Origin of the sequence: Carnobacterium iners, from assembly GCF_900177385.1 — a bacterium.
GTDB lineage: Bacteria > Bacillota > Bacilli > Lactobacillales > Carnobacteriaceae > Carnobacterium_A > Carnobacterium_A iners.
The window spans coordinates 788,358-846,028 of record NZ_FXBJ01000002.1; the positions used below are offsets into that span (position 1 = coordinate 788,358).

The following is a 57,671-nucleotide window of genomic DNA, read 5'->3' on the forward strand; positions in this document are numbered from 1 at the left end:
ATTTAAACAATTCCGTATGACGGAAACTGCGAATGTTCTTCCTCATTTATTAAGAGAAGCTGAGCAGCATTCCTGGACGTACCAGGAATTACTTGTCGCATTATGTAGTCATGAAGAAAAGCGTAGAGAAGAAAAAATCACTCGGAAACATCTCAATTGGGCACAATTCCCTTTTGAGATGTCTCTAGAGGACTTTAATACACTAGGCGATATTGCACTGAGTGATCACCAAATTAATCAACTGAAAGAATTCGATTGATTGAAACAAGCCTTTAATCTTTTTTTTTAGGACCACCAGGTGTAGGTAAAACCCATATCGCTATTGGTCTGGAGTTAGCAGCAATCCATAAAGGTAAACAAGTCTCTTTTTTATCAATGGCTGAACTAGTTTCGTTATTAAAAACAGAAAGTTATGTGAGAAAGTCTGAACTGCGGTTAATACGTATCGAAAAAGCAGAGTTAGTGATTATCGATGACATGTTGTTCATGGCCACGGAAACAAATGAGGCGAATTTTTTTTTCAACTTGTCAGTGATTTGTACGAAAAAAGTTCCATTATCCTAACCTCCAATAAGGGACCGGATAACTGGAGTAAGATGCTGGGAGATCAAGGAATCGTAACCGCAATTTTTGATTGTATTCTCCATCGCTGTGAAGTTATCCATATGGATGGAGAAAGCCATCGAATGAAAAATAGAGAAACAATATTTGATTAATGAAAGTGCACAAAATTAATTAGCAAAAAGTGCACAATTGTAGTTGACAGTTACAATGGGAGATTAAGTAATTAAAAGAGAAAAAATAACTTCTAATAGTCAGTCGTTTTTTCCTTTTTAATTTGTTAAATTTTTCCAAAATTTTTTTAAGACATTGAAAGATATTTTTTCATTTTGTGAAGCCAAATGCCCTACCTAATTCAACAAGTTGAATTAGGGCTTCATCATAGCGGGCTGTTATTCGGCAACAAACGCATGGGAACCCTCTTGCAGTCCCAAGCGTTTCTATCCGATAACAGAAAAGAAATTCAAGAACCGCAAAAACTATTTCCGCATTCCATTTTATTGTATTAAAAAAAATTTTTGTCTAAAGGAGTTCTAATTGCTAACGCAAAAGAACTCCTATTTCTTGATTTCCTTTTAACCTCATGATTGTAGGCTAGCCAACAAAACGGAAAAAATTCAGCTTTTGAGCTAACACTCTGGCTTAACAAAACGAAAAGAAGATTTTAAAAATGACAAAAAGAAGAGAAATAATAAACTATATCAATGTATATGAAAATGAAGTGCTTGTTGGGAAAATAGAAGATAAATTAGAAAGTATTGCTAATCTAGTTGCAAGTGCTTCTCCCTTTGAAAGATTTACCTTAGTTGATTCTTTTGACGTATTAATTTTAAAAACCAGAGGAAACTTCTTAGATTCTGTTCCGGATAAAAGGTTACTAAAAGAATTATTAGTATTTCTAGTTCCTTTACGAACAGGAGAAAAGGAACTAAATCCAGTTGTTTATAAAAAAGTAATCAAAAAATAGATTGATTACGATTGAAAAAAACAGATAGTAATAATGACTTTGAAAAGGAGATAATAAAATGAAGATCTATACACCAGAAGAAATAAAAAAAGTAGAAAAGATAGATATAATTTTATTTTGTGGAGCTAAAGGAATAGAGGCAATAAGAACAGGACACAAATATTATCGTTTAGCCGAACATGATTCTTTAGTTATAAATACCCACTCAAACTATTTTGTATGGAACAGCCAGCAATATTATTCATTTTGTACAAGCTTACTTTGATTGTACTTTTTACAAAGCAATGGAAGTTCTTTCAGCAGAAACTTTTGCTACTAAAAATGTTGAAAACCAAAAAAAGAAAGATTTTATTTATACTATTAATACTGTCGAAGATACTTCCAGAATAGAACGGTACTTAGCTAAACGAGGTATTAGTACTTACTTAACTGGTTTATTTATTGGTTTAGGGTTAATTAGTCAAGATGATAAAGGTAATGTTGTCTTTAACTGGTTAAAAGATCAGGAGCTAGTAGGTTACACGTTAAACGGAGTTTATAAATATAAGGATCAAAAAACAGGTAAACGTAAGTATTATAAAAAAATTGGTGCTAATTCAGAATTAAATTATGGATTTGTCTTTACTTTTGGCACTAAAAATAAAGCTGAAAATTTATATATTTTTGAAAGTGAAATAGACTTACGATTTTTTAATGACTAGTCTTTTTCTTCGATAAAATCTAACAATAGGCTATTAAATTCTTTAGGGTGGGTTTCCATTGAACAATGAGCTGCGCCTTCAATGACGTTTACTTTAGTCCTTGGAATAAGCTCTTTAAGTTTTTTATATTGTTCTTCAGGAACCCATGTGTCGTTCTCTCCGGTAAGAAAGAGAATAGGGATTTTATTTTTTTCAAGTTTTTCAAGAGGCTTGCTTTTAGTTGTTTTAAGAAAATTTGGAATAAAACTAGGCGTTTCACTTAATTTTAACGCATTAAGGTAGCCCTCAACTTCTTTTTTAGAGGGATTTCTACCATAAGCTGAAGAAAGAAAAGATTCTATTCTCGTATTCGTCAGTATAACATTACTATAGACAACATCTATTGCTCTTCTAATTGGAGCATAATAAATTAAATTTGGAATAGCTGAAGGGTTGTTATCAAATAATGCACCTGAAACTAAAACGAGCTTTTCGGTGTCTTCTGATCGATTCATCGCCATAGCTGAAACGGTCCCACCACCCATGGAATGTCCTACAAGTGTCCAATCTAATTTTCCGGTATCTTCGGCTAAAGATAAATCAATAGTGTCTAATAGACTCCATAAAAGCTCGCTTCTCGCTTCTTGGCTGTGGTCTGTACCTAAACTTTTGTCACTGTATCCGAAACCAGGTAAATCTACCGTAAGTACGAGATAACCTTCATCTTGTAACTGCTGAACGTTATTTCGCCACGAGAAAGTTGATCCTCCAAGACCATGAACCATTATTATTTTCCCTTTTGCTTCATCTGTTATTGGTGAATAAAAACGATAATGAAGATCGATAGTATCTATATTTTGGAAGCTACTTTCGATAAAAGGCTTTTCATTTGTTGGACCAGACGTTTTAACAGTAAATAAATAAGGCAAAATACTTATTGATACAAAAATAATTAATATAAATAGAAGAATTCTCTTAATCCATTTGTTCATTATTATCCTCCTCATGTGCTCTCAAAATAGTAGCAATTTTATCTTAATAACTCTGATGTAAGTTGTCTAGCATCATCTAATGGCCCTTCTTAAATATATCATACTCCAAATCATTTAGAGTATTTAACATAAGAAGAGTCTAGAATGATAGAGAACTAGTTTTTCTTTTCTTCATGATTAAGCCAACTGTTAATAAAAACAGCGATATAGACAATTATACTCAACAAAAAATATGAGATTAGGGATACAACTAATCCAGCATAGAGAGACATAAAAAAAATAGAAAATAAACTTGATTCTCCACCTGAGCTGAGAAAAATAGCGAAACTATATAAGAAAAAGATTACCAGACTAAATTTTTGAATTTTTCTTTTAGCTGCATGACTGATCATTCTTGAAGACCTCCTAATAGACTATAAAACGATTATTTAAACCTGAGTTCTATTTATATTATGCTGAAATTTCAATTAAAATATAAAATATAAAACATCACTAGTGTTGCATGAAACATATAATGTTTCACAAATTCATTCATATTATTCCAATAGACAAAAAAGTCCTTTATACTGAACTCAGATGACTCATCCAAGACCAATAAAAAGGACCCAATACATGGATAAGTATAAAACAAATTCTGCTTTTAATAAATGGTTTTCTTCAATTAAGCTAAATCTTTTACCAAGCCCTATTCAAAAAAAATTAGTGACTTTGATAAATACCATAAGAAACTTAGTTTCTCTCAAGCTCTTCAATTTTTTCTTCATGGGATCAATGACGAAAAAGAAAGTCTTAGGGAGATGGATGCGGCTTTTGTTTCGAAAGAACTCCAAAAAGAAATGGGTATGACTAGTATTAGTTATTCCCAGCTCTCTAGAACTCTCTCAAAAATAGATTCAGAGATTCTTTTAGCCGTTTTTAGTCAGCTGGTCAGTCAGGCTAAAAATAAAAAGCCCGTAACAAAACGAAATAGTCTCTACCTAATTGATTCTTCGACATTTTCACTTAATCAAAATCTTTATAAATGGGCTGATTTTCGTAAAACAAAATCAGGAGTTAAGCTTCACTTAAAACTTTGTTTTATGGATAATGACCATTTTTACAAAGATGAATTTACACTGACTAACGCCGTCGAGCATGATACAAATCAGTTAGAAGTCTTAGTTAATCAACCTGAAGCGACTTATGTGTTTGATCGCGGTTATCTTGATTTTGAACGGTTAGATACGATTCACTGGCAGGGCTACTTCTTCGTAACAAGAATCAAAAAGAATACAAAAGTCCATGTTTTAGAATCATTAGTAGCTTCCAAGAGTGATTCCGTTACTAGCGACCAAATGGTCGCATTAGGTGCTCAGAACCATCTAACATCCAGATTTCGTTTAGTAACCGTTCAAGATAAAAAGGGAAAAACTCTCCAGTTTATTACCAATCGTTTTGACTGCATCTCTACTGATATTGCAGAAATGTACAAAGCGCGTTGGCAAATAGAGTTGGCAAATAGAGTTGTTCTTCAAGCATATTAAACAACATATGACGATTAAAAAGTTTTTTTCGAAAAGTGAAAAAGGGGTTGTCAATCAGTTGATTTTAGCAATGATTGCCAGTTTGTTAACTTGTTTGATTAAGTTAAAAACAAAAAGTAACCAGTCTGTTTTCCAAATCAAACGATTTTTTCGTTATCTGTTATTTCAACCAGCAGAAGAATGATTTAGCCTTTTGATACCGACTTAGATCCTTAAAGAAAGGGTGTCGGTTGGCAATGGAAACAGTTGAATAAACAAAATTTTCTGGAAATAGTCATCTTTTGCGAAAGCACTCCCTTTTTTTGCCTTTTTCTAGAAAAACAAGAAATGAGGTCAATCAATTTATTTTTATGCAACACTAGTGATAAAAATAGCACTTTAATCCTATTAGAATGACAATAGATAAAAAGATTTTTGAGAAGAAATGTTCAGAAACAACTACCTAAGTAGGTTCGTATTAAAAGAATGAGCTACTTGACAAAAAAAGGTTACAAGTGTAAACTTAAATTACAACGAACGATTACGTTTGTAAACTTAAAAAAAGGAGAATATATAATGAAAACAGCGACTCCAATTAAAATTACAGAAGCAGAATGGGAAATTATGCGTGTAGCTTGGGCTAGTGGAACGGTTACTAGTAGAGAAATTATTAAAGTCCTTGAAAATAAAAAGCAGTGGAAAGCGACCACTATCAAAACGCTAATTGGTCGATTGGTTGATAAAAAAGCATTGATGACAAAAAAAGAAGGGAATAAATTTATTTACTCAGCTTTAGTAACTGAAGAAAATAGTATGGAATTCTATACTGATGATGTTCTCACCCGAGTTTGTACTAAACATAGGGGACAGCTTATTAGTAACATGATAGTTGATACTATATTAAGTAAATCTGATATTGAAATGTTAAGAACATTATTAGAACAAAAAGAAATAAAAGCACTAGATGAGGTTCCGTGTAAATGTGTAACCGGACAATGTGAATGTAACTTACGTCACCACTAAGAAAAAGGGGAGATAAAGTGGAGAACAAAACTTTTAGTATAGAGGGAATGACTTGTGCTTCCTGCGCACAAACTATTGAAAAGTCTATAAATAAATTACCAGGTGTAAAAGCAGTAACAGTTAATCTAGCAACGGAAAAAATGACTGTTCAGTTTGATGAATTATCTTTAACAGAATCAGATATTCAAAAATCAGTTGCAAGTGCAGGATATAAGGCAGTATCGAATATACGGAAAAAAACTTTTAATATAGAGGGAATGACGTGTGCTTCTTGTGCACAAACTATTGAAAAGGAAACACAGAAACTTCCAGGCATGGAAGTTTCAGCTGTCAATCTAGCGACAGAAAAAATGATAGTTCAATATAATCCAACTATACTGAATGTATCAGATATAACGAAGACAGTTGCTAATGCGGGATATGAAGCACATGAAGAAATAGATTCTGCTAAATCAGTTGATTTAGATCAGGAAAAGAAACAGCAGCACATTAAAGATGTCTGGCATAGATTCTTAATGTCGACTATCTTTACGATACCCTTATTGTACATTGCTATGGGGCATATGTTAGGTCTATCCTTACCAGAAATCATTGATCCATTAGTACACCCAATAGTTTTTTCTCTAACTCAATTACTGTTAACACTACCAGTTATGTACTACGGACGTAGCTTCTTTATAGTCGGTTTCAAGACGTTATTTAAAGGACGCCCAAATATGGATTCTCTCATCGCTCTTGGTACCAGTGCAGCATTTATTTATAGCTTATTTGGAACCTATATGATTTATTTAGGGGATACTAGTTTTACGATGGCCCTTTATTATGAATCTGCAGCCGTTATTTTAACACTTATTACTTTAGGAAATTATTTCGAAGCTGTTTCAAAAGGCAAAACCTCAGAAGCTATAAAAAAATTAATGGGCCTAGCGCCAAAAACAGCTCGTGTGTTACGAAAAGACCAAGAAACAGAAGTAGCGATTGATGAAGTACAAGTTGGAGATGTAGTTGTTGTTCGACCAGGTGAAAAAGTACCTGTTGATGGAATCGTATTAGAAGGAAGCACTTCAATTGATGAGTCGATGTTGACAGGTGAAAGTATGCCGGTTGAAAAAAATCCTAGTGATAAGGTTATCGGCGCAAGTATTAATAAGAACGGAAGCTTCCAATATAGAGTGACAAATGTTGGTAAAGATACCGCATTATCACAAATTATCAAGTTAGTGGAAGATGCTCAAGGGTCAAAAGCTCCAATTGCAAAATTAGCAGATAAAATTTCTGGGGTTTTTGTCCCAATTGTTATCGTACTTGCTATTTTTGCTGGTTTAGCCTGGTTCTTCTTAGGACAAGAGTCATGGATTTTTGCTTTAACGATCATGATCTCTGTCCTTGTAATTGCTTGTCCTTGTGCGTTGGGCTTGGCGACACCTACGGCTATCATGGTAGGTACAGGAAAAGGAGCGGAAAACGGAGTCTTAATCAAGAGTGGAGGAGCTTTAGAAACGACTCATAAAATTAAGACAATTGTGTTTGATAAGACAGGGACTATCACTGAAGGTAAGCCTAAAGTGACTGATATTCTAACTGTGAATGGTTTTTCTGAAACAAACCTCTTAATTCTAGCTGCTTCCGCTGAAAAAGGTTCGGAGCATCCACTTGGTGAAGCGATTGTTAATGGAGCTAAAGAAAGAAATCTAGAATTGAGAAAGACAGAATCATTTAATGCTATTCCTGGACTTGGTATTGAAGTGAGTATTGATGGACAACATTTATTGCTTGGAAATAAGAAGTTAATGGATGAAAGACAAATTTCGTTGGGAAATCTAGCCAAATCTTCAGATGAACTGGCTAGTCAAGGTAAAACTCCGATGTATATTTCAAAAGATGGGAAAATTGCTGGGATTATTGCTGTTGCAGATACCGTTAAAAAAAATAGTTTAAAAGCCATTGAAAAGCTACACCGAATGGGTATTGAAGTAGCTATGATTACAGGAGATAACAAACGCACTGCAGAAGCGATTGCTAAACAAGTTGGTATTGATCGAGTGCTGAGTGAAGTATTGCCAGAAGACAAAGGGAATGAAGTGAAAAAACTTCAGGCTGAGGGTAAAAAAGTTGCCATGGTCGGAGATGGTATCAATGACGCGCCAGCATTAGCACAAGCAGACATTGGTATCGCTATCGGTTCTGGAACAGATGTGGCAATGGAATCAGCTGATATTGTTTTGATGAGAAGTGACTTAATGGATGTTCCAACAGCTGTGGAATTAAGTAAGGAAACAATTAAAAATATTAGAGAAAATCTATTCTGGGCATTTGCTTACAATATTTTGGGCATTCCAGTAGCAATGGGGCTGCTATATATATTTGGTGGACCTTTATTAAGCCCAGTCATTGCAGCGGCTGCAATGAGCTTTAGTTCAGTATCGGTGTTATTAAATGCATTACGCTTGAAGAGATTTAAACCATCTAATATAAAATAGAAGATGAAATAAGAGTAATTAGTAATAAGGTGTTCATCTAATTTATAGATTTTAATTCTAGCTATAAAATAGCCTAGTATAGAAAGACAATGAGATTCATAGTTTTCAAGAGTTAATAATAAAGGAGGAAATGAATATGGACAAAAAAAATAATCATACGAGTAGTAAAGAGAAGCAGCCTTCTCATAACCATATGAACCATAATCATGAAGAAAATAAAAAATCAGCCTCTCCTCATGATTTTCACGAGGAACATGAAGAACATGTCAGTCATGGCGGTGTGCATGAGCACCACCACCATGGTAGTTTTAAAGAAATATTTCTAAGATCACTCACATTTGGAATTATAATTATGCTGTTGTCTCCAATGATGGGGGTTACTCTACCATTCCAATTTTCGTTTCCCTATTCAGACATCCTTGTTTCTATACTCGCGACCGTATTAATTATCTATGGAGGTAAGCCTTTTTATATGGGTGCAATTGATGAGTTTAAGAAAAGGGTACCAGGAATGATGGCCCTTGTAACTCTTGGGATTGGAGTTTCTTATTTTTATAGTATCTATGCTGTTGTAGGTGGATATCTCACAGGCGAACACATAATGGATTTTTTCTTTGAGTTTGCTTCTTTACTTTTAATTATGTTACTGGGTCACTGGATTGAAATGAAAGCAGTTGGAGAAGCCGGAGACGCTCAAAAAGCACTTGCTGAATTAATGCCAAAAGATGCTGATATTGTTTTAGAAGATGACTCTATCGAGTCTCGTCCGGTATCACAGTTACAGGTCGGAGATGTAATTCGCGTCCAGGCTGGAGAAAACATCCCAGCAGATGGTGTGATCCAAAGGGGACAATCAAGAGTCAATGAGTCGTTATTAACCGGAGAATCGAAGCCGATTGAAAAAAATACTGGAGATAAAGTAATTGGTGGCTCAACAAATAATGAAGGTGTTTTGTATGTTGAGGTACAAGAAACTGGAGATAAGTCCTTTATTTCTCAAGTACAAACGTTAATTAGTCAAGCACAAGATCAACCTTCACGGGCTGAAAATCTTGCTAACAAAGTAGCAAGCTGGTTATTTTATGTCGCAATTGCGGCAGCTGTCATTGCATTTACCGTTTGGCTATTCTTAACGGATGTACAAACCGCAGTTTTGTTTACGGTAACTACTTTGGTTATTGCTTGTCCACACGCACTAGGGTTAGCTATTCCTCTTGTAGTTGCACGAAGCACTAGTTTAGGTGCAAGCCGTGGGTTGTTAGTCAAAAATCGTGAAGCGTTAGAATTAGCAACAAAAGCAGATGTAATGATTTTAGATAAAACAGGAACCTTAACCACTGGTGAATTTAAGGTTTTGAATGCAGAAACGTTGAGTAAAATCTATAGCACGGACGAAGTGCTGGCTTTAATGGTTGGAATCGAAGGTGGATCTAGCCACCCTATTGCTCAATCTATTGTGGGTTATGCTGAAAATAAAAGGGTTAAACCGATTAACTTTGATTCTATTGATGTGGTGTCCGGTGCTGGAGTTGAAGGAGAAACAAATGGTCATCGCTATGAATTAATCAGTCAAAAAGCATTTGGACAGAAGATTGAATTTGATGTTCCAAAAGGAGCTACAGTTAGTTATTTAGTTGAAGAAGGAAAAGTAATTGGCGCGGTTGCTTTAGGTGATGAATTAAAAGCAACTAGTAAAGAGCTGATGAACGTATTGAAGTCTCAAGGAATCAAGCCTATTATGGCAACTGGGGATAATGAAAAAGCAGCTAAAGGTGTTGCAGAAGAATTAGGGATTGAATATAGAGCGAATCAATCTCCACAAGACAAGTACGATTTAGTAGAATCATTAAAAAATGAAGGGAAAACTGTCATCATGGTGGGAGATGGAGTAAACGACGCGCCTTCTCTTGCTTTAGCGGATGTCGGAGTAGCTATAGGAGCAGGGACACAAGTAGCGCTAGATTCAGCTGATGTTATTTTAACGCAATCTGATCCAGGTGATATTGAATCCTTTATCGAGTTAGCTAATAAAACAACACGTAAGATGAGACAAAACTTAATCTGGGGAGCTGGTTATAACTTTATTGCGATCCCGATAGCTGCGGGGATCTTAGCTCCAATCGGGATCACCTTAGCTCCAGCTTTAGGAGCTGTGCTAATGTCAGTTTCAACTGTCATCGTAGCCATCAATGCAATGACTTTAAAATTGAAAAGCTAACAAAATATGAAATATAAGCTTAAGAAAAATTACAGGCAATGTATTTTTTGAAATTTTAATATTCTTTAAATATAGGAATACATTGCTTGTTAATTAATTGGATTTTTTATGGACCACTCTAATATTAATAACAGATTTTTTTGAAAAAAACCTATTTGATGGATCTATTTTAGTTGCAACGGATACTATTAACGTACTTTATTTATTGAATAGATACAAAGGGAGGATGTAATATTTATGACAATAAAAGTGGCAATTAACGGATTTGGTCGTATTGGTCGGTTAGCTTACCGTAGAATCAAAGAATTAAATAGTACAGAATTAGAGGTTGTAGCAGTTAATGATTTAGTTGATAATGAAGACTTAGCTTACTTGCTAAAATATGATACTGCTCATGGTAGGCTTCCTTATACCGTAGAAGTTAAAGAGAACTCTCTTTTTGTTGATGGCGAAGAGGTTAAAGTATATAAAGAAGCAGACGCTAGCAAACTACCATGGGGCGAGCTAGACATTGATATTGTACTTGAGTGTACCGGATTCTATGTGTCTTCAGAAAAATCTAACGCTCATTTAGAGGCAGGAGCTAAAAAAGTAATGATTTCTGCTCCTCCTAAAGATGATAGTACAAAAATTGGTGTATACGGAGTTAATGAAAAAACATTGACTAAGGATGACCGTATCGTTTCTGCTGCTTCCTGTACAACGAATGCACTAGCATTGATGACAAAAGTATTAGTCGATGAATTTGGTATTCAAAGAGGACTAATGACAGGTTCGCGTTCATACACTGCCACACAATCTCTTCAAGATGCTCCTGGCGGCCGCAAGAAACGTGCAGGCGCACAAAATGTTATCCCAGCAACAACTGGTGCTGCTAAAGCATTAGGTAAGGTTATTCCGAAAGTAAATGGAATAATAACAGGGACGTCAACTCGTGTTCCAGTTATAACAGCAGGTTTCGTCGAACTTTACTCAGTACTCGATCAGGAGGTAACGATTGATAAGATAAATAAAGCTATGAAAGCAGCTTCGAATGAGGCCTATGGTTATACTCAAGATGAGGTGGTATCTTCGGATATAATTGGTGATACTCATGGTTCTACTTTTGATTCAACGTTAACTGAAGTAATGGATGCGAACGGAGGTCAGCTCGTAAAAACAGTTGCCTGGTACGATAATGAGTATGGATTTGTTTCTAATATGATTAGACTGCTAGAATATTTTGCAAACCTTAATTAATTCAATAGATGATACCCTAAATTTTACGTTAGGAGTAACGGGATGAAAACATGGATAACTATCACAGGGATAGAGTGTGCAACTTGTTCAAATGAGATTGGGGCAGAACTCCTAGTTACACATACTGTAGAAGATATATTTAATGGACTACACAAAAAAATACTCTTTATCCATTTAAAAAAAGGTATTGCTAAAGGAGTATTTTTAAATGCGATGAACAGGATACCCGTAATGTTAAACAAAGTCATAACGAAGTATGGGTGTACCTGTAAGTGTTGTGCAGATGTAAAAATTGATCTTTCACTGGATTAAGAAGCTTATCAAAGTTAGAAGTTAACTAAAAAATCAAAGGAAAAAGAGGAGAAAGTTATGAAAAACGAAGTTTTAGTAGAGGGTATGAAATGTACAGGATGTGCTAGTACGGTTCAAGAAAAATTTGAAGAAATCAAAGGTGTAGAATCAGTAGAAGTAAACTTGGAAAGTAAAAAAGTAATTGTAGAGAGTGAAAAAGAAATTAATAAAGAAACATTCAAATTTGCTTTATCAGGAACAAAATACTCAGTAGTTGACTAAGATAAAAATTGATGCTACTTTTATCTTTTAAATTTAACGTAATCTGAATAAGAATGAGGTATATAAGAATAGCCAGTAGAGTTAGTTGTTGTGACTTTAGTGCTAGTGGACATTCTTTCATGTCTCTATTTTTTGTATAAAAATAGGTGTAGGTAACTTTATATCACCAACACCATGGAAGAACTAACATTTTTTCGAAAATGCATGAGTACCTTAGAATAATAAATAAGGATCAAGACAGTGATTTGAAGGTAAGGTAGCCATACTTAATTGTAAAAACTAAACACAGTAAAGCTTGCAATAGCAAATAAAAAATGTTCGGCTAAACAACTTCTTTTCTTTGTAAACTAGTTCTCTTTGAAATTAAATAACCGACTATAAAAAATATCTCAAATAACCCGAACGCTAAAATAAAACTATGCATAAAAAAAGTTTCAGGCAAGATCAGTATAATCGAATCGGTGCTAGTATTAAATAACCAAGCATCATTATTAAAGGATACTTGGTGGAACAAGACAAATAGTGTATCAAAATTAACAAATAAAGTGGTAATCAGTAGCGGTGTTATCCATGATCCCCATCGAAAGAAACGACTAATATTCCAAATGACGCTTCTTTTTTCAGGTAGTTTAGAAATGAGAATGATCCTATCCCAGAGAACAATAAAATAATATAATCAAGTAGAAATAACTTTTTCACTTCGGAAAAATGAAAGAGGCCTTTTTTGGAACTTGGAAAGTTAGGCATTTCAAGTTCTGTTATCCAAGGAATAGTTAAGTAATTTAATAGGATACTGTAATTCTTTAATAGGATCTCTTTTGTCATTTCAATTCTATTGGCTATATTCAAATATTCAATATCAAATGCGTATAGCGGCATAAAACTTATAGTAATGGCAATTGACACCGAAAGAACGAAAAAGAATAGACAAATGAATCCCAACAAGTATATGGCTTTTGATTTCATGGTTGTTATCCCTCGTATCCGCTATCTATTTAGTTTAGATTTTATTGTATGCAGTTCTTCTTTTAATTCTTTGTTCTCTGTTTTTAATAGTTCTAAATCCTCTGAAGAGTTCTCATCATGAACCTGTTTTTTTTTCGTGACCTCCGTGCATACCAGGCATCATAAACATCATTAATCCGTGTCCAACAAACATAATGATAAAAAATAAAATAAGCTCCACTAAAATCATCCTCTCTTTTCTCTGTACCTAAGTTAATTTAGTGTTAAAGTAGTCTACTAATTCCTTATCTGATTTAACTGGATAATGAGAAACGGTTTGATATTTTTCGTGTCCCATACCCATTAATACAATGAAATCGCCAGCTTGTGCATCTTTTAATGCTTTTTCAAACGCCATTGTCCGATCCATATCAATAACAATTGGTTCATTAGAAAATAAAGAGTCAACAATATCTGTTGTTTCTTTTTTTAGTTGATTCATAGGAACCCCATGCAATTCGTCTGTGGTGAGATAAACTTTTTTACTCCACAAGAGTGCCTTTTCTAACATGAATTGACGTTTTGTTTTATCCCGTTTTCCTGTGAAACCGAATATACTAAATAGGTTGCCATTCGGTGTTAGTCTAGCAACCGTTCGTAAACAGCTGTCTACTGACTCAGAGGTATGTGCATAATCGATAACGACTCCAATATTGTTAGGTAGTATATACTGTTCAAATCTACCCGGGACACCTTTAAAGTCTTTTAAGTAGGTGTTAACAGAATTAATCGGTACGCCCAATTGCTGAACCGTTGCAAGAGCCATAGAAAGATTTTCAATGTTATGATTTCCTGGTAATGGAGAAGTAATATTAATGTATGTGTCGTTTTCTTTTGTCATAAATCCTTTTTCAGAGAAACTATCTGAGTAAACTCTAAAGGTGCTTTTTACGTTGCAGCCAACTCTAATTATTTTTTTATTCTCTAGGGCTAATTTTTTTAATAACTTCTTTCCCCAAGGAGTGTCTCCTTGAACAATACTTATTCCATTCGCTCTCAATTTAGTAAATAAAATAGACTTCGCGTGGAAATAGTTATCCATCGTTTCATGATAATCAAGATGATCTTTTTGTAGATTAGTAAATAATGCAAAATCAAAGGGAATCTTATGCAGTCTTTTTTGGACTAATCCATGAGATGAAACTTCCATTAAAATGACATCATCATTAGATTGATTAAATAGATTATAAAGTGTACTTGCGCTGGGGGTCGTATTAGAAGAAGCTAGGAATATACCATTAATTTCAGACCCTATTGTTCCAATTAGGCCAACGCTATACCCGTGTTTTTCTAAAAGATGTTTTATAAAATAAGTCGTAGTCGTTTTTCCATTTGTACCGGTGACACCTATTATTTTTTTGTTCTTAAAGGGGTCACGATAGAATGCGTACAACAATTCCCCCAATGCTTCTCTGCTATCATCTACTTGAATGTAAGGAACAGATAGATTTTTTTGATCATGTTCTCCAACAATTATGATAGCTCCTTTATTAATACTATCTTGTATAAAATGATGTCCATCTTGATCATTACCTGAAATTGCAACAAAAATATTACCTGGTAGAACGTAGCTAGAATCTTCAACAATTCCTGTAATTTTTAGATTTGAATTATACTCATTTAAACCAGCGTGTAAGTGCTTAATAAGTTCTGTTAATTTCATATTAATATCCTTTCTCACACTTCAACTAGAGGTGGTCTATAACCTGTTGGACAGACTAAAGCGTTTATTTTTAATAGTTACAACATAACAATTTATTGTGTAGAAATTATGTAGAAATACTATTTAGAGGAACTACATAAAATCCACACAATTAAGAGGTATAGTGATAAAGGAACAAATTAGATAGTGAATAATTTGCCGTGATACATTATTTTATGATTGTAATAAGGAGGGGCATATGCGGAAAAAAATATTAACAGGTGTATTCGTTACTGTCTTAATGATAAATTCAAGTTATTTCCCTACTGTTGTTAAAGCAGAAATAACAGAAGAACTAGAACAGAAAAAACAAGAACTCGAAACGCAATCGACCAACATGAATGAGAGCATTCAAGAAAAAGAGGATAAATTAAACCGCTTAGAAAAAGAAAAAGGGACACTTACGGGTGAAATAAAACAATTGCAAGTTGAAATTGATGAATTTGTTCTACAATTAGAAAAAGAAGAAAGTAAGTTAGAAAACTCAAAAATTAAAATTGAAAAAATACAAAAAGAAATTAACGCGTTGAAAGAATTAATTTCACAACGTGAAAAGAAATTGAAAACACAAGCCCGTGCAATACAGACAGATGGCAATGTCAACAATCTAGTAGATGTTGTATTTTCTTCTAAAAACTTAACCGATTTGATTGGTCGTATGGACATCGTTAGCCAATTAGTAACAGCTAACAAAGAAATCGTTACCGTTCAAGAGAATGATAAAAAACTACTGGAAAAAAATGAAAAAATAGCAAAAGAAGAAAAATTAATAATTGTAAAACTAAAAAGTACGATTGAAATAAACAAAAGTAATCTTGTAGCTCAAGAGTCAGAATTAGATGATAAGATCGTTAAAGTTGCTACTGCTTATAATATGACAGCAAGTGAAAAAGATACATTTGTGAAAGAGCAACAAGCAATAGCTACTCAAACTAGTATGCTATCAGCGGAGCTAGAAGAAAAACGTCAGCGTATTATTAAAGAAGAAGAAGAAAAACACGCAGAGTCTAAAAAAATCGTGGATGATTCTGCTGGAGAAATCATGTCTGAAGAATTTGAAGAGGAAAGTGTAGCGACAAGTAAACAAGAAGGTCCTATCGTTTCTGAAAAGGAAAAAGCCTTTATCGTTCCCGACAAGAAGGAAACTCCAGAGGTACCTAAAAAAAATGCACCTACTGAAAAGCCAACTGTAGTAAATAATTCTGGGTTTATTCGACCAAGCAATGGCTATACTAGCTCACCATTTGGCTATAGAATTCATCCAATTACTGGAGAAAGTAAATTACATGGTGGACTGGATTTTGCTGGCAGTGGTCAAATTGTTGCAGCTAAAAGCGGTACTGTACTAGTAGCGGGTTATCATAGTGCATGGGGGTATTACGTAAAAATAGATCATGGAGATGGATTACAAACTCTTTATGCTCATATGAAGGCAGGTAGTTTGTTAGTTTCTCCAGGTCAAGTTGCGTCACAAGGTCAGCAAATAGGAACTATGGGGACAACAGGTGATTCCACAGGTGTTCATTTACATTTTGAAATTTATAAAAATAATACGCGAGTTAATCCTGCGTCATACTTAGGTTTATAGAATAGTGTAAAGGTTCTTTGGCCTATATTAGTAAATAGGTTTAAGGAAGTTTATCTAAAAAATAATTATTAGAAACTAACGGTAAGAAGGAGATTATAAGATGAACATATTACTTGGCGAAATTGATCCACTTGCTATTTCAGCTGGTCCAATTCAAATCTACTGGTATGGTGTTATTATTGCTGCTGCAATGTTTGTTGCTATTTCTTTGACAACAAGAGAAGGGAACAAGAGAGGACTCGCAGAGGATACTATTATTGATACATCATTATGGGCCATACCAATCGGCTTTGTAGGTGCTCGTCTCTATTATGTTTTATTTGAATTAGATTATTATCTTCAGAATCCAACTGAAATAATGGCTATCTGGAATGGTGGAATTGCAATCTATGGTGGTTTAATTGCTGGTGGATTAACTGTGTACATTTATACAAAGAAAAAAGGAATTCCTTTAGCTCTTTTATTAGACGTTTTAGCACCTAATGTACTATTAGCTCAATCTATTGGTCGCTGGGGAAACTTTATGAATCAAGAAGCTCATGGAGGTCCAGTTTCTCGCGGGTTTTTAGAAAACCTTTATTTACCTAATGTAATTATTAAGCAGATGAATATCAATGGTGCTTACTACCATCCAACATTCTTGTATGAGTCTTTATGGAGCTTGTTAGGATTTTGCTTACTCATCCTTCTAAGAAACCGGAAAAACTTATTGCGTCAAGGAGAAGTAGCTTTAAGTTATGTACTTTGGTACTCAACAGGAAGGTTTTTTATTGAAGGAATGAGAACCGATAGTCTGTGGATTGGAGATTTAATTCGCGTATCACAAGCCTTATCACTTGTTTTAGTTATAGGAGCTATTATTATATGGTATCTTCGCAGACAGGATTATCCACCAAAGACATATTACCTAGAAGGAAATCAAAAGTTGGAAGCGAGTAAAGAAATTGAGCTAGACAACTAATTAGAATACCGTAAAACAGTCTTTTCAAATTTTTTGAAAATGGATCTACTATCAATTTTGAAGTTAATCTCCATAGAATTATCTGTCCAAATTGGTCGGCAAAAAAGATTTATTTTAGTAATTTTAAATTGATTATTATAACTATGAAAAATATGGGTTACCTAGTAAGAAAATGATAACTGAGAACCTAAGAAAAGGAGGAATTTTAATGTGTGGATTTGTTGGATATGTATCGATTTATTCAGAACCATTAATCAAAAATCAAAAAAACTTGTCCAAAGGATGAACCGATCAATTGCCCATAGAGGCCCGGACGAAGAAGGTTACTATGTTGATGAATCTATCTCACTGGGATTTCGCCGATTAAGTATAATTGATGTTGAGCATGGTCATCAACTGTTGTCTTATAAAGAAGAACGGTACTGGATCATTTTTAACGGGGAAGTGTACAATTATAAAGAGTTAAGAGATGAATTAATAACTAAAGGGCACTCCTTTCAGACAAATAGTGATACGGAAGTCATACTAGCTGCTTATGTAGAATACAAAGAAGAGGTAGTATCTAAATTACGCGGAATGTTTGCTCTTATTATCTGGGATAAACGAGAAAAAACATTTTTTGGAACTCGTGATCAGTTTGGTATCAAGCCGTTTTATTATGCCGTCGAAGATGAAGGACTTTATGTAGCTTCAAAAAAAGCGATTTTAAATGTGATTGGTGATAAAAAAATAGATCAAGTTGCTTTACAAAATTACTTAACCTTTCAGTATGTACCAACTTCAAATACTCTACACAAAGCAATCAAAGAATTACCACCTGGACACTATATGACGAAGAAATTAAATGAAGAAATAATAATTAAAAAGTATTGGCAGGCTGATTTTAAACCAGTACAGAAAACAGAAGACGTATTTGCTGCGGAAATAAAAAATAGCCTGTATGATTCAATTGAAAAGCATATGCAATCTGACATGACCGTAGGTTCTTTTCTATCAGGTGGAATCGATTCTTCCATTATTGTTGCGATAGCGAGAGAGTTCAACCCGAAATTAAAAACCCTATCCGTTGGATTTGAAAGAGAAGGATACACTGAGATCAATTTAGCAGAAGAAACTGCTGAAGAATTAAATGTTGAGAATTTTAGTCATACAATTACAGCTCAAGAATTTATGGATGAGTTTCCAAGATTTGTGTGGCACATGGATGATCCATTGGCTGATCCAGCAGCTGCACCTCAATTTTTTCTATCTAAATTAGCTCGAAAACACGTGAAGGTAGCTTTGTCAGGTGAAGGTGCAGATGAAATATTTGGTGGTTATGGTATTTACAATGAACCGCATTCATTAAGACTATTTGCTAATACAGGTCGGATAACAAACTACGCGATTAACCAGTTAGCTAGATTGATTCCTGAAGGAGTAAAGGGGAAAAGTTTTCTTTTAAGAGGCACAACTTCCTTAGAGAACCGCTATGTTGGTAATGCTAAAATATTTGATGAATCTGAAAAAAACAAAGTTTTAACCAATTATAATATAAGCTATCCTTACAAAGCTGTGACAGAACCTTTGTACCAGCAAACCATTGGCTACAGTTCCATAGACAGAATGCAACTAATAGACATTAATACCTGGTTAAGTGGTGATTTATTATTAAATGCAGATAGAACAACGATGGCTCATGCATTGTAATTGAGAACACCTTTCTTAGATAAAGAAGTGTTTAAAGTTGCTCAACAAATTCCAGCTAATTTGAGAATTGCAAATGGAACAACGAAATATATTTTAAGGAAAGCTGTTGAAGGTATCGTTCCAGACAACGTCTTACATCGCAAAAAACTCGGATTCCCTGTTCCTATTCGTCACTGGCTTAAAGACGAAATGTATGAATGGGCTTTGAAAATTATCAATGATTCTCAAACTGGTCATTTAGTGAAAAAAAATACGTAGTAGATTTATTGAATAAACATAGAATAGGCAAAAATGACTACTCTCGTAAAATATGGGTTATGTTGACATTTATGGTTTGGCATCGTATTTATGTCGAAGATAAAGTGGGATTTTTAATTGAACCTTCAAGTTATGCGGCAAAGTAATAATTCACTGCTAAGTTTAAATATAAAGAAGATTAAATAGTTACAAAAGGAAAAACTGACCGACAGATAAATTTTTGAAAAATTTATTCATTAAGTTAATATGATTATGATGTTGTAGCGTTGATGTACGGATAAGAAAAAGGAATCGGAGGAATAGCCATGTATGAGTGTCTAAGTTATTTAAATGGAGGAAGAATGGGAAATATGATGTTTATGGGAGTTTTCTGGATTTTATTTTTGTTTATAGCCGTGTTTTTAATTCGGAAAGCTTTATCTGGTCAACAGAAAGAAATTTACTCTAGAGAAACACCTATAGAAGTTCTTCAGAAAGAATATGCAAAAGGAAACATTTCTGAAAAAGAATATCTAGAAAAGAAAAAAAATATGTAACCAAATGAATTTAAACAGTCCTTATCAAAAATAGTACTGCACTTTTATAAAAAGCGCAGTACTATTGATCTATACTACTTTTTAACAGGGAGCACGATAGTAAATACCGATCCTTCTCCGTACTTACTTTGAGCCGTTATGCTTCCTTTATGAGCATTGACAATGCTTTTAACAATAGATAATCCAATTCCTTGACCGCTTAGATTAGTTTGTCTTGATGGATCAGACATATAAAATCTCTCGAAAATTCGTCCAACTTCTTGTGGATGGATTCCTTCTCCTGTGTCCGTAACTGTTAGGATGACTTGATTTTTTTCGTTACGAATCTTCAACGTTATACGTCCATCGTTTTGGGTGAACTTGATGGCATTCGACAAAAGGTTCGTAATAAGCTGACTCATTTTATCTTTATCAGCAGTAAGAAAAAGCGGATTTCCATCTAATATATAATGAATACTTTTTTTTGCAAAAAGAGCTTCGAAATTAGTAGATATATTTTTAGAAAGAACATATAAGTCGAAAGAAGTTTTATGCAAAACATCTTGATGGCTTTCAATTTCATTAATCGTATCGATACTTCCTATCAGACGGGTGATACGATTAACTTCATCATAACAAACCTGTAGTCTGTCATCCGTTACTTCCCATATTCCGTCTATCATAGCCTCAAGATTACCTTTTAATGTTGTTAATGGAGTTCTGATTTCATGAGCAATATCAGAAGATAATTGGTTCCTTATATCTTGTTGGTTTTCAAGCTGAGTAGACAAATCATTCACAGATAGAATGAGATCATCTATTTCTTTAATCTCCGTTTTCTCAGGAGACACACTTGTGTAATCTCCTTTAGAGATACCTTTTGTGAAATTCTTGACTTTTACTATAGGACCACTTATCTGTTTTGCAAACAATCCGGCAAAAAAGATTGAAAGAACTAATGCAACAGCGGCAACTATGATAAGATTTTTTTTCATGTCAGCGATAAAAAAAGCATCATGTTCTGAATAAGTTGTCGGTCCCACATAACTAAAGAGAACTTCCCCTATTTTTTCTTCTTTACTAAATAAAGGGAAGGTTTTATTAACAAAGTCATGGTTCATTTCACCCATCATATTGTTCATACGTGGTATGGTATCTTGTATTTTTTGTTTATTTTTTATTTCATCTGAAGTGCTAGGTTTCCAAAGTAATTTATTTTCATTATCATATACGTTCAATATGATTGAATTGTGTAAGGATTCGAACCCTATTTGTTCAAAGCCAGTAGTATTTGGCCAACCTTTATTCTTTTTATAAATTGTTTCTAAATCATTGGTGTAAACTGCTAATTCTGAATCTTGTCTTGCAGCAACGTATTTAGCAAAGTGATTATCCATTAAGGTTATTGTCATGATACTAAAGGCTCCGATTATAATAAAAGAAATCGAGATAAATGAAAATATAAACTGCCACTTAATTGTACGCTTCATCTTTTTCACCACCAAATCGATAACCCATGCCATAAACAGTTAAAATAAAATAAGGTTGTCTGGTATTATCTTCAATTTTTTGTCTTAAGTTTTTAATATGGGAATCAATGATACGATCAAGAACTTCAAACTCAATTCCTTTTACTGTTTCCAATAATTGTTCTCTAGAAAAAATTTGTTTTGGAGAGGCTGCTAAAAGCGTTAATAGTTCAAATTCTGTATGGGTCAAAACTACCTCTTGTTGAGTTTTTAAAACTTGTTTATTGCTAGGAAAGATTATTAAATCGCCTTTATTAAAAGACCACTTAGTCTGTTGACTAATAGATGAACCCGAGCGACGTAAAACAGTTTCTACACGAGCTACCAATTCTTTGGGGCTGAAAGGTTTTACTACGTAATCATCAGCACCAATTTGAAGGCCTTGTAAAATATCGTTTTCTGTTGATTTAGCCGTTAACATTATAATAGGAATATCAGACGATTTTCGTATATTTTGGCAAATAACTGTTCCAGATACATCGGGTAACATGAGGTCTAGTATGATTAAATTTGGTTGTATCAATTCAAATTTTTTCATTGCATCTGTACCATTCAAAGCTCGGAATATCTGATAATTTTTTGTGGTTAAATAAGCTTCTACAATATCTAATATTTTGGGTTCATCGTCTACAATTAATATTTTCAAGATAATTTCCTCCATTACTTTTTCTATAATCATTACATATTTTTATTATAGAGTGACTAATTTCACGTTTTAAGGTATAGCAATAATATATGAAACGATTAGATAAAGAAAGCCTCTTTTAACTGATTTATTAGAAAGGAGGAGTTATATGTACTCTCTAGAAGAAACTTTTCAGAGTTATATGTTTACAAACGTAGTCAATGGTGATATGATTAGCTTACAGCCATGTGCTATTTTTGTCAAGAGATTTATCAAAATGTTATGTCCCGAAGGAAAGTATAGACCAACATAAATATGAGTTTTAGTTTCACCAAACGAAACAGTTTTATTTTTTGATTTCTAAAGAGTTATTAATCAGTTATTCAAAAATAGAGAAAGTAGGTGGAAATATGAGAAAAAATGTTATCTGGTACTTTGCTATAGGGTTGTCTTTAATAACGTTGATAGTCTATGCAGGATTTTTCTTCATAAATAGAGGAGAAACGTTCAATGAGAGCATTTTGAATACAGAAGTACCGTTGAAGAATAGCCAAAAAGGAAAAGAAACAAAATTACCAATACCTCCTATATTAAAGGACAAGAATCCTGAAGAGGGAAAAGCGGAATTTGATTTAAAGGTACAAAACGGAAGAACAGAATTTTTTGAAGATCAAAAAACGGATACATTAGGTTACAATGGAAACTATTTAGGTCCAATTATAAAGGTAAACAAAGGCGATGAAGTAAAAATAAACGTAAATAATACACTAGATGAATCAACTACTATGCACTGGCATGGCTTAGAAGTTCCTGGTGAGATGGATGGTGGTCCGCACCAAGGAATTGAACCTCAATCTACTTGGAGTCCATCCTTTACGATAAATCAACCTGCAGCAACACTATGGTATCACCCACATCTATTAGATAAGACGGGTGAACAAGTTTATAAAGGACTGGCTGGGCTTTTCTATATCGAAGATGAGAATTCAACTAAATTAGATATTCCAAAAAATCATGGTATAAACGACATTCCTTTAGTCGTACAAGATAAACGATTTACAGAAGATGGAGATATCCCTTATGAGTTAGATATGAGAGATACAATGGATGGATTTATGGGGGACACAATTTTAATCAATGGAGCAATAAGCCCTGAATTAGATGTTAAAAATGAACTTGTCAGACTAAGAATTTTAAATGGATCCAATGCTAGAGCCTATGATTTTAACTTTAGTGATAACGCTACTTTTTATCAAATTGCTTCTGATGGAGGATTTTTAGAAAAAAGTGTCGAAATGACTAACGTAACTCTTGCGCCAGCTGAAAGAGCTGAAATACTTGTTGATTTTTCTAAGTATAAGTCAGGAGATAAAGTAACATTTAGAGATACTGAAAATAATATCATGACGATAAATATAATTGAAGAAAGTACTGAAAAAACAGAAGTTCCTAAAGAGTTGGTTGAAATACCAAAATACGATAAAGGTAAGATTGTTCGTTCAAGGGAATTTATTATGAGCGGATCGGGTCCGATGGTAACGATTAATGGTAAGCAGATGGACATGAATAGAATAGATGAAGAATTAAAGTTAAATGAATTGGAAGAGTGGGTTGTATCAAACGAATCATCAGGAGGGATGGGAATGATGTCTTCTTCCCCTCATCCTTTTCACGTACACGGTACACAATTCCAGATAATTGAAAGAAATGGGGGTAAGCCGCCATTAAATGAACAGGGCTGGAAAGATACGGTAATGGTTAAAAGTAATGAAGAAGTAAAATTGTTAGTTAATTTTAAAGAGAAGGGTCTATTTATGTATCACTGCCACATTTTAGAACATGAAGATTCTGGAATGATGGGTCAATTTATAGTCAAGTAATTTAATATGATCGACTTGAAAGAAAAAAATGCCGACTGTTTAATCATAGCTTTCACTATCTGAGGACTATACTGGTCTGTTTTACAGGTGTTCCAAAGAGGGAAAAGGGAGTGTTTGGCTTTACACAAAAAAAAGAAACCGAGATCATTAAATTGACTAGTAAAGAAAGGGTTGTAGTGTATGCACAATAGATTTGATTATATGGGTCCAAATATGACTTTAAGTTGGTTAATACCTTTAGTAGTTTTATTAGTGATTGTATTATCAATATATATGATAAAAAAGAATAATAACGACAATAAAATAAATAGAGATAATAAAGAATCAGCCTTAAATATTTCAGATAAAAGATACGCAAATGGAGAAATTGATGAAGAGGAGTATCTAAAAAAGAAAAATATATTGAAAAATAAATAATAAGATGATTATAAAAATAATTGTTTGCTTATGTTTTAATATAATTTTTAGGAGATGAGAAAATGGATATCGTTTATGAAAAGAGAACAGATAAAAGCCTAAACGAAGCTATTCATTCATTAGAAGAAAACTTAAAAGAAAATAATTTTGGAATATTATGGCAACTAAATTTCAAGAATAAACTTGCTGAAAAAGGCCTAGACTTAAAGGATGATTTTGTAGTCTTAGAGGTATGTAATCCGAAACAGGCAAAAGAGGTATTGGAAAAAAATATTCACGTAGGATATGTGTTACCGTGTAAAATGGTCGTGAGAACAGAAGGTGATAAAACTTATATAGGAATGACAAGTCCTGAAAAGCTTATTGGTCTATTTGATGAATTAGAATTAAGTGTAATTGCTAAGAGTGTTGAAATGATTATGAAAAAAGCTATCATAGCCTCCATCTAATCATATTTGATTGATGGTGCAATTAGATGGAAGGCCAGAGAAAAAGGAGCAAAAAAATGAATAAGAGTTACGCAAAATTTATGGGAATGATCGCTACTTCCGGAATACTCATGTATGGAATAATGTATCTTAATACCTACGAGTTGGATCATGTTTATTTTAGTGAAATGCGTTTGTATATGACCATATTATCGACGTGTGTTATGGCCGTTGTTATGCTTTTCTTTATGCTACAAATGCTCAAAAATAAAAAAGCAAATATTTCTATCGTTTTAGTAAGTATTTTAGTTTTTACAGGCTCATTCTTTTTAATGCGAAATCAAACTACGATAGATGAGGTCGATTATATGCAAGGAATGATTCCACACCATTCTATCGCTATACTAACGAGTGAGAGAGCCGATATCAAGGACCCAAGAGTCAGAAAACTTGCGGATGATATTATTAAAGCTCAAAAGAAAGAAATTAAGGAAATGAAAGAATTAATTGAGGATCTTAAATAAGAACCTAGATTGTTTCATTTAAAATTAAATCATAATTTGTTGAAATTTGCTTAAAAATTCGTATTTATAAATAATAGCTATGATGCATTAAAAAAGGAATTTGTTATACTTCCACAGCCTATTAAGTGAAGAGCTGGACTATTCCTACGAAGTCTTTGTGTTAAAATGATACGTGAAATAAATAAGCTAATAGCTCAGGGTTAATTCATCCTAATCTAATTATCAGAGGATACGTCTGGAACAATTTTTGACAACCTGCTAACTAATATCGTGAAAATGGAAACAGTTGATACTACTGTCAACTCTTTCCATTTTATTTAAAGCAAAAACTGAAGTGAAAATAGTATTCATATTGCAGGAAATTAATAGAAGATAATGAGTTAAATCTACATTAATTTTTGAATATATTGAATTGTCGATAAATGCAAAGAGGCATTCGACTATTTTAAGAGGTATATCATTCTATTTAGTGCAATAACTTGAAAAACAGTTAAAACTATACATTCTACTTTATCAAATTAAGTTAGATATTTTCATCCTGGTATATTTTAAAGAAGAATACCTATAGACATTTTACAGTCTAAACGCTTTCTAGTAATTTTGTTTCTTTTGATAGCAATAGATAAAATGAATGAGTAGTTGGCTGTTCTAACAGAAACTTATATATGCTTTAAAGTCTATTTAAAGCTTGAAGATTATACGTACATCGGTACTAATAGAAACAGTCAAGTTGACTAAATAAAACACATTATTAGCTACCTATCTAAAACTGCTATTGATCTATCAATAAATTATTCAATGCATAACAAAGTAAAAAAAGGAGTTAAATATGATTATTATTCTACTAGGCGCACCAGGTTCTGGCAAAGGTACTATTGCTAAACTAATCCACAAAAAGCACCAATTTCCAATTGTATCTTCTGGAGAAATGCTACGTACTGAAATGAATAAAGGAACAGATATTGGGAAACAAGTTTCTCATTTCGTCTTATCAGGGAAATTAGTTCCTGATGAAATAATTAATTCACTGATTAAAAAGAGAATAAAACAACTTCAGTATGAAAAATCAGTTGTTTTAGACGGTTATCCTCGTAATCAAAATCAAGTTCTTGCATTGAACAAAATATTAAAGTCTGAACCGGTTGTTTTTTATTTAGATATACCAAAAAATATTTTGGTTGATCGCCTTTTAAATCGTGGCAGAATAGATGACATAGAAAAAATTATCAAACAACGATTTGAGGTGTACCTAAAAGAGACTCAACCACTTATTAATTACTACACACAAAAAAATATCTTAGTAAAAATAAATGAAGACTCTTCAATGAAAATATTTCGAAAAATAGAAACGATTATATAAGCCCTGATTTATTTTTCTACTGGTTAAAGTTAAAGTAATTTATGTCGTATAGATCTTTTATTTCAATTTTTCTATGAAGGTGACAGAATGTCTAGAGTCTATTTTTGATTAAGACTATTAAATTGACATTTTTATATGGAAAAATTAAACTATAAGTTAAGTTTGAGAATATTCATAAAAGAAAGGAAGATAAATTATGAAGAATAATAAAGTCATCCAAGGAGTATTAACTTTAACTATTTTAACAGTACTAACTGCTTGTTCATCCCAAGATAATGAAAATAAAGAAGCTGTTGATGGAGGTACACAATCAAGTATGCCAACTATGGAGAGTAGTAACTCTCAAACCGAAAGTAAAACTGAAAGCATGGAAGGTATGCAGCATGACGATTTAAGTGAAATTCCAGTAGGATTGCAAGAAGCAGAAAATTCAGAATATGAAATAGGCGACCAGGTTACTTTGCTAACAGATCATATGCCAGGAATGAAAGGTGCAACTGCAACAATAGTAGGAGCTTTTGATACTACTGCCTATGAAATAACGTTTCAACCTACAAATAGTGATGAGTTAGTAGAGAACCATAAATGGGTTGTTCAAGAAGAACTTGCCGGAACTAAAGACCAAGAAAAACCTTTGGAACCAGGAACAGAGATCATAGTAGAAGCAAAACACATGGCAGGAATGGAGGGTGCATCAGCCACCATTGATTCCTCTGAAGATACTACGGTGTATATGATAGACTATGAGCCAACAAGCGGTGGAGAAACCGTTACGAACCATAAATGGTTTACAGAAGACGAACTATCAAAAGAATAAGATCAATATTTATAACTAAAAATTTTATATCAGGATAAAATATAGGGACAGCCCTAACTCGCAAAAGAATACAGCTCTCTTTCAAAAATAAAGAGCCGTATTCTTTTTTTGCTAGTTAATTTAATTCGCCTTTACACAGAATTATTTTTACAGAGGTGATGTAACTAATAATCAAAATAAATACGTAAAAAATACGTAAAAAAATAAATTAATTGAATGAATAATATTTGAATCGAAAGAGTACTTATAATACAAATTTTTGTATTATAAGGTTATTACAAGAAGTGTACTGGTACCTTTTAAGTCAACAAACAAAAAATTATTTTTGATAAATAAGTAATATGACATGACATGTTTAAGAAAAAATAGTAAGCTAAATAACACGAATAAATATATACTATTTTATCTAAAAAAATAGATATCAGATAGTTTGCACAATCACTGGAGGAGTACTGATTATTATGAACCTAACGGACTTATTGAAATCGATAGAAATCGATTCTAGTAGCCACAATGGGCTTACAACAGAATTAGATAAAATTGATATTAAAAAAATTGCTTATCATTCAAAAGAAGTAGAGACAGATACCTTATTTGTCTGTATTAAAGGTTATGAAACAGATGGACATAACTATGCCAAACATGCTGTGAGTCAAGGGGCAACAGTCATGATTGTTGAACAGTATATTGAAGATATAGCTATTCTTCAGCTTAAAGTTTCAGATAGTCGTGAAGCTTTAGCTGTTTTATCGAGTAATTTTTTTGGCAATCCTTCTAAGTCAATGACTCTATTCGGAGTAACGGCTACTAATGGAAAAACGACAATTATAGGTATTGTAGAAGAAATTTTTAAGGCTTATCAATTAAAATCCGGTTTAATAGGAACGATTCTAGTTAAAATCGATAAAGATATTGAAATGAGTCAGCTGACGACACCAGAGTCTTATCATTTACAAAAACATTTTGCAAAAATGAGAGATCGTGACATTACGCATGTTTCAATGGAAGTTTCTTCCTCAGCATTGGAACTTAAACGAGTTTATTATACGGACTTTGATGTCGTAGCTTTTATGAATATCAGTCCAGAGCACATTAAACTGCATAAATCATTTGATGCTTATTTCGATGCTAAAGCCTCATTGATAAGGAACGCTTCCAAAACGAGTACGGCTATTTTAAATTTCGATGAACCACTATTGATCCCTTTAGAAAAAGAAACAAAAGCGCAAGTGATTACTTTTGGAGTTGAGAATAAATCTGGTACGATTGCGGTTTCGAATATTCGGTTTTTGGCCGGTATTCCATTGTTTACAGTGACGATTCAAAAACCGTTTAGTACTCTAAGTGGAAAAAGAATTGACACGACAAGTTTTGATTTAGAGATATCGGTTCCAGGCTATCATTCTATCTATAATGCACTTACAGGACTTATTGTAGGATTGGTCAATGATATACCATTAGCGGATGTTCAACGAGGAATTAAAAATTTTAGAGGTGTAGAGAGACGCTTCCAGATACTTTACGATAAAGAGTTTAAGGTGATAGACGATTTATTGCTGAATCAAAACAACATTGATTCATGTATGGAAACGATCAGTCATTTAGATTATAATGAGCTGCATCTTGTACATGCAATCAGAGGAAATAACGGTCCTGAGCATAGTATAGAAATTGCTGAGTCACTAGCAAAATGGTTTCATAAAATAGCTGTCACTAAAATTATCCTGACGACAGCATCATCACATGTAGATAAAAAAGATGAAGTGACAAAAGAAGAACTAGCTACTTTCTTAAAAGTAATGAAACAAAATAAAATTGAAGTTACTTTTTTTGAAGAGCTCGAAGAGGCTTTGCAATTTGGTGTTGAACAGTTAAGCGAGAATGACAGCCTATTGATTTCAGGAGCACACTCCATGGATCAGGGCGCTAAAAAGACACTAGAATTAGTGAAAAAGATTCATCCTATAGTAGATCATGAAAAAATCAATCAAGTATTAGAAAATAAGTTTATTGGAAAAGATTCTTCAAAATTAGCTGAAAGAATTTTGAAATTTAGTTTGGAAAGTTAAAGATAAAAAGAACGTTTAGTTTAAAGTTAATATTCTGTTTCTCTGGAAGTTAGTATTCAAATCTAACTTTCAGTTTTTTTTAGAAAGAAATTCATTGTATTTCTATATTTTTATACGAATCGCTATTAAACCTGATAGGTTATCTAACTGGTATCCTTTATATAGGATTGGTTCATTTATATTGATTCTCTCTACTTTAGTCATCTAATTTAGAAATAATAATAAGCATTATTATAAATATTCGATCAAAAAGTAGATTACTATACTTTGCAGTGCCACTTGCTTCTTGCTTAATTGATTCAGTAGTTTAGTGAAAAGATACCAATTAAAGCAAATACTAAAAGATACAAGATGACAGGAAACCAGATAAGGATGTCATATAATTTGACACACGAGATGTAGACAAATCCAAGCCAGACGATTAAGGCCATTATAATAACATGAAGCAATCGTTTAATAGTTATTTCCTCCCTATTCCTAGTTTAATAAACTAATGACTGATACTCCAAAGTTGATGTACAAGATATAAAACGTGTTATGCGATTTAATCGTTTTATCTGAAATAATAATCTTTTAACTTGAGCTATTTTTGATAGATGTTGTAGACTAGTAGTAACCGTGTACAATAAAGTATAAAGATAGATTCTCTAGAAAACGTATGAGAAATAAAAGCCTAATAAAATAAGTATTTATAGTGTCTAATTTGGAATGTAGTTTTATTAAAAATTTGAAGAGGAGAGATGACTTGGTATCTGTTATGTGGTTTAGAAGAGATTTAAGATTAGAAGATAATGTAGCGTTGAAACAGGCTTTTCAAGATTCAGATTCGTTATTGCTGTTGTTTCATGTCAATCCAAAACAATTTTTAAGTGATAACTCATCAAACCAAGCCGCTTTTTTTAAAAGCGTAGCCGGCTTACGTGATGAAGTGAAAATGAAAAAGGGTACTTTGCATATTTTGTATGGAGATATAGAAGAATGTTTTTTAAAATTAAAAAAAGAAATTCCTGATTGGTCAAATATTTATATCAATAGAGATGAGACGGGATACGGTCTTGAACGGGATAAGCTAGTAAGTACTATTTTCAAGGAATTAGGAGTTACGGCTCATGGCTATTATGATCATCATATTCATGCAGCTAGGGAAATAAAGACGAATTCTGGAACGTATTATAAGGTATTTACGCCTTATTATAATAAATGGATTGAACTAGAAAAACCTGGAGTAGTTAAAGTAGTATTTGATGAGACGAAGCTAATTAAAGAGCCACTATTTTCAAAAGATGAAGACCAGTTTAATCATTCTCTCGATAAACAGATTGCTATTAAAGAACTACAGCTAGGCAATCAAGCAGCTCACGAGCGCTTAGATATATTTATTAAACAAGATTTGAATGACTATAACGAGGCGAGAGATTATCCGTTGAAAAATGCAACAAGCCAATTATCTAAACACTTAAGAGCAGGTGAACTATCGATTCGAACTGTTTATGATGAAGTTAGTCGCTCAAATTATTCTTCAGGCAAAGAAACCTTTATTAAAGAGTTGGCTTGGAGAGATTTTTATAATATGATATACGCTACTCACCCTGACCAAAAAGATCAGTCAATTAATCTCTCTTTCCGTCAAGTAGAGTGGGAGAATAACGAGCAACTTTTCGATAATTGGAAAGAAGGAATGACAGGTTTTCCACTAGTCGATGCCGCCATGCGACAGTTAAAAGAAACCGGTTGGATGCATAATCGGTTGCGTATGGTAACCGCGTCTTTTTTAACTAAAGACTTGTTAATTGACTGGAGATGGGGAGAAAAATACTTTCAAGAAATGCTTGTTGATTACGATCCAGCTAGCAATATAGGCGGCTGGCAATGGGCGGCTTCAACAGGGACAGATAGTGTTCCTTATTTCAGGATATTCAATCCAACAACACAGTCAGAGAAGTTTGATAAAAATGGTGATTTTATAAAGTACTATGTTCCTGAGCTAAAAAATATTGCTAATCTAAAGATACACGATCCATCAAAACTTTCTGAAAAAGAACAAAATGAATTTGGAGTAATGATAGGTAAAGACTACCCTGAACCGATTATCTCACATAAACAAAGACGACAATTAACCATCAAAGTATTTGAAGAAAGCAAAAAAGTATTTGAAGAGAGCAGAAAAATAATAGTCAATAAAGAAGTTGCTAAAAGAGAGGAGTTTTAGTAACTTCTTTTTAATATGTTTTTTCACTAGCGCTGCATATAGATAGTTTGACCAACACTAATGATATTAAATGTATCTATAACCTTGTTTTAATAAGGTTTTTTAGTATTTAAACAGCAGCGGTACTTAGTATAGTATAAAATTTTTTTGAAAAGCACCAATTCAAACTTTTTCAACACATTCATTTGAGTAAAATCATGTGTTGAAAATAAGACTTATTGACAAAATAATAAGCAACTAGATACACTTCATTCAAAAGATTGTTTGAATGAAGAGGTGAATTGAATGGATATAGAAGTAGATACAACTAATTTGATGCATAAAGAAAAAGTAACAATTATCAAAAATAAGTTAACCAATAAAGACTTGTCAACCTTGCTTGTGCTAGTAAAATGGTTTGTAGATTCCTCTAGAATTAAGGTTTTTATGCGTTAGAGACTTGTAAAGAGATGAGTGTCTGCGAGTTAGCAACAATAGTAAAGACTAGTACCGCCACAATATCGTATCATTTACGTTTTTTAAAAAGTACGGGATGGAAAAGTCACGTCGGGATAAAAAAGTAGTTTATTACTCTTTAGCGAATGAAGACGTACTTTTCGCTGTTCGAACTTTTCCAAAAGTGTCAGAAAATCTATCTATGAAATTTTATTTTGGAGGAAGTTATTTTGTTACAAAGTGTTTTTTCAGCATTAGCTGTTTACATTTCTACCAGTATTGATTATTTATTTATCTTGTTAATTATTTTTTCTCAAAGTCATACAAAAAAAGGTCTCCGTCAGATTTATTTGGAGCAATATCTTGGAACTGGTCTTTTAGTAGCCGTAAGTTTATTTGCTGCCTATGTACTGAATTTCATTCCTCAAGATTGGGTTATTGGACTGCTAGGACTGATTCCGATTTATCTAGGTATTCGAGTTGCTGTGATAGGCGAAGAAGAGGGAGAAGAAGAGGAAGTTGTTGGAAAAATAGAGTCTCGAGGAACGAATCGTTTGTTCTGGACAGTTGCCTTAATAACGATTGCTTCTGGTGGAGATAATTTAGGTATTTATATTCCTTACTTTGCCTCTTTAACTGTTTCAGAAATTGTTATTGTTTTAGGAGTATTTACTATTTCCGTTGCAGTTCTTTGCTATATCGGTTATAAGTTTGCAAAAATTTTATTTATCTCCGAGGCATTAGAAAAACATGAGCGAATCATTGTCCCTATCATTTTTATTGGGTTAGGGTTATTTATCTTGGAAGAAAATAATACAATACAAACTTTTTTAAACTTATTAAACTGATACGATAGTGAATTTTAAACAAAAAGGACAGTAAGTTGAATAGAGGTTGCTGGTTTTTGGATTTGTTTTGATTAACTTTTAGTATCTTTGTTATCGTATAAAGACTATGAAAATCAAGAGATTACTTTTAATTAGCAATCTTTGGTAAAATTTTATTTTTTTCTTCTGAAATATCTCTTACATCTGCCCCTTGTTTTTCTTCAATAGTTAAATAACTACTGCAAGAGAAAGTTAAGTACTCTACTTCGCTGATCTCAGAATCTGATATAATATTTTCAGTAGTAGTTACACCTGGAACTTGATTAGTATAAACGTATGTACTGTTACTGATAAAGGGACTTACTTCTAAAATTAACGCAGCAGCTAAACACGCTAATTTTAACTTTTTAATCATTGTATTCAATCCTAATAATTTTATTACTAAAAAACTTAGAAAGTGCCTGAGATGGAAAACTTCTAACAGATTGTTTATAGAAGAAATGTTGCATTTAGGTTGATAAACAATCTTATACAATATACGATTTGGTTACTATACCTAAATAAGTAAAAAGAAACGTATACTATGAAGACAGTATACATTTCTTTTTATTCATTTTTTTAATTAGCTCTATTCAAAGTTTATATCTTTATACTGAAGGTTCTACAGCGCTCTTAACGTTTGATCCCTAAAATATCTTCTTTAGCATGAACTAATTGAGTAATTAATTTACTATAAGGTGCTTCTAATCCTTTATTTTCTGCTTCTTTTGCTACAGTCCCATTTAAGAAGTCAATTTCAGTTAAACGCTTATTTTTCAAATCTTGATGCATAGAAGGATAATGTGCGCCAACTTTTTCTGCTGTTGCTTTCAGGTAACTAATTGTTTCTTCAACATTCAAATTAGCTCCTTCAGTTTTAGCCACAAGAGAGAACTCACTAACAATTCCTTTTAGTAATCCATCAATATCAGTCGTTTCGAATAGCTCTTTAATATTGCAATCTAACAACGAACACAAAGCGTTCATCGTTCCGTTAACACAAGCTTTTCTCCACGTTGTAAAATGAACATCCTCACTATAAACACCATTCAATCCACTATCAGACATCATTTTAACTATTTGAAGTGTACCTTCTTTTTCGTTGACATCAGCATTTTGAATTTCGACAGGACCTTCGCCCATAAAATGTGTTTTTCCTGGAGCATCTAGCCCACCAGTCCAGACAGTTGTCCCCATAATAATATTTTTTTCTGGAATGTATTCAGAAATTGTTTTAGCGTGTCCTAATCCATTTAATAAGCAGATAACTTTAGTATCTTCTGTTAAGATATGCTTAATTTCTTCTAACATATGGCGTAGACCCATTGATTTGGTGAAAATAAAAACAGCATCAAACGTATCTTTAACTTCACTTGGTTTTCCTATTGGAATAGCGATATTATCTTCTTTACCATTCACCGTTATAGTCAAACCAGTTTCTTGAATGGCCTTTATGTGATCTTCCCAAAAATCTATCAGCGTAACGTTATTTCCATTTTTTTGCATCATGTAACCAAATCCACAACCTAAAGCTCCAGAACCTGCAATTGCTATTTTCATTTTTATTATTCCTCCATTAATTTTATTTCCATTAATTTGAAGCTGGTATAAATTCAAAGATATCATGCTCATAAAGGTGTAATACTTTAGTGCAAACAAAATCAATAATAAAACCACCTACAAAAGGTATTACAAAGTACGCTAAAAGAACACTTATTAAACTTGCTCCCATATTAAATGATTGAATTGGTCCGACTAAGCCAACAATTCCAAATCCAGCAGATTGTGGTGTTCCTTGAATAGTCAACATGTAAACTCCTATACCTGAAAAGAAAGCATTAATTACGACTGGGATTACAATTTTTGGGTGCTTAATTAAGTTAGGAATCATCATTTTCATAGCTCCTAGTAAAATGGCTAAAGTTGTTCCAGTTTTGTTAATTCTTAAAGAACCAATTACCAAAATAGCTGTACATGCTGTAATCCCTACTGCAGCTGCTCCAGCACCCAGTCCTGTCACTCCGATAGCAATTCCTATCGCAACAGTTGAAATGGGTGAAATAATGATGATTGAAAAAGCAATAGCAATTAAAATGGTCATTAGTAAGGGCTGTAAAGAAGTAAAGCTATTAATAACACTTCCAATTGTAGAAGTGATAATACCCACATATGGAAGTATAATTAAGCCTAATGTACCTACGCCTACGCTGACGATAATGGGCATTAGAATAAGTGTTAGCGAACCCAACTTACCTTGTAAAAGACGTGTGACAAATACTGCGATTGCAGAGATAAGCATAACGTTGATTAAATCTCCAATACCAACTAGCTGCACTCCTGTTTCAGTAACTTTATAAGCTCCTGATCCTAAAAAGGCAGCTGCCCCTACAACGACACTTTCCATTCCATTTAATTTAAACTGAAGTCCTACTAGAACGCCAATAATCACTGGGGTGATAAATTGCATAATCATTACGACACTCGCTAATAATACGAATATTGATCCGTAAGGTATAAGTGCCTTGAATACAGATCCCAAGATTGCATTTGCAATTAACCCTATCACAATCCCTGATGCTGTCCCTGATAAAACTTTATTTAAGTAATCTTTTCCTGTATATGCAACCTTGTCTTTCATTATTAAACTCAACCTTTCTTATTCAAATATAATTAAATTCGCATTGATTGTTCATTAGTTCATCTTATCACATACTTTTAAAAAGTCAATTTTTTTATAGTTATAAATTATGTGAGTTAAAAAAAATTATTTATGGAAATTGTTTAAACAAAAATAAATAAGTTAAATAAAAATAAAATAAAGTAATAAGATAATATTTAAAAAGACTTAAATCTTTGATAATAATAGGGATTCTAGATTCTATCTAAAAATTTATATAGAAAAAAAGACTAATATATTTATTTTGGACACTTCTTTTAAACTGTATGTTGTGCTATCATACGAATGCAAGCACAACATGTAGTGTTCTCTACCTTTAGGTAGTTAACCATACAGATTAAAGAAAAGGAGTCTTTTAATGACAAAAAAGATAAGAATCATTTATATCAGCTTAAGTGGCAATACCAAATACTTTGTCGAAAATCTAAGCAACTACATAGAAACGACTAAAGGTTTAGTTGTAGAGTCATTAAATGTTAAAGATTTAAAAGGAGAGACGTTTTCAGTTGATGAACCTTTTGTTAGTATATTGCCAACATATTTAAACGGTGGAAATGGGATCGACAATGGAGAAAAAGAAGTCTTAACAACTAGATTAGGAGACTTTATTGCTTCCAATCATAACTTTAAATTTTGTTATGGAATTGTTGGAAGCGGGAATAGAAATTTTAATAAACAATTTTGTTTAAGTGCTGAACAATACACAAAAAGATTTCATTTTCCGCTACTTGATGTATTTGAATTGCGAGGAACACAATCAGATATTAAGAGAATTGCAAATGCGATTATTAATCGCCAAGAAGAATTTCTCAAATCATTTTAAAAAGGAGTGAGTGTAACGTTGTTAAATCAAAAAAAACTTATCAAGAGTCCAGAAACATACTTTTATTTAAATAATCTGGTTAATATTCCTGTCAACGGAGAAATCCCTTTGCATAGAGACCAAGAGGCGTTAAAAGCTTATTTTGAAGAAGAAATTATTCCGAATACTTTACTATTTGACTCACTAGAAGAAAAGTTAACATTTATGATTGAAAACAATTATATTGATGTAGCCATTTTAAATCTTTATACGCAAGCTAAAAACAATGAATACGATAATGCATTTATTAAATCTTTATTTAAGAAAATATATGCAGCAAACTTTAAATTTAAAAGCTTTATGGGTGCTTATAAATTTTATTCGCAATATGCATTGAAAACAAATGACAATTTAAAGTACTTAGAGAGATTTGAAGACCGTGTTGCTTTCAATGCTTTATATCTAGGTAATGGAGATAAACAATTAGCCATGCAGCTGGCTGAAGAACTTATTTCACAACGTTACCAGCCAGCTACACCTACTTTTCTAAATGCAGGGAAGAAGAAGAGGGGAGAAATGATTTCTTGTTTCTTGATTGATATTGGTGATTCCATGCTTTCAATTGGACGAGGAGTAAACTCAGCTTTACAGCTTTCTAGAATTGGTGGTGGAGTTGGAGTGAATTTATCCAATATTCGCTCAGCTGGAGATCCGATTAAAGGGATATTAAATGCTTCTTCTGGAGTTCTACCAGTAATGAAATTATTAGAAGACTCCTTTAGTTACAGCAATCAACTTGGCCAACGAAATGGTGCGGGTGTCGTTTATTTAAATGTTTTCCACCCAGATATTTTAGGGTTTCTATCCACCAAGAAAGAAAACGCAGATGAAAAAATACGTGTTAAAACGCTCTCTTTAGGCTTAGTAGTCCCTGATAAATATTATGAATTAATTAAAACAAATAAACCAATGTATCTATTTAGTCCTTATAGTGTTGAGAAAGAATATGGAGTTCCCTTTTCGTATGTAGATTTAACTGCTGAGTATGATAATATGGTCGCCAATTCAGCTATTAAGAAAACTCAGGTTAATGCTAGAGAGTTAGAACAAGAGATTTCACGTTTGCAGCAAGAATCGGGTTATCCTTATATTTTAAATATTGATACAGCTAATAAGACAAATCCTGTTGATGGAAAAATTATTATGAGTAATTTGTGTTCGGAAATTCTCCAACCACAAGAACCTTCAAAGCTAAATAATGACCTATCTTATGAACAAACGGGTACGGATATTAGCTGCAACTTAGGCTCGAGCAATATAATGAATATGATGAAATCTCCCGATTTCGCTAAATCAGTTAATCTGGCTGTTCGTGCTTTAACAACAGTCACAGATTTGAGTGATGTTCTAGAAGTACCAACGGTTAGCAAAGGAAATTCTTTTTATCATACAATTGGATTAGGTGCTATGGGACTCCATACGGCTTTATCTTTATATGAGATTGAATACGGTTCAAAAGAATCATTTGAATTCACAGAGGCTTATTTCATAGCGTTGAATTACCATAGCTTAGTAGCAAGCAATGAAATTGCAAAAGAGCGTGAAGAAGTCTTTTTTAAATTCGAAAAATCTAATTACGCAGATGGATCATATTTTGAGACTTACTTAAAAAGCGAATTTGTTATAAAGAATGAAAAAGTAAAAGAAATTTTTTCTGCTATCCAGTTGCCTACAGTTGCAGATTGGGAAAACCTGAAAGATGCTGTCATAGAGTATGGTTTGTATCATCGTAACCGTTTAGCCGTTGCACCTAATGGTTCAATTTCGTATATAAATGAAACGAGTGCGTCTTTACATCCAATCACTCAGCTAATTGAAAATCGTCAAGAAAAAACTGTTGGTTCAATTTTTTATCCTGCACCTTTTTTATCAAATAAAACACTTAAATACTATAACTCGGCATATGACTATGATCAACGTAAAATTATTGATGTTTATGCTGTTGCCCAAAAACATATCGACCAAGGAATGAGCTTGACGTTGTTTATGCGTTCAAAACTTCCTGAAGGGTTATATGAATGGAAAGCAGGAGCCTCGCCAAAACTAACTACCAGAGACTTGAACCGTCTAAGAAACTATGCTTGGACCAAAGGAATAAAGTCACTTTACTATATCAGGACGTATACTGAAGATGATGAATTTATAATGGCAAATACTTGTGAATCATGCATGATTTAATAGGAGGGAAATAATGTCTTATTTACACTACAAGGCGATTAACTGGAATGAGATCGAAGATAATTTAGATCATTTAACTTGGGAGAAATTAACCTCACTATTTTGGCTAGATACAAGAATTCCTGTTTCGAATGATAAAAAAAATTGGGATAATCTATCAGAAACTGAAAAAGATGTATTTAAGAAAGCTTTAATTGGATTAGCTTCTATTGCTACTTTCCAATCTGAAAAAGGTTATCTGGTAATAAAAGAAGGTCAGCATACTCAACAAGAAACTGCGATTTACAATAACATTCAATTTATTGAATCGGTTCATGCGAAAGCTTATAACACTATTCTTATTGAATTTGAAAAGTCAAAAGAAGTAGAGATGATTTTAAATTGGGCTGAAGAGAATTCAGAAATTCAATACAAATTGGATCGCATTCTTGAAATTTATAAAACAGGCAGTACACTTCAAAAGAGAGCAGCGAATTTAATTTTAGAAGGGATTTTAACATGTAGCGGTTCCTTTACTCCGTTGATGTACTGGACACAGAGTGAGTTCTTAAATGTCTCTGAAATCATAAAATTAGTCCTTATGAATGAATCGTTGCATTGTTTTTACATCAGTCACAAGTTTCGTTTAGGTTACTCTGAATTACCACAGCAAGAAAAAATAGAGTTAAGAGAGTGGGTTTTAGATTTAATTACCGACCTAGTAAACAATGAATTAAGTTATGTAGAAAAAATTTACAATGGAACTGGCTGGCTAGAAGAAGTTAAAGCCTTTGTTCAGCAGCAGGCTAATAAAGTTCTTACAAGTTTAGATTTTAACCCTCTTTACCCAGAAGTAGTGGAAAGTAATACCTATATCGATTCAATAAATAATATTCTAGAGAAAGTGACTCATCATGATGAAATCACTTATCAATCTAGTGTGAGCTTAAAAGTAGATAGAGAGGATGTAATGAGTGAAGAAGATTATAACTTTTAAGTGTAAATGAATTCAGACTAAAATAATGAAAAAGGTAGAGTTCTATTTTTAAGGAGGAAAATACCATGAGCTTAAAACATAAAGTTATAAACTGGGATAAAATTGAAGACGAGTTAGATGATTATGTTTGGGATAAAGCAACTTCTCAATTCTGGTTAGATACTCGTGTACCTATTTCAAATGACCTTGCTGACTGGCGAGATCTTTCAGCTGTCGAACAAGAGATTATTAAAAAGGTCGTGGGAGGATTAGCCCTGTTGGACACTTTGCAGTCTGAAGAGGGGGTCAATGCTATGCGAGAGGATGTTCGTACTCATAAAGAAGCGGCTATTATGAATAATTTTTTATTTATGGAAACCATTCATGCTAAAAGTTACGGAACAATCTTAACTTCTTTGAATAGCATTAAAAGTATTAATGAGATTTATGATTGGATGAATAACGATGAACGGATGCAGTACAAAGTAAAAAGGATTAACGATATCTATAAAACAGGCAATGCTTTGCAAAAGAAGATTGCTAGCATATTCTTAGAAGGTGTTTTGTATTACAGTAATTTTTTTGCTCCTTTATGGTACCGTGGCAGCAATAAATTGTCTAACTTAGCTGAACTAATTAAGTTAATTATTCGTGATGAATCAGTGCATGGCACTTATTTAGGGTACAAGTTTCGATTAACCTACAATGAATTACCTGAAGAAGATCAGGAAGAATTAAATAGTTGGATGTACGAATTGTTAGAAGATCTGATGGAAAATGAATTAGCTTATACTGAAGAAATATACAGCCCAATAGGCATGGTTGATGATGTTAAAACGTTCGTTCGATACAATGCCAATAAATCTTTACAAAATATGGGTTTTCTAGCGTATTATGAAAATGCTGACTTGGATGATGTTAATCCTATTGTTATGAATGGGATTTCCATTGAAACAGCTAACCATGATTTCTTTTCACAAGTTGGAGCAGGATATCTGATGGGGAATGCTGAAACGATGCTGGATGAAGACTATGACTTTTAAAATTAATAATTAAATGTCCTTTTTAAAAAATCTATAAAATAAAAAGCTATTAATAAACTTTTATTAGTAGCTTTTTTAGTACTAAAAATGATTGTTATTATATTTATAAAGAGGCAATTGTTTTGTGAAGGTTCTAATAACTTGATGTCCCCATAAACAACCTCTTTTATAAGCTTTTCTTTCTCTGTAGTATCAATTAAATAAATTAAAAAATGTAATAATCTATTTTCTCGCGGTTTCAGTTACTGCCCAATCCGTTTGCTGTTTAGAATTTTCCAACCATTAGGTGATAGCACCTAATAATTTAACAGAAATACTTGGATAATTTAAGACAAGCTCACGGAAATCCTCATGTTTACTTACACAAATAGAATAAGCTATTTAGGCTTTAGTAAAAATTTCATAAAGATCTTTCTCGAATAAAGCTCATTCTCCGGAATGATAAATCATTTCTTCTTATAAGGATTGTTTGTGATAGATTAAGGCATGAATTTTTTTAATTTGATAAGTTGCTAAGGATTAAAATACAGGAATAGTATATATAATTCTATTTTCCCTTTGCATTCGCAATCATAATTTTGCATTGATTGTTTTTTAAATCTAGCACACTCCTCTGTAATACGTTATCTGATTAGTTAATTTCATCAGTTTTCTATTTTGAAGGACAGGTTATATTGTTTTAAAAGATAGCATTTTTAATGGTGTGTCTGTCTATCATTTTGAGATAGACCTAAGCCTCTTTTAAAAGCTAGACAAGGTTTAAATTGTAGTAATAGATGAAACAATATATTTTTACTTGATTCAAATCAAGTAGATAAAAAAAATACTATATTACAATGAACCTACTAAGTACTTTAAGTCAAAAATGAATAAAGGTATTTTAGATAGCCATAAGTTTTATTAACTGAAGAAAAGACTATAGTTTCATCCAATTATTTGGTGAAATTATAATTATTGAAGGATGTGTATTGAAAATGGACTTTAGAGAATTTGATAAAGAGGTTTTTGACGCAATTGATTTGGAAAAAAATCGTCAAGAGCAAAATATTGAATTAATTGCATCAGAAAATTTTGTTTCAGAAGGAGTACTTGCTGCTCAAGGGAGTATTTTAACAAATAAATACGCCGAAGGATATCCTGGGAAAAGGTATTACGGTGGATGTGAGTACATCGATATTATTGAAAATTTAGCTATTGACCGTGCTAAAAAACTCTTTGGAGCTGAATATGCAAATGTACAACCTCATTCTGGTTCAGGAGCTAATATGGCTGTATTTAATGCCTTTTTAAAACCAGGAGATACTGTTTTAGGGATGGATTTGACACATGGAGGACATCTAACACATGGTTCACCAGTTAACTTTAGTGGCAGAACATATCATTTTATTGCTTATGGAGTAGATAAAAAAAACGAGCTAATTGATTACGATAATGTAAGAAGCCAAGCATTAAAACACAAGCCAAAATTAATTATTGCTGGTGGAACTGCTTATGCAAGAAAAATTGATTTCTCTTTATTCAGAGAAATTGCAGATGAAGTTGGAGCCTACTTAATGGTAGATATGTCACATATTGCAGGGCTAGTTGCTACTGGATTGCATCAAAGTCCAATTCCATATGCAGATGTTGTAACTTCGACAACTCATAAAACGTTAAGAGGACCACGTGGAGGATTAATTTTAGCTAAAGAACAATATAGCAAAGCAATTAATAGCGCTATTTTCCCGGGTATTCAAGGTGGGCCATTAGAGCATGTAATTGCTGGAAAAGCCGTTGCACTCAAAGAAGCTATGATGCCTGAATTTAAAGCATACGCTACCCAAATAATAAAAAATGCTAAAGCAATGGAAACTGTTTTTAATGCATCAACAGGTCACTTGATTAGTAAAGGTACGGATAACCATTTGCTTTTGTTAGACGTGACACAATTTGGCTTAAATGGAAAGGAAGCAGAAAAGTTATTAGACGAAGTAAGTATTACGGTAAATAAGAATACTATTCCATTCGAAACATTGAGTCCATTTAAAACAAGTGGTATCCGAATAGGAACACCAGCAATTACCACGCGCGGATTTAATGAAGGAGACTCAAAAAAAGTAGCAGAATTGCTTGTAGCAACCTTAGAAGCTAAAGATTATCCAGAAAAAAAATTAGCTATAAAACAAGAAGTACTAAAATTAACTCAAAAAAATCCATTGTATAAATAATAAAATTAGCAGATTAACATTAACTTCTATAAAAAATAGGAGACTAGGAGCTAGTCATATATGATATCCTTTATCGTATATGATTGGTTCCTTCTTTCTATTTATATCAAATACTGCTACTTTCGAATGAATAAGCTAGATAGTAAGAATAATAATTTTTAACTATAGGAGGAAAATATATGGAGATGACTGTAAATGAAGTATTGGATATCTTATCGTTTGAGTATCCAAATCCAAAATCAGAGTTAAATTATGATGATCTATTTAGCCTTTTAATTGCTGTGATTTTATCCGCTCAAGCGACAGATAAATCGATAAATAAAGTAACGCCTAATTTATTTAAAGTTTACCCAAATTTATATAGTTTAGCAAAAGCAGATATAAAAATTGTTATGGAAACTTTAAATAGTATTAGTTTATATAGAAATAAGTCCAATTTTATTATTGAAACATCAAAGAAAATAGTAAATGAATTTGATGGAAAGATTCCTCAGACACGAGAAAAACTAATGTCACTTCCTGGAGTAGGAAGAAAGACAGCAAATGTTGTATTAGCAGAAGGTTTTGGGATTCCAACTATTGCAGTAGATACACATATTATAAGGGTAGCTAAAAGACTAAAATGGGCAGGAGAAAATGATTCTGTATTAGATGTTGAAAAAAATTTAATGAATATTATTCCAAAAGAACGATGGATAATGGTTCATCACCAGTTATTACTTTTTGGCAGATATCAATCTAAAGCTAGGGATACTAGATGTATATATGAAGTTTTGAATAGCTTAAAAGAAAACAGAATAAAATATGAATAAAGAATTAAGCGTAAAGAATTAAAGCTTATTTCAGATTATTAAACTATATTATAGTCCTGAATAATTTATAGTTTTCAAAAATTTAGTATGGTTCGGACTTTACTCTTTTTTGCTTTTTTTATAAATAGTATCTTTTAATTGGAAATGATAACTATTGGAAACAATAATTATCTGTATTTATTAAACAAAAAATGTGAAGATGTATTCAAAAAAGGTACAGTTGCAATAGACAGCAACTGTATTACAGAAAACGACTACAAAGTGTATTATGTGAGTTAAGTATTCAAGAATGGAATCGTTTGCTCATCAAAAGAAATTGTCATACACGGCACTCAAATAATTGTAAGGATTCATTATAAATAACTTCACTGAAGGGAGGTGAAAATGAAGTGCTAACCGTTGTATTAGGGAGTCCGCTGTATTTGCAGTATGTTTTTGCCGGGTGTATAGTCTTAGTCATTTTAACATTGCCATTGAAAGATATTATCAGTATTGGTTTTTATGACATTAGTGATTTCTTTGTTACTGGTATGATTGCCTTTTTCATTACATATGGAATTCTAGTAGCTGGACGTAAAACAGTATCTACTCTACTGTTTATAGGTATCTTTTTTGTTATTATGATTGCGATTATGTTAATGAATATTCTCGTTATCTTACCATTTAAAGGACGTGCCGAAAATTCTAGTATTACCTCTATTTATCAATTAGAGGGTAAAGAGGGGAAGATATCCGTTCCAATTTCGCTTAATAAAACAGGCGAAGTTATTGTTTATACAGGGTTCACACGGGTTAATAAAATGGCTAGAATTTACGAAAATGATGACGGGATAACAGATATTCCAATAAACAAAAATGTCTTAGTAATGGACGTCAGAGACCGCGTACTATATGTGTTACCGTATGATAATAGTATTAAATCTATTGCTAAACGAGTACCGACATGGAATGAAAACAAAAAGAAACAAGTATTAAAAAATAGAGTAAGAAGAAAGTAGGAATAAACATATGGATTCAACCTTATTTGGAACAGTCGGCATTATCGCCATTGCCGTTATTTTATTAGTATTATTAGTTAGTCGTTACCGTACTGCTTCACCAGCCGAAGCGTTAATCATTTCTGGTACAGCTCTAGGAAATAAAAATGTTTTTATCGATCCTGAGACAAATAATAAGATGAAAATCGTTAGCGGAGGCGGAACGTTCGTTTGGCCCGTTATTCAAACGGTTAATAAACTGTCCCTTTTATCCTCTAAATTAGATGTTCGTACACCAGAAGTTTATACTAAAGAGGGTGTACCGGTCGCTGTTGATGGAACCGTTATTATCAAAATCGGATCAACTTCCGAAGATGTTGCAACGGCTGCAGAACAATATTTAGGCAAAACAACAGAGCAGTTAGAAGGCGAAGCTAAGGAAGTATTGGAGGGTCACTTGCGTTCTATTTTAGGTCGTATGACCGTTGAAGATATCTATAAAAATAGAGATGTCTTTAACAGCAATGTACAAGAAGAAGCTGCAAGCGATTTAGCTAAAATGGGATTAGTGATTGTATCGTTCACCGTAAAAGAAGTGACGGATAAAAATGGTTACTTAGAAGCATTAGGTCAAGGTCGTATTGCTGAAGTTAAGCGTGATGCTGATATTAAGACAGCTAACGCAGACAAAGAAACACGTATCCAACGTGCTTTAGCCGATCAAAAATCTCAAGAAGCTGAATTACAACGTGAAACAGAAACAGCGAATGCTAAAAAAGAGAAAAGTTTATTGTTATCTACGTATGAGAGAGAACAAAATATTGCTAAGGCCGAAGCTGAAAGTGCTTATGACTTGAGACGTGCTGAATTAAAGAAACGCGTTGTTGTTGAAGAAGGTAATGCATTAATTACAGAACGTGAAAAACAAATTGAACTACAAGAGAAAGAAACAATCAAGAAAGAGCGCGAATACGATGCAACTGTTCGTAAGAAAGCGGAAGCTGAACGTTACGCTGTTGAACAAAGTGCGATTGCTAGTAAAAATAAATCGATTGCTGAATCTGAAGCTAGAGCTAAAGAAATCGAATTAAATGGTCAAGCAGAAGCTGAAAGTATTCGTTTAATCGGTCAAGCTAACGCTGAAAGTAAAACAGCATGGGCAAAAGCTATGGAAGGTATCGGAAGTTCAGCCATTACGACTCTGCTAATTGAAGCTTACCCAGCTATTATCAAAGCATCTGCAGAACCACTAGGTAATATTGATAAAATTACAGTTGTTGATAGCGGAGACGGGAATGGCGCATCAGCCATTACTAAGACAGCAACAAATGTGTTAACTTCGACACAAGAAGCTCTTAAGGACGCAACGGGTTTAGACCTAATTGAATTAATTAATTCAATAGCTGGAACAAAGAATATTGGTCGTCAAATCAATAATTTAAACGATACACTTAGCCAGCCAGCAACTGAATCCGATACACCTATAATCGCAGAAGATTCAGAATAAATATCTTTACCAGTGCACGGTTAGGGGCCTTGAGGCAGTTCGATTCTGCCTCGTGTAGTTTAGATAAATTAAGGGACTACTAAATAATTTTCGTGAAAAGATTAATCTGTCAATTAATCCAGCAAGGAGAGAAAATCATAAAAATAAGCATGTCATGATTAATTAATGCCTATCTCTATACAGGTGAGTCTGTATGCGACTAAAGAATACACTCTCGTTTTATAACCGATTGCAAAGATATCCGTAAATCGGAATGGTATCTCAATGGATATACAGAACTAAAAAAGCTTATCTGATAAATAAAAAGATGTATCTATAGTGATATCTCTTAGACTGGGATATTCTTTTCTTAGTAGGATCAAGTAGCTTATATAAACAAGATTTTTTTACCTTAAACACTATAAAAATATCTTATATCGACAGAGTTCTGGATACACGATTATATCTTTTTCTATGTATTTAATTGTATAAGTAGATATTTCTAAATAACAATAATAAAGATATTTTTTTGTATCAGAATTAAATTACAGATTTTACGTATACATCCAGAGATAAGATTAAAATAATAATGTACAAGTGGATACTAGCTAGCTAAGAACTAAAAGAAATTATTTGGATTTTTCACAGTATAGCTGAAACGGTAGTTAGATGCTTTAGCACAGAGGATATCGTAAAGTATCCTTATTATAGATGAGCTAGGTTGCCTTGGAGATAATGGTGGCTTCGAGTTGCTAGTAGAAGACATAGCTAAATTATCGGACATTATAAACTAAAAGAATCTAGATTTATCGATTTACTTATTTAGCTACAGCATGGGATGATATACCGCTTAATACTATATCATGGAGTACAGGAATAAAATTGATAGCCTTATCTTATTTGGTTCAAACGAGGGACAAGGTTTAACTCTAAAAGTAGGAGAATAGATAGTAAAGATGGCAATGATAATCAAAGGTAGAAAGACTAAATCTAAATTCATAGACTCTTTAATTTTTGGTGATTTCAATAAAAAAGTTCTATTAAAAAAACAATTGGATATGAATGGTTAATAAGATATGCAGATGAACTAGGTAAGTATATCAAATATTCGTATTGTGGAACTTTATTCCCTATCAATTTTTAAGACGAGTTAATGGAAAACCTAAAGTGTATTGAAGATAAAAAGAATATTAAAAAATTACCAATATTTATTGTATCAAGAGCGCAAAATCTAGTGGATGATGTTGTTGAAGGGGTAAAAAGATGATAAGAGACATGAAAAATATGGAGTTGAAGATTTAGAGATGAAACTTTATAAAGTAGGCAAGTCTGAATCCCTAAATGAAACCTATAGAAATGAAGTAAAGAAGGATGTTATTGAGTAGTTTTAAAAGAAAATAGAGTAAAAAGGAACCTTGGTTTAACAAGGTTCTAAATAGGTTGTTTAATCATTTATCATTATTTAAGTAACGTCTTTTAGAATATTATTTTTATTTATTATTCCAAATTTCTAGTAGTTTATCAAATGTCAATAAGCATGTATTGTTTAAAATATAATCAGCATCTTTTAATATGTTTAAATCCCCTATTCCAACAGAGAGCATTTTAGAATCATTAATAGCCTGAATTCCTGAATAAGCGTCTTCTATGCCAATTGCATCTTTTGGATGAATATTTAGTTGTTGACAGGCTGTTTCAAATATTTCTGGCGCTGGTTTTCCTTTTTTTAATTTTGAAGGATCTACAATTGTATCAAAATAATCGTATAAGCCGAGATTTTGTAATATTTTAGGCGCATTTCGACTAGCGGATGCTAATCCAATTTTTACGTTATTAGAACGCAGATCATTCAATAACTGTTCAATACCTGGTAGAATGTTTTCAGGACTAACTTGATCGATTAAAGTGATATATAGATTATTCTTTTCTTCTTCAAAAGTAATAAGTTCCTCTTTTGAAAAACTATGTTTTAAGCCCCCATGGGACAAAATTCTACTTAGTGATTCAGTACGATCGACTCCCTTGAGATGTTCATTAAAATCTTCAGTAAGATAGACGCCTAATTTTTCAGCTAAAGATTGCCAAGCTTTAAAATGAAAATTAGCAGTATCGGTGATAACTCCATCTAAATCAAAAATAATAGTTTGAAACATGATGACTCCTCCTAAAACGTTTTAGTTATTTACGGTAATTATTATACAATAATAGAGATAATAAAGCAATACCCAAAAGAAAGCGTTTGCTTTATTTGTAAATACCTGTTATTATCCATTTATAAGGAAAAGGTTTTCGGAAGGTGGTGAGTTGCTATGAAAGGGAAGCTTGTACTTAGAATACTGGCAATTTTGATTGACGGGATGCTTATTTATCTCCCGAGCCATATGCTTTTAACTATTTTAGGTTTCGAAGGTTTTTTACTTAAAATTCTTCCGCAATTTTTATTTGTAGTATATAATACGGTTTCTCTTTCTTCTTTCGAAGGAAAGACAATAGGTAAGTACTTTTCCCGATTAACTGTTTATACAGAAGAACCAGGAATGATTCATGTAGGTTTGCGAGAAGCTTCTAAGCTACTTTATTTTCTTCCCAATATAGGAATTTTATTTTTATTCTTATCTGGCTTATCTCTGTTAATTTTTAAATTGACGCTTCATGATTTGATAAGTCAAAGTCAAGTATTACTTGATGTAGAGAGGGAAATAATGGAAAGGGAGGAACATATTGAAAAACAACTCTATTGATGAAGTTCTACAAAAAAGCTTCATAGCACAAATCGATACAGGAGAATTGCTTATACTTTTTATAATGGCTACAGGTTTAGGAATATTATTAGCTCGAATGTTTAAAAATCAATATAATCCTTCAACGCTGATAAGAAGCTATATGTTTTATGGTATAATTCATTGCTTAATTGGAATTGCCTTATTTAAAGCACCTATAACTATCGTTATTGGCACGTATTTATTAGGTGCAATATTTGCTGCATTTCGATCAAATTATTATTTTTATGAATAAAATAGCAAATAAAACTAAAACGTTTTAGGGGGAAGTTATGAGTACTGGAATGAAGTATTACAAGGATAATCCATGGTTGATTGGAGAAGATGTATTTAATATTGATTGGCTAGGTAAGGTAGAAGCAGCTATGTCTCTAGGAAATGGTTATCTAGGTTTACGATCTGTAACAGAAGAAAGCTATATCGGAGAACAAAGGGATACTTTTGTATCAGGAACATTTAATAAGGTGAGTGAAAATGAAGTTACTGAACTTCCTAACATTCCTGATTTAATTGGTATGGAATTTCGTTTGAATGGTAAACGATTAGATACAACTAAAGGGCTACTAACTGATTACCATCGTGATTTAAATATGAGAACCGGTGAACTAACTCGTTCTTTTATTTGGGAATATGGAGGTATTAAAGTTCAATGTAATTTTAAACGATTTGTCTCATTTTCACAAAAACATCTTATTGGTCAGCTCGTAGAAATCAAAAATCTAGGTCAACCTGTAGAAGTGGAATTTATTTCAGGAATAAATGGTCAAGTTACAAATAGCGGCGCACAACATTTTACTGAAGGAGACAAGGTGTTAACAGAAGGCAAATATATGCAAATGATGCCGTATACTACACAATCAGATATTTTCTTAGTACTATCTACTACTCATAAAATAAAAAAAGAAGAGGATATTTACCACGAATCTAAGAAACGTGTTGAAATGGGTAGACGAAAAATATACAACCGTTATTGGATAAATCTTGATGCGGGAGAAGAAGTAGAAATAGAAAAAATCTCATCAATATATACTGAAATAGATAAGGAGATAGAAGGGAAAACGATAGCTGAAGTAAAAAATATTGCATTGAAGGAATTAAAGAAAGCAGAAGTAACTGGTTATCAAAAGCTTTTTGAAAAATCTGCTAAGGATTGGGAAGATAATGTATGGTCGGTACTACCAATTACGATAAAATCAAAAAATTTCAAAGATCAATTAGCGATTAACTTTGCTAGATATCATCTTCATGCTATTGCTCCTGCCCATGATCAGCGAATGAATATTGCTGCAAAAGGACTATCCGGAGAGGGTTATAAAGGACATACTTTTTGGGATACAGAAATCTTTATGCTACCTTATTTCACATTTACTCATCCAGATATTGCAAAAAGTCTTGTAACTTATCGACACTTAGGGCTTGAAGGTGCTCATAAAAAAGCTGAAGAAAACGGATTTGAAGGTGCACAGTTTCCTTGGGAAGCAGCTTGGCCAGATGATGGTGAGACAACACCTGTGTGGGGGGCAGCCGATATTGTTACTGGAAAGCAGACTAAGATCTGGTCTGGGTTCATTGAACAACATATTACAAGTGATGTAGCATTTGGTATAAAACAATATATGGATGTAACTGGGGATCAAAAATTTGCACGTGAAAAAGGATTTGAAGTGATTTTAGATACGGCAAAATTCTGGGCTAGTAGACTAGAATGGCAAGAAGACAAAAAACGCTATGAAATATTAGAAGTTATTGGCCCGGATGAGTATAAAGAACATGTGGACAACAATGCCTATACTAACTACACAGCGTATTGGAACATTAACTTAGCTATAAAATTATATGAAAAACTCAAAGAAAATGAACAACATATTTTTTGGAATTTGGATAAAAAACTCAAACTGAGTCAAGTTTATGAACAATGGATAGATAAAGTTGACAAAATTTACTTGCCAAAGCCAACAGAAAAAGGAGTCATACCTCAAGACGATAGCTATTTATCAAAAAAGGTAATTGACTTAACTAAATACAAACAAAGTCCACAAGTAGGTACTTTATTTCATGATTATAATTTGGAACAAGTAAATGAAATGCAAGTAACTAAACAAGCTGATGTTTTACTTTTATTATTTTTATTTGAAGATCTCTTTTCAAAAGAAGAAAAATTAGTTAACTGGAATTACTATGAGCCTAAAACAGTACATGACTCATCACTATCATTATCTACTCATGCCATATTAGCTGCTGATCTTGACAAGTTAGATCTATCTTATGAACTATTTAATAAAGCGATGAATATTGATATGGGAGAAAATATGTTATCTTCAGACGATGGTATTCACGCAGCCTCATTAGGAGGGATCTGGCAGATGGTTGTATTTGGATATGGAGGAGTACGCTGTCTCGATGGTAAGCTTAGGATAGAGCCACATTTGCCAGAAGCTTGGAGTAACTTAACATTTGGTATTATTTGGAGAGGTAATCCTTTGATTATTGAGGTAAATAAAAAACAAGTTAGTGTAACAAATAATGGTTCGAGCCAAATTTCCTTTGAAGCATTTGGTTCAAAGTATTGTGTTTCTGTTGGTACCAAAAAAAATATAAATATATAGGAGGAATAAACATGAAAAAGTGGAAAAAAATTATTGGCATAGGAGTTACCTTGTCGGCAGCTCTTCTAATGACAGCTTGTGGTGGAAGTGGCGAGAATGAGACCGGTTCTGGAGACGAGAAATCAGATTTTACAGGAGACACATTGACGGTTGGTGTATGGGGAGGAAATGAAGCAGAAGAAGGTTCATTAGATAAAATGATTAGTTTATTTGAAGATGAAACGGGCTCAAAAATTGAAAAAAAAGTTTACACAGATTATAATACTCAGATTCAAGCAGATTTAGCCGGGAAAACTGCTCCTGATGTTTTCTACGTTGATTCATATATGTACCCTTGGTTTTCTCAAAACGAAACATTAGCAGATCTTAAAAATAGTGAATTCGAAAGCGATAAATTCTATGAAAGTTTAACAGATAGTTTTACAACTGATGGTAAATTACAAGCAATACCAAAAGATATGTCTACATTAGCACTATATTTAAATACTGAAATATTTGAGAAAGCTGGAGTATCATTGGATGAAATTCCAAGTTCATATGAAGAGTACGTGAAATGGTTACCAGAATTTCAAGAAAAAATTGATGCTGCTTATGGTGAAGGAAAAGTATTTGCTATGAGTTACAATCAAGATTTGGCTCGTAACTACCATCTAGCAGCCCGCGAAGATGGCATGCCTATAAATGAAGATGGAACAGCTAATTTGGAAAGTGAAAAAGTTGTTGAAAATTTAACAATATTAAAAGAATTAGTTGCTACTAAAGCTGTCGTGACTCCAGAAGAAATTGGGGCTGGTTGGAATGGGGAAGCTTTTGGTTCAGGAAAAATTGCAATTATGGATGAAGGTAATTGGGTATATCAAACGCTGAAAGATGAATTCCCAGATATACCTTTTACAGTTCAAAAAATGCCTACTTACAAAGACACTGAAGGTTCTATGATGTTCTCAGTAGGTTGGGGTAAATACGCAGGAACTGAGCAGTCAGAATTGGCCGACAAGTGGATTCAATACGCAACAGGTGTCGATGGTATGAAATTGTGGATTGAAGGTACAGGAACATTACCTAGTCGTCAAGATGTAGCAGCTAAAGCGAATATTACAGAAAATGCAGATTTAAAAGTTCATTTAGAAGCATGGGAATATGCTACTATCTGGCAAAATGGTACAACACTTGATACTATAAACAAAGCTTATCAAAATTTCGTAACTAGCGCTTTAGATGGTAGTGAAACATTCAAATCAGCGATGGAAAAAGCAGACGAACAAGCTAATGCCGATATTAATCCAGAATAAGAATTAGTAGTTTATAAAGATCGAGGTGAGTTATCTACTTACCTCTAATCTTTTTTACAGGAAGGTAGGAAATCATGGAAATTCAAAAAAACAAGAAAACTAAAACACAAATACAAGAAATTAAACAAGCATGGGTTTTTTTGGCACCGGCGATTATAATTGTTGGAATTTTTTTTATTTGGTCGGTTATCTTTGCGATTTATCTTTCATTTAATGATGTAAATCTATTCACAAACACTTATTCTTTTAAAGGATTTGATAATTATATCAGAATTTTTACTGATAAAAAGGCATTAATTGCTCTGAAGAATACAGCAACTTTTGCTTTTGTAGTAGTACCTTTACAAACTATTTTTGCATTAATTATCGCTTATATTTTGAGTAGTAAAGGAATTAAAGGGAAAAAACTATTTCGAATAATATATTTCTTACCAACACTAACATCTAGTTCTGCATTAACAATAATATTTATGTTTATTTTTAATATATATGGACCAGTTAACGAATTTTTCATGAGTATTGGACTATATGATACTCCTATAAATTTTTTACAAGAACCAGCATATGCTCTAAAAGTTATTATGGTAATGAATGTATGGTCAACTGTTCCGTACTATATGACTATATACTTAGCTTCTTTAGTTGATTTACCTTCTTCTTTGTACGAAGCTGCAGAAATCGATGGAGCAACTGCAATTGATAAATTGAAATATATTACAATACCATATTTGCGACCAATCACCACCTTTGTACTTTTGACTGGAATTATTGGTACATTTCAAATGTTTGACCAAGCTTATATTTTTTCTAATGGTTCTGGTGGGCCAAATAATTCCACTCTAACCCTTTCACTGATGATTTATCAGTATGCTTTTGGTCAAATGAATACAATGGGATACGCTGCATCTTTGGCAATTATTTTAGCAGTAATTATATTTATTGCTTCACGATTAGCTGAAAGAATAAATACTGAAAGGTAGTGGGAAAAGATGAAACAGAAACAAAAACCAAAAATTCTTAAAGGGATTTTGTATATAATTTTAGTAGGCTATGCATTAATGACATTTTATCCTTTTATTTGGGCAGTTGCAGCATCATTTAAATCTTATAGTGAAATCGTATCTGGAGATATGACATTAATTCCAAAAGAATTTACTTTAGGAAATTTTCAGTACGTATTAGGAAGATCTTCTCTATTTACGCGTTGGTTTATTAACTCCGTTATAATATCAGTTATTGGGACTGCTATTAACATATTATTGAACACAATGGCTGGCTATGCTTTAGCGCGATTAAATTTCCCGGGTCGTCAACGCATATACTATGGATTTCTAGCTCTAATGATGGTCCCCGCTCAAGTTTTATTGATTCCTAATTACTTAATTTTAATGAACTTAGGAATGTTAGACAGTTTTTCTGCTTTAATTTTACCAGCCGCAATTAATATAGGAAATATATTTATGATGAGACAATTTTTCTTATCTTTTCCAAAAGATATCGAAGAAGCAGCAGCGATTGACGGTCTAGGAAGGTTTCAAACTTTTTTTAGAATTGTTATGCCCTTAGCTAAGCCTTCTATTGCAACACAAGCAGTATTTGTTTTTATGGGATTTTGGAATGAATTTATGAAGCCTATGCTATATTTAACTACACCAAGTAAATATACGCTTACGCTTGGTTTACAAACTTTTCAGAGTAGAAATGGCGGAGTGCGTTGGGATCAAACAATGGCTGCCAGTATAATTACGATTATTCCGATTATTATTATCTATCTGATATTTAATAAGTATTTTTTACAAGGAGTACGTATGGATGGAGAAAAGTAAATCTTTTTTGCTAGATAGTATAAGATCTTAAATTTTAATCTAGAATAGCTTGAGGCGATATTTTCTATTGAAGGTGGATACGTTAATATCTTTTGAGAGCTAAAAAGTCAGTGCGAAGACCCAAAATAGTACGATTGATTAAGGTATAGTATACTATTAAAAACTATCACTTTGACGAGAAAGTTTTTATGATGTAAGTACCAAACCGAAGAAGTAATGTTTTGAAAAAATAGGAAGATATTTTATATAAAGAGGAGATGAAATAAGTGACTGCAACTATCAGAGATGTAGCTAGAACTGCTGGAGTATCAATATCAACTGTTTCTAAAGTATTCAATGAGTATACTGATATAAATAAAAAAACAAAAGAGCGGGTTTTAGAAGTTGCTAAACAACTAGATTATGCACCAAATATGGCAGCACGGACATTATCCTCTAAAACGCAAAAAACTATCGCACTAATTTTGAGTGAGTTAAATATTAATCGTAAGTCTACAATGCCTTTAGAAGTGTTAAGTGGAGTTTATAAATATACGGAACAAACAGATTTTGAATTCGTTTTTTACGGAACAAGTACTGAGAAACAGAAGGAGAAAACATTTCGCCAGTTTTGTAATGAACATAATATAGCTGGAGCAGTTGTCCAGGGTTTAAAAATGACAGATTCTTACTATCAAGAATTAAAAATAACAAATATACCTACTGTTTTAATCGATATTGATATGGGGAATCCATATGTAGGAACTGTTTCAATCGATAGCGAACAAGCAGCATTTGAGGCAATTGAATATTTAATTTCTCAGAAACATCGTAACATTGGTATTATTAATGGTAGTCGCGATGCAAAAGTCAGTATCTTGAGAGAAAATGGCTATCGCCGCGCATTAGTGGAGAATAATATCCAACTTAATGAAGCGCATATTCAATATGCAAATTTTGAAGAGGATATTGCTTTTTTGATTTCTCAAAACTTATTAAAAAACAATAAAAATATCACTGCTCTTTTTTGTACGAGTGACATCATGGCTATCGGTGCTATAAGAGGGATAAAGGAAATGGGATTAAATGTACCGGATGATATATCTATTATCGGTTTTGATGACATTATCCTATCCCAATACGTTACGCCAAGGCTTACAACAGTTGCACAGGATGCAGAAGTACTTGGTTTTGAATCTGCCAAGCTATTGTCAGAGATCATTAGTGGAAATACTGATTCACCAAAACTACGCATTATCCCTCACGAATTAAAATACCGTGATAGTGTAAAGGAAAATGAAACAAACTAACTATAATGTTGGTATTAATAAAAAAATAATTTAGCCTAAACGCTAATAGGTTTATGAAGTGTTTTTTTTAAAACTAGATAATATGCTATAACAAATACTAGTAAAATATACTATTTCTACGTATCAACTTTAAACGTCCAATAAACGTCCAATAAACGTCCAATAAACGTCCAATAAACGTCCAATAAACGTCCAATAAACGTCCAATAAACGTCCAATAAACGTCCAATAAACGTCCAATAAACGTCCAATAAACGTCCAATATTTTTTAGGTCTTAGCTGAGAAGATCTCTATTTATTTCGATTGTCATAAATACAGAATGTAACGAAAAAACATCGCTATTGCTTTCTTCTAATTAAATATTTAATAATTCTAAGTTTTTTACGTACGAAATTAATTCGCAAATCAAATACTTACAAGCTAATTTTATATGGTAAACCAAATATTATTTTAGCAGATTATAAAGGAGATTAATAATGAAAATAAAAAATAAAGTAATGCTAATCACATACGCAGACAGCTTAGGAAAGGATCTTAAAGAATTATCCATGGTATTAGATAAACATCTTAACGGAGTAATTGGAGGTATTCATTTCCTTCCTTTTTTTCCTTCTTCAGGGGATCGTGGATTTGCCCCGAGCGACTATACAATGGTTGATCCTTCTTTTGGAGGATGGAAAGAGATAGAAAAACTTGGGGAAACATACTTCCTGATGTTTGATTTTATGATTAATCATATTTCTAAGGAATCAATATTTTTTGAAGACTTCAAAAAAAACCATAATCAATCTAAATATAAAGATATGTTTATTCGTATTCATGAATTTTTTCCAGAAGGAAGACCTAATCAAGAAGATATTGATTTAATCTATAAACGAAAAGATAAAGCACCATTTCAAAAGATTACGTTTGCCGATGGATTATCGGAACAAGTTTGGAATACATTTGGTGAGGAGCAAATTGATTTAGACGTTACGAAAGAAGTAGTTAAACAATTCATTCGTGAGACCATTAAAGATATGGCTAGCCATGGCTGTTCACTAATTCGTTTAGATGCTTTTGCTTATGCAATCAAGAAATTAGATACCAATGATTTCTTTATAGAACCCGAAATTTGGAGTTTGCTAGATGAAGTCCGGAATGAAGCAGCGAAATACGAAATTGACTTACTTCCCGAAATTCATGAGCATTATTCTATTCAAATGAAGATATCTGATCATGACTATTACGTCTACGATTTTGCTCTACCAATGGTGACATTATATTCTCTATATAGCGGAAAATCAGAGCGCCTTGCAAACTGGCTAAAAATAAGTCCTATGAAACAATTTACAACACTAGATACCCACGATGGAATTGGAGTTGTAGATGCACGTGATTTGTTGACAGAAGAAGAATTAAACTACACATCTGAGGAGTTATATAAAGTTGGAGCTAATGTTAAGAAAAGTTATTCTAGTGCGAATTATAACAACTTAGATATCTATCAGATTAATAGTACTTACTATAGTGCTTTGGGAGATAATGATGAAAGTTATTTGATGGCAAGAGCGATTCAATGTTTTGCT

Annotated in this window: 47 protein-coding genes and 5 pseudogenes (2 of these 52 cut by a window edge); 42 read left to right on the plus strand and 10 right to left on the minus strand. The window is 32.7% G+C overall.

What is annotated here, in order from left to right; translation table 11 throughout:
- The 5 genes and pseudogenes from B9Y54_RS12910 to B9Y54_RS04045 form a co-directional block, all read left to right on the plus strand.
- Positions 1-259 carry the 3' portion of an ATP-binding protein gene (locus tag B9Y54_RS12910; RefSeq protein ID WP_256205824.1) on the plus strand. 41 nt of this gene lie to the left of the window's left edge, so the window shows 259 of its 300 coding nt (coding positions 42-300); its start codon lies off the left edge, out of view; its stop codon occupies positions 257-259.
- A gap of 68 nt (positions 260-327) precedes the next feature.
- Positions 328-716 (plus strand): annotated as a pseudogene (locus B9Y54_RS12915) (ATP-binding protein).
- A 515-nt stretch (positions 717-1,231) separates the two neighbouring features.
- A complete protein-coding gene (locus tag B9Y54_RS04035; protein ID WP_085559074.1) occupies positions 1,232-1,528 on the plus strand; it encodes a hypothetical protein in 297 nt (98 codons plus the stop codon).
- 58 nt (positions 1,529-1,586) lie between these two features.
- On the plus strand, positions 1,587-1,793 hold the full coding sequence (locus tag B9Y54_RS04040) for a hypothetical protein (protein WP_085559075.1): 207 nt from the start codon (positions 1,587-1,589) through the stop codon (positions 1,791-1,793).
- A 19-nt stretch (positions 1,794-1,812) separates the two neighbouring features.
- Positions 1,813-2,229 (plus strand): DUF3991 domain-containing protein, encoded by a 417-nt coding sequence (locus B9Y54_RS04045; protein ID WP_085559076.1) that lies wholly within the window; start codon positions 1,813-1,815, stop codon positions 2,227-2,229.
- Here the strand turns inward: B9Y54_RS04045 and B9Y54_RS04050 are convergent.
- Positions 2,226-3,200: an alpha/beta fold hydrolase gene (locus B9Y54_RS04050; RefSeq protein WP_159446049.1), complete on the minus strand. Its 975-nt coding sequence runs from the start codon at positions 3,198-3,200 to the stop codon at positions 2,226-2,228. The two genes, B9Y54_RS04045 and B9Y54_RS04050, sit on opposite strands and share 4 nt — an antisense overlap.
- A gap of 612 nt (positions 3,201-3,812) precedes the next feature.
- On the opposite strand from B9Y54_RS04050, the pseudogene B9Y54_RS04060 reads away from it, so the two are divergent.
- The 7 genes and pseudogenes from B9Y54_RS04060 (at position 3,813) to B9Y54_RS04090 (ending at position 12,235) form a co-directional block, all read left to right on the plus strand.
- Positions 3,813-4,907, plus strand: a pseudogene (locus tag B9Y54_RS04060) (IS4 family transposase).
- A 371-nt stretch (positions 4,908-5,278) separates the two neighbouring features.
- Positions 5,279-5,725, plus strand: a complete 447-nt coding sequence (locus B9Y54_RS04065) for a CopY/TcrY family copper transport repressor (RefSeq protein ID WP_085559079.1) — start codon at positions 5,279-5,281, stop codon at positions 5,723-5,725.
- 17 nt (positions 5,726-5,742) lie between these two features.
- Positions 5,743-8,205 (plus strand): heavy metal translocating P-type ATPase, encoded by a 2,463-nt coding sequence (locus B9Y54_RS04070; protein WP_085559080.1) that lies wholly within the window; start codon positions 5,743-5,745, stop codon positions 8,203-8,205.
- A gap of 130 nt (positions 8,206-8,335) precedes the next feature.
- A complete protein-coding gene (locus B9Y54_RS04075) occupies positions 8,336-10,423 on the plus strand; it encodes a heavy metal translocating P-type ATPase (protein WP_177173726.1) in 2,088 nt (695 codons plus the stop codon).
- 237 nt (positions 10,424-10,660) lie between these two features.
- On the plus strand, positions 10,661-11,662 hold the full coding sequence (gene gap / locus B9Y54_RS04080) for a type I glyceraldehyde-3-phosphate dehydrogenase (protein WP_085559082.1): 1,002 nt from the start codon (positions 10,661-10,663) through the stop codon (positions 11,660-11,662).
- A 42-nt stretch (positions 11,663-11,704) separates the two neighbouring features.
- Positions 11,705-11,974, plus strand: a complete 270-nt coding sequence (locus B9Y54_RS04085; protein WP_085559083.1) for a hypothetical protein — start codon at positions 11,705-11,707, stop codon at positions 11,972-11,974.
- A gap of 57 nt (positions 11,975-12,031) precedes the next feature.
- The gene (locus B9Y54_RS04090) at positions 12,032-12,235 is read left to right on the plus strand and encodes a heavy-metal-associated domain-containing protein (RefSeq protein ID WP_085559084.1); all 204 of its coding nucleotides are present in this window, start codon (positions 12,032-12,034) and stop codon (positions 12,233-12,235) included.
- Positions 12,236-12,557: 322 nt separating this feature from the next.
- Here the strand turns inward: B9Y54_RS04090 and B9Y54_RS04095 are convergent.
- Together B9Y54_RS04095 and B9Y54_RS04105 are read right to left on the minus strand one after the other, a co-directional pair.
- A pseudogene (locus tag B9Y54_RS04095) lies at positions 12,558-13,201 on the minus strand (TIGR01906 family membrane protein).
- A gap of 247 nt (positions 13,202-13,448) precedes the next feature.
- Entirely contained in the window at positions 13,449-14,903 is a 1,455-nt protein-coding gene (locus B9Y54_RS04105) for a UDP-N-acetylmuramoyl-L-alanyl-D-glutamate--2,6-diaminopimelate ligase (RefSeq protein ID WP_085559085.1), read from the minus strand.
- A 238-nt stretch (positions 14,904-15,141) separates the two neighbouring features.
- On the opposite strand from B9Y54_RS04105, the gene B9Y54_RS04110 reads away from it, so the two are divergent.
- The 4 genes and pseudogenes from B9Y54_RS04110 to B9Y54_RS04125 all read left to right on the plus strand — a co-directional run bounded on the left by B9Y54_RS04110 (position 15,142) and on the right by B9Y54_RS04125 (position 19,974).
- The gene (locus B9Y54_RS04110) at positions 15,142-16,530 is read left to right on the plus strand and encodes a M23 family metallopeptidase (RefSeq protein WP_085559086.1); all 1,389 of its coding nucleotides are present in this window, start codon (positions 15,142-15,144) and stop codon (positions 16,528-16,530) included.
- A gap of 100 nt (positions 16,531-16,630) precedes the next feature.
- Positions 16,631-17,491 carry a prolipoprotein diacylglyceryl transferase gene (gene lgt, locus B9Y54_RS04115; RefSeq protein ID WP_085559087.1) on the plus strand — a complete coding sequence of 287 codons (861 nt, stop codon included), beginning with the start codon at positions 16,631-16,633 and terminating at the stop codon, positions 17,489-17,491.
- 282 nt (positions 17,492-17,773) lie between these two features.
- Positions 17,774-19,438 (plus strand): annotated as a pseudogene (gene asnB / locus B9Y54_RS04120) (asparagine synthase (glutamine-hydrolyzing)).
- 305 nt (positions 19,439-19,743) lie between these two features.
- A complete protein-coding gene (locus B9Y54_RS04125; protein ID WP_085559088.1) occupies positions 19,744-19,974 on the plus strand; it encodes an SHOCT domain-containing protein in 231 nt (76 codons plus the stop codon).
- A 74-nt stretch (positions 19,975-20,048) separates the two neighbouring features.
- Here B9Y54_RS04125 and B9Y54_RS04130 read toward each other — a convergent pair whose 3' ends face one another.
- Positions 20,049-21,443: a sensor histidine kinase gene (locus B9Y54_RS04130; RefSeq protein WP_085559089.1), complete on the minus strand. Its 1,395-nt coding sequence runs from the start codon at positions 21,441-21,443 to the stop codon at positions 20,049-20,051.
- The gene (locus B9Y54_RS04135) at positions 21,427-22,128 is read right to left on the minus strand and encodes a response regulator transcription factor (protein WP_085559090.1); all 702 of its coding nucleotides are present in this window, start codon (positions 22,126-22,128) and stop codon (positions 21,427-21,429) included. Before B9Y54_RS04135 ends, B9Y54_RS04130 begins: the two co-directional genes overlap by 17 nt.
- A 389-nt stretch (positions 22,129-22,517) precedes the next feature.
- On the opposite strand from B9Y54_RS04135, the gene B9Y54_RS04140 reads away from it, so the two are divergent.
- The 10 genes and pseudogenes from B9Y54_RS04140 (at position 22,518) to B9Y54_RS04185 (ending at position 33,094) form a co-directional block, all read left to right on the plus strand.
- A complete protein-coding gene (locus tag B9Y54_RS04140; protein ID WP_085559091.1) occupies positions 22,518-23,987 on the plus strand; it encodes a multicopper oxidase family protein in 1,470 nt (489 codons plus the stop codon).
- Between the two features lie 201 nt (positions 23,988-24,188).
- On the plus strand, positions 24,189-24,404 hold the full coding sequence (locus B9Y54_RS04145) for an SHOCT domain-containing protein (RefSeq protein ID WP_159446050.1): 216 nt from the start codon (positions 24,189-24,191) through the stop codon (positions 24,402-24,404).
- Between the two features lie 62 nt (positions 24,405-24,466).
- Positions 24,467-24,853: a DUF302 domain-containing protein gene (locus B9Y54_RS04150; RefSeq protein WP_085559093.1), complete on the plus strand. Its 387-nt coding sequence runs from the start codon at positions 24,467-24,469 to the stop codon at positions 24,851-24,853.
- Between the two features lie 56 nt (positions 24,854-24,909).
- Positions 24,910-25,356 (plus strand): DUF305 domain-containing protein, encoded by a 447-nt coding sequence (locus B9Y54_RS04155; RefSeq protein WP_085559094.1) that lies wholly within the window; start codon positions 24,910-24,912, stop codon positions 25,354-25,356.
- A gap of 829 nt (positions 25,357-26,185) precedes the next feature.
- Complete coding sequence (locus B9Y54_RS04160; RefSeq protein ID WP_085559095.1) at positions 26,186-26,716, plus strand: adenylate kinase family protein; 531 nt, start codon at positions 26,186-26,188, stop codon at positions 26,714-26,716.
- 196 nt (positions 26,717-26,912) lie between these two features.
- Complete coding sequence (locus B9Y54_RS04165; protein ID WP_085559096.1) at positions 26,913-27,533, plus strand: YdhK family protein; 621 nt, start codon at positions 26,913-26,915, stop codon at positions 27,531-27,533.
- A gap of 461 nt (positions 27,534-27,994) precedes the next feature.
- Positions 27,995-29,602 carry a Mur ligase family protein gene (locus B9Y54_RS04170; protein WP_085559097.1) on the plus strand — a complete coding sequence of 536 codons (1,608 nt, stop codon included), beginning with the start codon at positions 27,995-27,997 and terminating at the stop codon, positions 29,600-29,602.
- A gap of 745 nt (positions 29,603-30,347) precedes the next feature.
- Entirely contained in the window at positions 30,348-31,811 is a 1,464-nt protein-coding gene (locus B9Y54_RS04175) for a cryptochrome/photolyase family protein (protein ID WP_085559098.1), read from the plus strand.
- 285 nt (positions 31,812-32,096) lie between these two features.
- Positions 32,097-32,454 (plus strand): annotated as a pseudogene (locus tag B9Y54_RS04180) (ArsR/SmtB family transcription factor); the annotation flags it as partial.
- Positions 32,455-32,476: 22 nt separating this feature from the next.
- Positions 32,477-33,094, plus strand: a complete 618-nt coding sequence (locus B9Y54_RS04185; RefSeq protein ID WP_085559099.1) for a CadD family cadmium resistance transporter — start codon at positions 32,477-32,479, stop codon at positions 33,092-33,094.
- Between the two features lie 127 nt (positions 33,095-33,221).
- Here the strand turns inward: B9Y54_RS04185 and B9Y54_RS04190 are convergent, their stop codons facing one another.
- The 3 genes from B9Y54_RS04190 to B9Y54_RS04200 form a co-directional block, all read right to left on the minus strand.
- The gene (locus tag B9Y54_RS04190) at positions 33,222-33,488 is read right to left on the minus strand and encodes a hypothetical protein (RefSeq protein WP_085559100.1); all 267 of its coding nucleotides are present in this window, start codon (positions 33,486-33,488) and stop codon (positions 33,222-33,224) included.
- 257 nt (positions 33,489-33,745) lie between these two features.
- Complete coding sequence (locus B9Y54_RS04195; RefSeq protein ID WP_085560501.1) at positions 33,746-34,672, minus strand: 2-dehydropantoate 2-reductase; 927 nt, start codon at positions 34,670-34,672, stop codon at positions 33,746-33,748.
- A gap of 31 nt (positions 34,673-34,703) precedes the next feature.
- On the minus strand, positions 34,704-35,750 hold the full coding sequence (locus B9Y54_RS04200; protein ID WP_085559101.1) for a PTS sugar transporter subunit IIC: 1,047 nt from the start codon (positions 35,748-35,750) through the stop codon (positions 34,704-34,706).
- 397 nt (positions 35,751-36,147) lie between these two features.
- Between B9Y54_RS04200 and nrdI the strand changes: the two genes are divergently transcribed.
- The 8 genes from nrdI (at position 36,148) to B9Y54_RS04240 (ending at position 46,330) form a co-directional block, all read left to right on the plus strand.
- Complete coding sequence (nrdI, locus tag B9Y54_RS04205) at positions 36,148-36,612, plus strand: class Ib ribonucleoside-diphosphate reductase assembly flavoprotein NrdI (protein ID WP_085559102.1); 465 nt, start codon at positions 36,148-36,150, stop codon at positions 36,610-36,612.
- Between the two features lie 18 nt (positions 36,613-36,630).
- Positions 36,631-38,829, plus strand: a complete 2,199-nt coding sequence (gene nrdE, locus B9Y54_RS04210; protein WP_085559103.1) for a class 1b ribonucleoside-diphosphate reductase subunit alpha — start codon at positions 36,631-36,633, stop codon at positions 38,827-38,829.
- 13 nt (positions 38,830-38,842) lie between these two features.
- Positions 38,843-39,805 (plus strand): ribonucleotide-diphosphate reductase subunit beta, encoded by a 963-nt coding sequence (locus B9Y54_RS04215; RefSeq protein WP_085559104.1) that lies wholly within the window; start codon positions 38,843-38,845, stop codon positions 39,803-39,805.
- 65 nt (positions 39,806-39,870) lie between these two features.
- Positions 39,871-40,827 (plus strand): class 1b ribonucleoside-diphosphate reductase subunit beta, encoded by a 957-nt coding sequence (gene nrdF / locus B9Y54_RS04220; RefSeq protein WP_085559105.1) that lies wholly within the window; start codon positions 39,871-39,873, stop codon positions 40,825-40,827.
- Positions 40,828-41,801: 974 nt separating this feature from the next.
- Positions 41,802-43,034 carry a serine hydroxymethyltransferase gene (glyA, locus tag B9Y54_RS04225; protein WP_085559106.1) on the plus strand — a complete coding sequence of 411 codons (1,233 nt, stop codon included), beginning with the start codon at positions 41,802-41,804 and terminating at the stop codon, positions 43,032-43,034.
- 179 nt (positions 43,035-43,213) lie between these two features.
- Positions 43,214-43,846, plus strand: a complete 633-nt coding sequence (gene nth, locus B9Y54_RS04230) for an endonuclease III (protein ID WP_200805354.1) — start codon at positions 43,214-43,216, stop codon at positions 43,844-43,846.
- Between the two features lie 389 nt (positions 43,847-44,235).
- Positions 44,236-44,844, plus strand: a complete 609-nt coding sequence (locus tag B9Y54_RS04235; protein ID WP_085559107.1) for a hypothetical protein — start codon at positions 44,236-44,238, stop codon at positions 44,842-44,844.
- 10 nt (positions 44,845-44,854) lie between these two features.
- Complete coding sequence (locus tag B9Y54_RS04240) at positions 44,855-46,330, plus strand: flotillin family protein (protein WP_085559108.1); 1,476 nt, start codon at positions 44,855-44,857, stop codon at positions 46,328-46,330.
- 1,469 nt (positions 46,331-47,799) lie between these two features.
- Here B9Y54_RS04240 and pgmB read toward each other — a convergent pair.
- Positions 47,800-48,462: a beta-phosphoglucomutase gene (gene pgmB / locus B9Y54_RS04245; RefSeq protein ID WP_085559109.1), complete on the minus strand. Its 663-nt coding sequence runs from the start codon at positions 48,460-48,462 to the stop codon at positions 47,800-47,802.
- A 156-nt stretch (positions 48,463-48,618) separates the two neighbouring features.
- Between pgmB and B9Y54_RS04250 the strand changes: the two genes are divergently transcribed.
- From B9Y54_RS04250 to B9Y54_RS04280, 7 genes are all read left to right on the plus strand, one after another.
- Entirely contained in the window at positions 48,619-49,050 is a 432-nt protein-coding gene (locus tag B9Y54_RS04250; protein ID WP_090005055.1) for an RDD family protein, read from the plus strand.
- Entirely contained in the window at positions 49,031-49,324 is a 294-nt protein-coding gene (locus tag B9Y54_RS04255; RefSeq protein ID WP_085559110.1) for a hypothetical protein, read from the plus strand. Before B9Y54_RS04250 ends, B9Y54_RS04255 begins: the two co-directional genes overlap by 20 nt.
- A 37-nt stretch (positions 49,325-49,361) precedes the next feature.
- Entirely contained in the window at positions 49,362-51,695 is a 2,334-nt protein-coding gene (locus tag B9Y54_RS04260) for a glycoside hydrolase family 65 protein (protein ID WP_085559111.1), read from the plus strand.
- An 11-nt stretch (positions 51,696-51,706) separates the two neighbouring features.
- Positions 51,707-52,987 carry a sugar ABC transporter substrate-binding protein gene (locus B9Y54_RS04265; RefSeq protein ID WP_085559112.1) on the plus strand — a complete coding sequence of 427 codons (1,281 nt, stop codon included), beginning with the start codon at positions 51,707-51,709 and terminating at the stop codon, positions 52,985-52,987.
- A 74-nt stretch (positions 52,988-53,061) separates the two neighbouring features.
- The gene (locus B9Y54_RS04270) at positions 53,062-53,967 is read left to right on the plus strand and encodes a carbohydrate ABC transporter permease (RefSeq protein WP_085559113.1); all 906 of its coding nucleotides are present in this window, start codon (positions 53,062-53,064) and stop codon (positions 53,965-53,967) included.
- Between the two features lie 9 nt (positions 53,968-53,976).
- The gene (locus B9Y54_RS04275) at positions 53,977-54,813 is read left to right on the plus strand and encodes a carbohydrate ABC transporter permease (RefSeq protein ID WP_085559114.1); all 837 of its coding nucleotides are present in this window, start codon (positions 53,977-53,979) and stop codon (positions 54,811-54,813) included.
- A gap of 266 nt (positions 54,814-55,079) precedes the next feature.
- Complete coding sequence (locus tag B9Y54_RS04280) at positions 55,080-56,102, plus strand: LacI family DNA-binding transcriptional regulator (protein ID WP_085559115.1); 1,023 nt, start codon at positions 55,080-55,082, stop codon at positions 56,100-56,102.
- 116 nt (positions 56,103-56,218) lie between these two features.
- Here B9Y54_RS04280 and B9Y54_RS12925 read toward each other — a convergent pair whose 3' ends face one another.
- Positions 56,219-56,353, minus strand: coding sequence for a hypothetical protein (locus tag B9Y54_RS12925; protein WP_268761823.1), 135 nt, complete (start codon positions 56,351-56,353; stop codon positions 56,219-56,221).
- A 226-nt stretch (positions 56,354-56,579) separates the two neighbouring features.
- Between B9Y54_RS12925 and gtfA the strand changes: the two genes are divergently transcribed.
- A protein-coding gene (gene gtfA / locus B9Y54_RS04285) for a sucrose phosphorylase (protein WP_085559116.1) crosses the window boundary here: on the plus strand, positions 56,580-57,671 show its 5' portion. The gene runs 354 nt beyond the window's last position; the window shows 1,092 of its 1,446 coding nt (coding positions 1-1,092); it begins with the start codon at positions 56,580-56,582; the stop codon falls past the right edge of the window.

Bases quoted from the DNA above. Each gene is read 5' to 3' on its own strand.
- B9Y54_RS04035 (WP_085559074.1), top strand. From the start codon at position 1,232: ATGACAAAAAGAAGAGAAATAATAAACTATATCAATGTATATGAAAAT.
- B9Y54_RS04040 (WP_085559075.1), top strand. From the start codon at position 1,587: ATGAAGATCTATACACCAGAAGAAATAAAAAAAGTAGAAAAGATAGAT.
- B9Y54_RS04045 (WP_085559076.1), top strand. From the start codon at position 1,813: ATGGAAGTTCTTTCAGCAGAAACTTTTGCTACTAAAAATGTTGAAAAC.
- B9Y54_RS04050 (WP_159446049.1), bottom strand. From the start codon at position 3,200: ATGAACAAATGGATTAAGAGAATTCTTCTATTTATATTAATTATTTTT.
- B9Y54_RS04065 (WP_085559079.1), top strand. From the start codon at position 5,279: ATGAAAACAGCGACTCCAATTAAAATTACAGAAGCAGAATGGGAAATT.
- B9Y54_RS04075 (WP_177173726.1), top strand. From the start codon at position 8,336: ATGAATATGGACAAAAAAAATAATCATACGAGTAGTAAAGAGAAGCAG.
- gap (WP_085559082.1), top strand. From the start codon at position 10,661: ATGACAATAAAAGTGGCAATTAACGGATTTGGTCGTATTGGTCGGTTA.
- B9Y54_RS04085 (WP_085559083.1), top strand. From the start codon at position 11,705: ATGAAAACATGGATAACTATCACAGGGATAGAGTGTGCAACTTGTTCA.
- B9Y54_RS04090 (WP_085559084.1), top strand. From the start codon at position 12,032: ATGAAAAACGAAGTTTTAGTAGAGGGTATGAAATGTACAGGATGTGCT.
- B9Y54_RS04105 (WP_085559085.1), bottom strand. From the start codon at position 14,903: ATGAAATTAACAGAACTTATTAAGCACTTACACGCTGGTTTAAATGAG.
- B9Y54_RS04110 (WP_085559086.1), top strand. From the start codon at position 15,142: ATGCGGAAAAAAATATTAACAGGTGTATTCGTTACTGTCTTAATGATA.
- lgt (WP_085559087.1), top strand. From the start codon at position 16,631: ATGAACATATTACTTGGCGAAATTGATCCACTTGCTATTTCAGCTGGT.
- B9Y54_RS04125 (WP_085559088.1), top strand. From the start codon at position 19,744: ATGTATGAGTGTCTAAGTTATTTAAATGGAGGAAGAATGGGAAATATG.
- B9Y54_RS04130 (WP_085559089.1), bottom strand. From the start codon at position 21,443: ATGAAGCGTACAATTAAGTGGCAGTTTATATTTTCATTTATCTCGATT.
- B9Y54_RS04140 (WP_085559091.1), top strand. From the start codon at position 22,518: ATGAGAAAAAATGTTATCTGGTACTTTGCTATAGGGTTGTCTTTAATA.
- B9Y54_RS04145 (WP_159446050.1), top strand. From the start codon at position 24,189: ATGGGTCCAAATATGACTTTAAGTTGGTTAATACCTTTAGTAGTTTTA.
- B9Y54_RS04150 (WP_085559093.1), top strand. From the start codon at position 24,467: ATGGATATCGTTTATGAAAAGAGAACAGATAAAAGCCTAAACGAAGCT.
- B9Y54_RS04155 (WP_085559094.1), top strand. From the start codon at position 24,910: ATGAATAAGAGTTACGCAAAATTTATGGGAATGATCGCTACTTCCGGA.
- B9Y54_RS04160 (WP_085559095.1), top strand. From the start codon at position 26,186: ATGATTATTATTCTACTAGGCGCACCAGGTTCTGGCAAAGGTACTATT.
- B9Y54_RS04165 (WP_085559096.1), top strand. From the start codon at position 26,913: ATGAAGAATAATAAAGTCATCCAAGGAGTATTAACTTTAACTATTTTA.
- B9Y54_RS04170 (WP_085559097.1), top strand. From the start codon at position 27,995: ATGAACCTAACGGACTTATTGAAATCGATAGAAATCGATTCTAGTAGC.
- B9Y54_RS04190 (WP_085559100.1), bottom strand. From the start codon at position 33,488: ATGATTAAAAAGTTAAAATTAGCGTGTTTAGCTGCTGCGTTAATTTTA.
- B9Y54_RS04195 (WP_085560501.1), bottom strand. From the start codon at position 34,672: ATGAAAATAGCAATTGCAGGTTCTGGAGCTTTAGGTTGTGGATTTGGT.
- B9Y54_RS04200 (WP_085559101.1), bottom strand. From the start codon at position 35,750: ATGAAAGACAAGGTTGCATATACAGGAAAAGATTACTTAAATAAAGTT.
- nrdI (WP_085559102.1), top strand. From the start codon at position 36,148: ATGACAAAAAAGATAAGAATCATTTATATCAGCTTAAGTGGCAATACC.
- B9Y54_RS04215 (WP_085559104.1), top strand. From the start codon at position 38,843: ATGTCTTATTTACACTACAAGGCGATTAACTGGAATGAGATCGAAGAT.
- nrdF (WP_085559105.1), top strand. From the start codon at position 39,871: ATGAGCTTAAAACATAAAGTTATAAACTGGGATAAAATTGAAGACGAG.
- glyA (WP_085559106.1), top strand. From the start codon at position 41,802: ATGGACTTTAGAGAATTTGATAAAGAGGTTTTTGACGCAATTGATTTG.
- nth (WP_200805354.1), top strand. From the start codon at position 43,214: ATGGAGATGACTGTAAATGAAGTATTGGATATCTTATCGTTTGAGTAT.
- B9Y54_RS04240 (WP_085559108.1), top strand. From the start codon at position 44,855: ATGGATTCAACCTTATTTGGAACAGTCGGCATTATCGCCATTGCCGTT.
- pgmB (WP_085559109.1), bottom strand. From the start codon at position 48,462: ATGTTTCAAACTATTATTTTTGATTTAGATGGAGTTATCACCGATACT.
- B9Y54_RS04250 (WP_090005055.1), top strand. From the start codon at position 48,619: ATGAAAGGGAAGCTTGTACTTAGAATACTGGCAATTTTGATTGACGGG.
- B9Y54_RS04260 (WP_085559111.1), top strand. From the start codon at position 49,362: ATGAGTACTGGAATGAAGTATTACAAGGATAATCCATGGTTGATTGGA.
- B9Y54_RS04265 (WP_085559112.1), top strand. From the start codon at position 51,707: ATGAAAAAGTGGAAAAAAATTATTGGCATAGGAGTTACCTTGTCGGCA.
- B9Y54_RS04270 (WP_085559113.1), top strand. From the start codon at position 53,062: ATGGAAATTCAAAAAAACAAGAAAACTAAAACACAAATACAAGAAATT.
- B9Y54_RS04275 (WP_085559114.1), top strand. From the start codon at position 53,977: ATGAAACAGAAACAAAAACCAAAAATTCTTAAAGGGATTTTGTATATA.